The sequence below is a fragment of the Microbacterium lacus genome (assembly GCF_039531105.1).
GTDB classification, from domain to species: Bacteria; Actinomycetota; Actinomycetes; order Actinomycetales; family Microbacteriaceae; genus Microbacterium; species Microbacterium lacus.
This window is the reverse complement of sequence record NZ_BAAAPK010000002.1, coordinates 114,666-164,446: the sequence shown is the minus strand read 5'-3', so window position 1 is coordinate 164,446 and position 49,781 is coordinate 114,666. Positions and strand designations below refer to the sequence as shown.

The following is a 49,781-nucleotide window of genomic DNA, read 5'->3' as shown; positions in this document are numbered from 1 at the left end:
ACCCGTCGCACTTCGTCTGGCAGCAGCTGGACTACGTCGCGTTCGTCCTGGATTTCGCCGAGCACATCTTCCACGTGCACGTGAAGGAGTCGATCACGAACCTCGACGGCCGCAACGGTGTGCTGGGTTCGCACCGGCCATGGGCCGACCCGCGGCGCGGCTGGACCTTCGTCTCGACCGGTCACGGCGCGGTGCGCTGGGAGCCGCTCTTCCGCGCGCTCAACGCGATCGGCTACGACGGGCCGACGTCGGTCGAGTGGGAGGACGCCGGGATGGACCGCCTGATCGGCGCGCCCGAGGCCCTCGCGTTCGTCCGCAAGCTCGCCGAGATCACGCCGCCTGCCGCCGCGTTCGACGCCGCGTTCTCCACGAAGTGACCCCGTGACGGGAGAGATCGCAATCGGGATCCTCGGCGCCGCCGGCATCTCCGAGCGCGCGATCGTGGAACCGGCGCGCGAGCTCGACGGCGTCCGCGTCGTGGCGGTCGGCGCGCGCGACCCGCAGCGCGCCCGCGAGGCCGCCGACCTGCTCGGTGTGCCCGAGTCCGGCGACTACGCTGCCGTGCTCGCGAACCCCGACGTCGACCTGGTCTACATCCCGCTCCCGTCGACCGTGCAGGCACAGTGGGCGGTGCGCGCGCTGCAGGCCGGCAAGCACGTGCTGTGCGAGAAGCCGCTTTCGGCCAATGCCACGACCGCGGCGCAGATCGTCGATGCGGCGGATGCCGCCGGCCGGCGTGCCTTCGTGGGATTCCACTACCGCCTGCACGGGTTCAGCCGGCGGCTGCTCGAGGTCCTCCGATCGGGGATGCTGGGCGCGGTACGCAGCGTCGCGTTCGACTTCAGCATCCCCCACTTCGTCGTGCAGCCCGGGAACATCCGCCTCGATGCCGACCTGGGCGGCGGGTCGTTCATGGACGTCGGCTGCTACGCCGTCGACCTGATGCGCGCCGCATGGGGCGAGCCCACGGTGGTCTCGGCCGAGGCGGTGCTGTCGGACGGCGATCCGCGTGTGGACCTGCAGACGGATGCCGTGCTGGAGCTCCCGGGCGGCATCCCGGCCCTGGTCCGCTCGTCGTTCATCGGCGATGACAAGGGCAGCATGTCGCTGCGGGTCGAGGGTTCGGTGGCGACGCTGGTGGCCACGAGCGTGATCGTCCCGCAGTGGGGCGCCGAGCTGCGCGTCACCGCCGGCGACGACGTGCTCGAGTCCGAGAAGGCCGTCGAGGGCGAGAACAGCTATGCCCGGCAGCTCGAGCACGTGGTCGCTGCGTTGCGCTCGGGTGAGGCGAGCGAACTCGATGCTTCGCTCGGCGTCGGCACGATGCGCGTGGTCGACGAGGTCTACCGTGCCGCGGGCCTGCAGCCGCGCTGAGCCCCCGCGCGTCGGCACCGAGTGCACGACCTCGTGCCGAGTGCACGGCCTGTCCGCCTAGCGGACCCGTGTACTCGGCGCGAAGCCGTGCGCTCGGCAGCGAAGAGCGGAGCTCAGCCCTCGCGGTTGTAATACGGCCAGGGGAGGAAGCGGCGCTCGCCGCGGCGATCCGGGCCCGTGAGCGTGACCTCCCCGGTCGCGGCCCACTCGACCCCGCGCGGGAACATGCGGATGAACTCGATCCGACGGAACGTGTCGATGTCGTGCCCGATCGTGATCGTGAACGACCGGCCCGCGCCGTACTCGTTGATCCACGCGATGGGCTGGTCGGTGTTCATGCCGTTGAGCTCCGCGATGCCGCCCTCGGGGATCACGACCGGGTAGTGCGACATCGGCCAGACCGGTGCATTCTGATACGCCTCGATGTCATCGAACGTCGTGAGCAGCACCTGCGCGCCCTCGTAGAGATCGACGCCCGTGAGGATGTCGTCGCCGGTGACCGTCCACGTGGCGTTGATGCCTTCCGTGATCGGATGCCGCGGCTCGGCGGTCGTGAGCAGGGCCTCGCCCCAGGGCCGTGGTCGCAGGCCCGTCTCGTATGCGCTCAGCTTCGCGCCGCGCATGATGTTGTACTCCTCCGGATAGCCCCACCGGTCCTCCTGCGCGGCCGACCCGTGGAACCACACGATGCCCTTGCCGTCGTCGTGGACGAAGCGCAGTATCGCGGCATCCGTCTCGGCGCCGAACCCGACGGCTTCGTCGAAGAAGCCGTCCCTGCCCTCGAAGACGACGATCAGCACGTCGTACTTGTCGATGATCTCCGCGCCGAGCCCGCGGGGGTCCTCCACGACCCGGACCCTGAACCGGCCGGTGTCCTCGAGCAGCGTGGTGATCCACTGGTTGTGCAGTCGGAAACTCCGCTGCGCATTGTCGTGCTCGATCGTCATGTGCCCGGACAGGATCAGGACGTTCAGGATGTCGGTCATCAGGGCTCTCCGATCAGCGCCCGGCGGGCGAGCGCGAGGTGGTCGCGGGTCATCGTCATCGCGTCGTCATCGAGCCACTCGTGGCCGCCCCACTCGCTGCAGAGGGTCCCCGCGAAGTCCGTTTCCCGCAGCAGTGCGCCGAGGTCGCGGATCGGCGCACTCACGCGGCCGTCGGCATCGTCGAGGTCCCAGAACTTGAGGTGGAACGCCCCCACCCAGGGCAGCACGTCGGCGATCGCCGACGCGTCCGAGCGCCCGAAGCGCACGAGGAGGTCCATGTAGAGGGTGTGGACGGATGCCGGCACCCCGCCGGACCGGAGCAGCCCGACGATCGCGCCCACGGTGGCCGGGTCGCGCCACTCGTCGCGCAGCACCCGGATCAGGTCGGCGGGCACGCCGCCGGCCTCGAGCTGCGCGAGGTAGCTCTCGGGAACGGCGGGCATGAGCATGGAGATGTCGACGAGGAGACGCACGTGCGGGTCGTCGAGCCCGACGATCCGCTCGATCGCCTCGCCCGCCTGCGGGGAGCCGGGCGTCTGCGAGCCCTGGACCTCCTCGAACAGCGCGAGGCCGGTCTCGTGCAGGCGGGGCAGGACGCGCTCGATGAGCTCGGGCCCCGCCTGACCGATCGGCAGGCGCAGCCCGCGCGCTCCGAGCTGGTGCGCGATCTCGATCTGCGGCGCGAGGAAGGCGTATCGCTCCTCGACGGTGCGGCGTCGTCCGTCCGGCGTCCAGTCGTCGATACTCGCGCCGAGGATGCTGACGCGCCCGCCGGCGGCGTCCAAGCGCGAGCGCAGGTCGTCGGCGTCGGCCTCGCACCTGCCCGGGAACGAGCGCCACAGCTGCCCCGGCTCCGCCTCGATCTCGCGGGCGACACCCTCCTCCACCAGGCCGACCGCGAGGTCCACGGCGGTCCTGTCGGCGGCGATCATCTCGGGTGTGAGATTGAAGGCGCTCGCGCTCAGCACCCAGCCGGCGGGGAGCTCATCGGACTCCGCGGAAGCGGCATCCGCTCGCCCGACGTGCGCGGCCGGCACGTGCGGCGCATCGAGAGTCAGGTGCGCCGTGGCATGGAAGGGCAGCGTGAGCGGTCCGTCGGGGCCGACCTGCAGGTAGGGGATGCGCAGCGAGAAATCGACGGACACCTCGTGCGGGCCGGGATCGAGGGCGCGCCCCCACTCCAGCGCGACCCGGTCCTGCGGGAACCACCATCCGTCGAGATCCGCGAGCTCGGCCGGTACCATGGCCCGGCCGTCGACCACGACGCGCAGGTCCCCGACGGGGACGCCGTCGACGCTCACCATCGGCCCCACGAGCGAGGCGAGCGGGAGCGAGCGGATCCACGGCAGGCTCACGCGCAGCACCGATCCGGCGGCGCTCGAAGCGAGTGCGTCGTCACGCAACGGCGAAAGCGTCATGGGCACGTCCTCGTGTCGAAGACCGCGTCGAGCGCGGCTTAAGACGAGAACCTACACGCTTTTGTCGGTATTCGTAAGAAGAATCAGGATGCCGGAATCACACGGTCGATGGACGGCTTGCCGTCGGCGAACCACCGCGGGAAGGTCACGTCGAACAGCTGCTCGCGGAGCATCTCGGCACCGCCGCGCAACGGCTCCTTCTCATCGCCGACGGAGCGGACCGTGGAAAGGTCGCGCGTCGCGAGGGGGAGGGAGAGCTCGTAGATTCGCTGCCGGACTTCCGCCAGGAAGATCTCGCCCGCGGACGACACGGCGCCGCCGACGACGATCACGCCGGGATTGAACATGTTGACCAGCCCCGCGATCGACTCCCCGATGAGCCGCGCGGAGCGCTGCACGAGCGAGATCGCGAGGGCATCGCCGTCCATCGCCGCGAGGGCGATCGACTCGGGGGTGACCGCACCGCCCTCTTCGACGTGTCGCGCGAGGTACCCGCCCGCGCCGTCCGCGAGGGCGGCTTCGGCATCGCGGACGAGTGCCCAGCCCCCGGCCTCGGCCTCGAGGCACCCCGTCTTGCCGCAACGGCACTGGGCCTCCGAATCGCGCACCCGCACGTGGCCGATGTCGCCCGCAGCGCCGTTCGCGCCGCGGTGGATGCGTCCATGCGAGAGGAGTCCGGCGCCGATGCCGGTGCCGATCTTGCAGAAGATGAGGTCCACGGCGTCGTCCTGGCGTCGCGCGCGCTCGCTGAGGGCGAGCAGATTCACGTCGTTGTCGACCCACACCGGCGCATCGAAGCGCTGCTCGAAGCGGCGACGGACGTCGAATCCGTTCCAGCCCGGCATGATCGGCGGCGCGACGGGGCGGCCGGAGGCGAAGTCCACGGGTCCTGGCACGCCCACCGCGACCGCCCAGACCTCGACCTCGGGCTGGCGGGCCAGGATCTCGTCGATCATCTCGAGTGCGGTGTCGAGAGTCTCGGCCGGGCCGCGGGAGATGTCCCAGTGCCGGTGGACCTGATCGATGATGTCGCCGTCGAGCGCGGCGATGCCGACGCGGAGGTGCATGGCGCCGAGTGCGCAGATCACGAGGCGACCGCGGTCGGAGCGGAACCGCAGGGTACGCGGGGCGCGGCCACCCGACGAGGGGCCGAACTCGCCGTCCTCGAGGTAGCCCATCTCGATCGCCTGATCGATGCGCTGTGCGACGACGCCCCGTCCGAGGCCGGTGAGTCGACCGATTTCCGGGCGAGTGGTCGCCTCGCCGGTGCGCACGAGGTTCACGATGCGCAACAGGCTCGTCACCTCGTCGGTCTGAGCGCCGAATCGCAGTGTGGAGTCTCTGGCCATGGTTGATTCTCACACAACATAGGCCCGATGTACGCAGTTCCGGCTGCCCCAAATGGGTCAATGAGTCATACTTAGGCCCACACGCGACGAAAGTTCATGTTCGCGGCCGTGAGAACGAGGAGATGGCGGATGGTCTACGGAGTGGGCATCGTGGGTGCCGGCCCGGGAGTGGCGGCGCTGCACCTGCCGACGGCCGCTCGCCTCGGCGAAGAGTTCGCCGTGGTGCACATCTCCGACGGCGGTAGCGGGCGTGCTGCCGCGCTGGCCGCCCGCGTCGGCGCCCGCCACTCGTCGGGTGTCGACGAGCTGCTCGCCGATCCGCGGGTCGACGTCGTCGCGATCTGCTCACCGCCGGAGCAGCACGCCGAGCAGATCCTCGCCGCCGTGCAGGCGGGTGTGCGCGGCATCCTGTGCGAGAAGCCGCTCGCGATGACCACAGCGGACGCGGAGAACGTCATCGACGCGTGCCGCGGGGCGGGTGTCGCCCTCATCGTCGGCACGAACCACCTGTTCGACGATGCGTGGGGACGCACGAAACACCATCTCGTCGCGGTCGGCGGGCCGGTGCAGACCGTATCGGTGTCGATGTCCCTCGCGCCGAACGGCAGATACCACGCCGACGTCACCGACGACCCGCCCGTCCTGGCTCAGCGCGGAGGAGCGCCCGACCTGCAGGACCCGGCCGTCGCGGCGCAGATCGTCCGCCGGCTCATGATCGGCCTCGCGATCCACGACCTGCCGCTCCTGCGCGACCTGGCGCCCGGCTTCCCCGTTGACGGCGAGGTGGTCTACGCTCGCGCGATCGCACCGATCGGCCTGTGCGTCGGCTATCGCTCCGGCGGAGTGCTCGTTCATCTCGCCGCGGTGATGCACCAGGACGGCGCGGACACCCTCTGGCGGCTGGGCATCTCGACATCCGAGGACCGCGTCGAAGTGGACTTCCCCCCGCCGTTCGTGCACGCCGGCAGCGCAGCGGTGCGTGTGCGGGCGGCGAACGGCCGGTGGACGACGTACACCCGCACCGAGCAGGACGGCTATCTCCAGGAGTGGCGGGCGCTCGCCGACCTCCTGGATTCGGGCGAGGCGATCGAGTACGAGGAGATCCTCGACGACGCGCGCTACGCGATCGCGCTGGCGGATGCCGCGGCCGAGCTGGTCCGCGAAGGTGGTGCGCGATGAGCGCGGCGGTGTTCACCCGGGAGCCGGCCTTCCTCGCCGCGGTCGCCGAACTCCCGATCGCCGCCCGAGTGGCGGACGGAGCCCACGACGCGGTCGCCGTCCTCGGCGGCGAACGCGTCGTCGAGCAGGCGCTGCGCGCACAGGATGACGGCGCGGTGGCGCTCGTCGTCTCGGATGCCGTCTCGCTGCGGACCGCCGACTTCGAGGCACTGCACGCGGGGGTGCGGATCCCCCTTGTGATCGCCCGGCGACGGGTGCGCCCGGACGTCGCGAACGGCCTCGGCGCGGCATCCGACGCGGTTCGCGCCGTCGTCGTCGAGGCGTCCGCGACGGCGGCCGAGCGCATCGGGACCACGCGCGACGCCGTCGCCTGGGCCCGGCTGCTCGCGAGGGGAGACCTGCGGTCCGTCGCGGTGGAGGCCACGCCCACGGCTTCGCTCGCGCTGTTCGAACGGGCAACGGTACCGGTGACGGTCCTGGTGTCCGTCGCGCGGACCGGAGCGTCCGTGATCCGGGCCCACACGCTCGGCCATGAGCGCGCCGAGGTCACGATCGACGACGGGGCCCTCGTGCAGCGCGTGGAGCAGACGACCGGCGAGGGAACGACGATCGCGCCGCACCGCTTCGAAACGCTCCACCGCCTCACACTCCGCCGTGCGCTCGCCGCCGCCGCCGACCAGACGCAGCCGACGGATCTCGCCGATGCCCTCCACGACGCCCGGTTCGCCGACGCGCTCGCGGCGGCGGAATCGGCAGAACCGCGGCGCCATAAACGATCCTGATGATCGCGATAGGCGAGAGGGGATTCCCGCATATGCCGATCTCAGACGAAAGTTGTGTGTGGGCGTTCGTGCCCTGATCACCCAGAGAGAGCACAGCCGATGACGTCTTCCGGACCCGCCGCCCCCTACGCCCTCGCCCGCTTCCGCGACGGCGACGACGTGGCACTCGGGGTGGTCGCCGGCGACCGCATCCGCCGGGTGAGCGCGGACGAACTCGGCGCCCCGAACCTGAACGCGTTCCTCGCGGCCGGCTCGTGGGACACGGTCGCCGCGCTCGCCGCGAAGGCGGACGGGTGGACGCCGCTCGCCGATGTCACCCTGACCGCCCCGGTGCAGCCCCGGCAGGTGCTGCAGACCGGCGCGAACTACCGGCAGCACGTGATCGAGCTCGTCGCCGCCGGCCTCACGAACAACACCGACCGCACCCCGGAGGAGGCGCGTGCGTTCGCGGCGACCATGATGGACGACCGCGCCGCGAACGGAGAGCCGTACTTCTTCATCGGGCTGCCGGCCGCCGTCGTCGGTGACGACGTTCCGCTGGAGCTCCCCGCGTACAGCGAGGTGCACGACTGGGAGCTCGAACTCGCCGTCGTGATCGGGCGGGAAGCCTTCCGGGTGTCACGCGAAGAGGCGATGGATCACGTCGCCGGCTACACGATCGTGAACGACATCACGACGCGCGACCTGGTGTTCCGCAAGGACATGAAGGAGATCGGCACCGACTGGTACTCGTCCAAGAACGCGCCGGGGTTCCTTCCCACCGGACCCTTCCTGGTCCCCGCCGCGTTCGTCGATGCCGCGGACGCGCACGTGCTCCTCGAGCTCAACGGGCAGCCCATGCAGGACGCGTCCACGGACGACCTGCTCTTCGACATCCCGGCGCTCATCTCGGGCGCCTCGCAGATCTCGCCCCTCCTGCCGGGCGACCTCCTCCTGACCGGAAGCCCGGCGGGCAACGGCCAGCACTGGAAGCGCTTCCTGCGGGACGGCGACGTCATGACGGGGACGATCGCGAACCTCGGCACGCAGGTCGTCCGCTGCGTGGGGGCGTCATGACCACCCCGTCCGAGAACCCGGTCGATCTCGACCGCCAGGGTCCCGAAGCCGAGATCGCCGCGCGCGCCGAGGCGTTCCGCAACTGGGGCCGGTGGGGCCAAGATGACGTCCTCGGGACGCTGAATCACATCACCCCTGCGCACCGCGTCGCCGCGGCCGCGCTCGTGCGGGAAGGACGCGTCATCTCCCTCGCGCAGTCCTTTGACACGAACGGCCCGCAGAAGGGCTGGCGACGGCGCACGAACCCCGTCCACACCATGACCGACACCGGCACGGACGCCGAGCGCGGCAACCAGGGATTCCCGCACGGCATCGGCGGCGCCGACGATGTGATCTCGATGCCGCTGCAGTGCTCGACGCAGTGGGACGGGCTCGGGCACATCTTCGACCACGGCAACGCCTGGAACGGCCGGCGTGCGGGCGACGTCGTGACGAGCGAGGGAGACCTCGTCACGGGCATCGAGCATGCGGCGTCCGTCATCGTCTCGCGGGGTGTGCTGCTGGATGTCGGCCGACACCTCGCGGGCGGAGAACTCGCGGACGGGTACGCGATCACGGTCGCCGACCTCGAAGCCACCGCTGCCGCCCAGGATGTGACGGTCGGCACGGGAGACATCGTCCTCGTCCGCACGGGTCAGCTCACCCGGGCGCGTCGCGAGGGCTGGGGCGACTATGCCGGAGGGGCGGCGCCCGGGCTCTCGCTCACGACCGCCGGGTGGCTGCACCGCACCGACATCGCGGCGATCGCGACCGACACGTGGGGCTTCGAGGTCCGCCCGAACGAGTTCGACGTGCCCGCCTTCCAGCCTTTGCACCAGGTCGTGATCCCCAACCTGGGTCTCACGATCGGTGAGATGTGGGACCTCGACGAGCTGGGTGCCGCGTGCGCGGCATCCGGACGATACGACTTCCTCCTTTCCGCCGCGCCGCTGCCGATCACCGGCGCGGTCGGATCGCCCCTCAATCCCGTCGCGATCCTCTAGATCCGCACCTTCCCCAGACCAACGGAGGTTCTGACATGACCGCAGTCCACAACGTCGCGATCGCCGGCGCCGGCGTCGCCGGCCTCGCCGCCGCGATCCAGCTCGCCAAGGCGGGCGTCGACGTCGAGGTCTTCGAGAGCCGCGCCGAGCTCACCGCGCTCGGCTCGGGTATCACGCTGCAGGGCAACGCGCTGCGCGTGTTCGACGCACTCGGCGTCTGGGAGGACATGCAGGCCGCGGGCTACCCGTTCGTCGGCCTGAACCTCCGCGCGCCGGGCCCGGACGCGACCGTCGTCGCGCGCATGCCCGACGTGAAATCGGGCGGCCCGGATTACCCCTCCACGATGGGGATGCCGCGCCCCGAACTCGCCCGGATCCTCTTCGCGCACGCCGAGAAGGCGGGTGCACGCGTGCGGTTCGGCGCGAGGGTCACGGGGCTCGAGCAGCGCGAGAACGGTGTCGAGGTCTTCATCGGCGACGAGTCCGCCGGGGTGTTCGACCTGCTGATCGGCGCCGATGGCGTGAACTCCGTGGTGCGTGAGCTCATCGGCATCCAGACCAAGCCGGAGACGAACGGCATGGGGATCTGGCGCACGTTCGTCTCACGCCCCGCCGAGGTGGAGAGCAGTGAGCTGTATTACGGCGGACCCGTCTACATCGCCGGCTACACGCCCACGAGCGAGGACACGATGTACGCGTTCCTCGTCGAGAAGGCGCAGGACCGGGTCGGCCTGACCGACGAGGAGGCCTCCCAGATCATGCTCGAGGAGTCCCGCGCGTACGGCGGACCCTGGAACGCGATCCGCGCCGACCTGGAGAAGGGTGCGCACACGAATTACACGTGGTTCACGAAGCACGTCGTGGACGCTCCCTGGAACCGCGGGGATGTCGTGATCATCGGCGACGCCGCGCACTCCTGCCCTCCCACGATCGCGCAGGGCGCGGCCCAGGGCCTCGAGGATGCGCTCGTGCTCACCGAGCTCCTCATCGCCCGCGATGCGCTGGACCAGCAGCTGTGGGACGACTTCCACGCGCGGCGCTTGCCGCGTGCCACGGCGGTGGTGGAGGCCTCGAGCCAGCTCGCGCAGTGGCAGATCGACGGCGACCGTGACGCGGACGCCGGTGGGCTCATCTTCGGCATCGCGAAGAAGATGGCAGAACCGGCATGACCGATCCACGCCCGGTCGTCACCGACGTCCACGCGCACATCCTGCTGCCGGCACTGCACGCCGAGATCGAGCGGCGTGCGCCGGAGGGCGTGCGCGCGGCCGCCGCACTCGAGCTCGTCCGCAACGGAGCCGAGAGCCTGAAGGTGTCCGGACCCATGGTGGGCTCGCGCATCCCGAAGCTCACCGACGTCTCCGTGCGGCTGGCCGATATGGACGCACAGGGCGTGGACCGCCAGTGGGTCAGCGCGTCGCCGAACCACTTCTACCCGTGGGCCGACGAGGAGCTCGCGGTGTGGGCGGCACAGGAGTCGAACCGCCTGATCGCCGCGCACGTCGCCCTCGCCCCTGAGCGCCTGACGGGTCTCGGGCTCGTCCCGCTGCAGCATCCGGAGCGCATCGTCGAGTGCCTCGACGACGCCGTCATCGGCCAGGGCCTCGCCGGCGTGGAGATATCGTCGTTCGCCGGCGACGTCGAACTCTCCGACTCCCGCCTCGAGCCGTTCTGGGCGCGGGCGGCCGAGCTCGGGGCCGTCGTGTTCCTGCACCCGTTCGGCTGCAGTCTCGACGAGCGCCTGGACCGGTTCTACCTCTCCAACACCGTGGGGCAGCCGGTCGAGAACGCCGTCGCGCTGTCGCACCTCATCTTCGCGGGCGTGCTGGACCGGCATCCCGAGCTGCGTCTGGTGGCCGCCCACGGCGGGGGCTACCTCCCGACCGCGATCGGCCGGTCCGATCGGGCGTGGCACGTGCGTCCGGAGGCGCAGCGCTGCGCGCACGCGCCGTCCACGTACCTGCGCAAGATCTGGTTCGACACGGTCGTGCACGACCCCGCCGCCGTGCGCGCGCTCGTCGAGGTCGCCGGAGCGTCGCAAGTTGTCCTCGGCAGCGACTACCCGTTCGACATGGGGCTCGACGACCCGGTGGGACTCGTCCGCGAGGCGGGGCTGCCGGCCGGCGTGGCCGAGGGCATCCTCGGGGGCAACGCCGACGCCCTCCTGCAGAGCCGGGTGCCGGCATGAGGATCGCACGCTGGCGGCACGACGGCGAGGTCCACGAGGGTGTCGTCGTCGGTGACCGGGTGGTCGCCTTTCCCGGTGCGCTGACCGTCGCGGATGTGCTGGCGGGCGGGCTGGATGCGGCTCTGCAGCTCGCCGAGACACTCGACGCGTCGGGCGGTGCGGCGCTGGCGGACGTGCAGCTGCTCGCGCCGCTGAAGCCCGCGTCGATCCGCGACTTCGTCGCGTTCGAAGAGCACGTCGAGGGCGTGAGCGCGTCGGTCGACGGCAAGAGCGAGGTCGTGCCGGAGTGGTACCAGGCGCCCACCTTCTACTTCACCAACCCGCACACCGTCCTCGGTCCGGGCGAAGCGGTCGCGCCGCCCGTCACCGAGCGACTGGACTTCGAGCTCGAGGTCGCCGCGGTGATCGGCGGGGTGGCCGGGTCGGCGGGTGCGAACCTGACACCGGATGCCGCGGCATCCCACATCTTCGGCTACACGATCATGAACGACTGGTCCGCCCGCGACCTGCAGGCCCGCGAGATGAAGGTGCGCCTCGGTCCCGCGAAGGGCAAGGACTTCGGCACGTCGCTCGGACCGTGGATCGTCACCGCAGACGAATTCGCGCTCGATGCGGAGGGCTTTCTGCCGGTGCGTGCCGAGGTGTACGTCAACGACGAGCTCATCGGCGAGGACCTCGTCTCGAACATGGGCTGGCCGTTCCCGGTGCTCGTCGCCTACGCCTCGCGGAACTCGCGTGTCGTACCGGGCGATGTGCTCGGCTCGGGGACCGTCGGCAACGGCGGATGCCTCGGCGAGCTCTGGGGTCGCGCCGGGAGCCTGACCCCGCCGCCTCTCGCGGAGGGCGACGTCGTCCGCATGGTCGTGGACGGCATCGGCGAACTCCTCGGCCCGGTCGGCGCGGCCGTCGTCGCCCCCCCGCTTCCCGCGGCTCGTCCCCGCTCCCGCGCGCGATACGCGAACGAACAGTAAGGAAAAGACATGACCGAAAGACTCGTCTCCCACCTGCGCTACACCGCGCTCGCGGTGCCCGAGTTCCAGACCGAGCGCGACTTCTTCGTGAACTACTGGGGCCTGACGGAGGTGCACGCCGAGGACGGCCTCGCCTACCTCGCGGCCGAGGGGTCGAGCGAGCCGTTCATCCTCCGGCTGCGTCAGGACGACAAGCGCATCGATCTCGTCGGATTCGCCGTCGCTTCGCGTGCCGATGTGCACGCGCTCGCCGACAAGCTGCGTGCGGAGGGCGTGCAGTTCGTGCACGAGCCGCAGGAGCTCACCGGGTTCAGCGGAGGCTACGGCTTCCGCGTCTTCGACGGCGACGGCCGGGTTCTGGAGTTCTCGACCGGGTACGAGACCCGCGAGGCGCGCAAGATCCGGGAGCGCGAGCCGATCCCCGCGAAGCTGTCGCACGTCGTGTTCAACTCCGCGAACCTCGAGCAGTCCGCGCAGTGGTACATCGACCACCTCGACTTCTCGATCTCGGACTCGCTCACCCGGCCCGACGGGGCGAGCATGATGCACTTCATGCGGTGCAACACCACGCACCACTCCGTCGCGATCGCGATGGGGCCGCACCACTCGCTGCACCACTTGTCGTTCGAGATGCGCGGCATCGAGGAGTGGATGCGCGGAGCCGGCAAGATCCTGCGCTCGGGGGCGCGCATGATCTGGGGTCCCGGCCGTCACAACGCCGGCGACAACACGTTCGCGTACTTCCTGAGCCCCGCCGGCAACACGATCGAGTACACCACCGAGCTGTCCGTGATCGACGAGGAGACGTGGGAGCCGCACCGGCTCAACATCAAGGACGTCTCGAACCAGGACCAGTGGGGGACCGCTCAGGAGATGAGCGAGCTCATCGCCCGCGAGTCCTTCAACGACATCGACAAGGGCCTGTTCGTCGCACCCCCGGTGTGACGAACGCTTCAGGAGGAGAAGGTCATGGCACGCATCCACTTCGCCGCCGACCACGGCGGGTACGAACTCGGCCGCACTCTGCAGGCACGCGCCGAGGCCGCCGGTCACGAGGTCGTCTGGCACGGCGCCGACTCATTCGACCCGGGCGATGACTACCCGCTCTTCGCGATCGCGGTGGGTGCCGCGGTCGTGAAGGACCAGGACGCCGGCGTCGACGCGTTCGGCGTGCTGGTCCTCGACGAGGGCGCGGCCGGAGTGGTCGCCGCGAACAAGGTGAACGGCGCGCGTGCCGTGTCGGCCGCGTCGCCGCGTGCGGCGGCGAACACGCGCGAGGTGGTCGACGCCAACGTGCTCGTGCTCGAGGGCATCGCCTACGAGGAGAACGCCTGGCTCACGATCAGCGCCTTCGTGACGGCATCCCTGCCCCACGACGTCTCGCGCGGCCGTCAGATCCTGCAGATCGAGGAATACGAGAACGCCGGCACGATCGAGGGCTGGGCCGTGCAGCTCGAGCCCGACCAGGTGCCCGTCCGCCGCGAGTAGCTCCCGCCCGCCCGTTCCGCCGAGATGGTGGGTTTCTCGCCGAGGTGGTGGGTTTGCCCGCGAGGTGGTGGGTTTGCCCGCGAGGTGGTGCCCACCATCTCGGTGCAACACCCACCATCTCGGTGCAAAACCCACCATTTCGGCGGAAGAGGGACCATTTCGGGAGGGATCGAGGTTAGGTTGCTTTTCGACATAAGGGTGCTAGAATCGGACATGACGTCGGGGCCTCTTGGGTCCGTTCGGTCCCGTGATGCGGCGGGATCGGCACACACGGTCGCGTCGATGACCCGATCCATCGGGTGACCCGCACATGCCGCTCTCCCCCTGGAGGCTCCGCCTCCTCATCGTCTCCCTGCTGACCGTCTCGTTCCTCGGGGCGCTCGACCACACCGTCGTGTCGACCTCGCTCGCCACGATCACCGGCGACCTCGGCGCTGTCGAGCAGATGAGCTGGGTCATCGTCTCCTACACGCTCGCCAGCACGGTGCTGCTCCCCGTGCTCGGAAAGCTCGCCGACCTGGTCGGCGCCCGCCTGGTCTTCCTCGCGAGCCTCACGCTCTTCCTCGCCGCGTCGCTCTTCTGCGGTCTCGCGCAGGACATCACCCAGCTCGCCCTCGCCCGCGTCGCACAGGGAATCGGTTCGGCGGGCCTTCACCTCATGCCGCAGACGATCGTCGGCGAGGTCACGACTCCGCGCGAGCGCCCCAAGGTCATGTCGTGGATCGGCGTCGCCTTCCCGATCGCGATCCTCGCGGGCCCGCTCGCCGGCGGACTCATCACCGACGCGTGGGGCTGGCGCTGGGTCTTCTGGATCAACATCCCCGTCGGCCTCATCGCCCTCGCCCTGGCCGTCATCGCCGTCCCGCACATCGAGGGCCGCTCCGGCCGACGCTTCGACATCGGCGGGGCCGTCACGCTGGGGATCACGATCACGGCGTTCGTCCTGGCCGCGGGGCTGTTCGCCTCCGAGGGGCCGGCGGCCGGCATCCCGCTCGTGATCGCCGTGGTCGTCGCGGCGGCGGGTCTCGCCGCCTTCATCGCGATCGAGCTGCGCGTCGCCGAGCCGGTCGTGCCGCTGCGCCACTTCGCGAACCGCACCGTCGTGGTGTGCATCGTCCTGTCGACCGTGATCGGCGTGGGCCTGTTCTCGGTCGTCTCGTACGTGCCGACTTACATCCAGATGGCGTACCGCACGTCCGCGACGGTCTCGGGTCTCGTTCCCATCGCGACCGTGTTCGGGATGCTGGTCTCCAGCCTTCTGACCGGCTTTCTCGCGAGCCGCTCGGGTCGCTATCGCGTCTTCCCGGTCATCGGCACCGCACTGGCGGCGGTCGGACTCCTCATCATGGCGCTGCTGCCGGTCGGGATGCCGCTCTGGGTGCCCATGGCGGCGATGGCGCTCGTCGGCATCGGCACCGGCGCGTTCATGAACATCATCGTCGCGGTGGCGCAGAGCGCGGCATCCCGAACCGACACGGGAAGCATCACCGCCACCGTCTCGCTCGTCCGGCAGGTCGGCTCCACCGTGGCGACCGCGATCGTCGGCGGCGTGATCGGCGTGGGCGTCACGATGGGGCTGCCCGCCTCGCTCGATGCAGCGACCCTCACGCCCGCCGTGGTGCACGCGTCGTCCGCCGCCGTGCAGGCGGAAGTCGCGGCGCTGTATTCGGGCGTGATGGCACCCATCTTCCTCGGCCTCGCGGTGACGTACGCCGTCGGCGTCATCGCCGCGCTGCTTCTGCCCCCCGGGCGTCTGTCCGACGAACGCGAGGCCGCCGTCCACCCGTCCACCGAGCCCGCGATCGCCTGATCCGCCGCACCTGAAACCTGCGCTCGCACCCCGCACCTGAACCCCGCACTCGCAGAGGAGATGCCATGTCCCACCCCACCATCGCCATCGTCGGCTCGGGCCCGATCGGCTCCGCCTACGCCCGGCTGCTGCTGGAGGGTCTGCCCGACGCCCGCGTCGTCATGTTCGAGGCGGGTCCGCAGCTGACGGCGATCCCGGGCGAAAGCGTGCGCAACATCGTCGACCCCGACGAGAAGGCCCGTGCCCGCGAGATGTCGCAGGGTCCGCAGGCCGGAGCCTTCCGCGAGACGCTCGGTCTGCCAGCCGGCGCCGTCGTCGAGGGCATGTTCACGGCGCGGCAGGGCACCCACCTCATCGACTTCGGCGGCGAAGGGTCGGGTCATGCGCCCACGTTCCCCGCGGCCGCTGCCGCGACGAACGTCGGCGGGCAGGGCGCGCACTGGACGTGCGCGATCCCGCGGCCGAGCGGCAGCGAGCGCGTCGACTTCATCGACGACGCCGAGTGGAACGATCTGATCGAGGTCGCCGAGGGCCTGCTGCACGCGCAGAGCGCGGCGTTCGCCGACTCGCCGATCGGGGCCGCGATCCGCGATCTGCTGGCCGAGGAGTACGAGGGTGATCTGCCGGAGGGCGTCGAGGTCGGGACTCTCCCGGTGGCCGGTGACCCGCAGCCCGACGGATCGATGCGCTGGACCGGCGCCGACATGGTGCTCGGACCGCTGATCGACCCGTCCTCGCCGCTGTCGGCGCGGTTCGAGCTGCGCGACCTGTCGCTCGTGCGTCGGGTCGAGACGGACCGGTCGCGCGCGACCGGCGTCGTCGTCGAGGACCTCCGCACGCACGAGACCTCCTTCTACGCCGCGGATGCCGTCGTCGTGGCCGCGGACGCCTTCCGCTCTCCGCAGCTGCTCTGGGCATCCGGCATCCGCCCCGCCGCCCTCGGTCGGTACTTGACCGAGCACCACGTCGTGATCACGACCGTCGCGCTCGACGGCGAGCGGATGTCCGAGCGCGTGACCGACGAGCAGCTCGCAGCCGAGCTCGAGCGGCGCTCGTACAACCCGGCCGACCCGGTGGCTGCGGTGAATCGCATCCCGTTCGCCGAGCCGGGGCACCCGTATTCGCTGCAGGTGATGTACGCCGAGACGCCGCCGTTCCAGCTGGATCCCGAGCACCCGGCTGCCGGGAACAAGTGGGGATACGTGAACATGGGGTACGGCGTGCGCAAATTCCCGCGCGCGGAGGACGGCGTGAGCTTCGACGACGACGAGCTGGACTACCGCGGGTTCCCCAACATGACGATCGAGTACGCGCTGACCGAGCGCGAGGAGGCGGAGATCGCCGAGGCGACCGTGCTGCTGCGCAAGGCGGCCGGCGCGCTCGGACCGTTCATCGCCGAGCCGCGGCTGCTGCCGAACGGCTCGAGCCTGCACTACATGGGCACGATGCGCGCGGGCGCGGTGGACGACGGCACATCCGTCGCCGACCCGTACTCGCACGTGTGGGGGTTCGAGAACCTGGTCGTGGGCGGCAACGCGCTCATCCCGACCGCGAACACGATGAACCCGACGCTCATGTCCACCGCGATCGCGGTGCGCGGCGCCCGGGCGTTGGTGTCCGAGCTCGGTGGCTGATCCGCGCTCCCGCCGGGTGGTGGGTTTCCGCCGAGGTGGTGGGTTTCCGCCGAGATGGTCGGTTCTCCGCCGAGAATGTGCCGCCATCTCGTCGGAACGAGCGCCATCTCGTCGGAACGAGCGCCATCTCGTCGGAACGAGCGCCTCTTCGGCGCCACGCCACGACGAGCGCCGGATCGAGGCTCAGCCGCGCGCGATGCGGTCGGACATGTACTTGACGCCGGCGGAGCTCGTGAACCCGCCGTCCACGGGGATCTCCGCTCCGGTCACGTAGGCGGCGGCATCCGACAACAGGAAGACGACGACGCGAGCCACCTCGTCGGCCGCGCCGAGGCGCTCGAGCGGCGTCAAGTCGAGCTGCGCGTCGCGCATCGCCTCGGGCGCGTTCGCGGTCATCGACGTCTCGATGAAGCCCGGGTGGACGATGTTGACGCGGATGCCGCGCCCCCCGTACTCGGTCGCGGCGACGTGCGTGAGCCCCCGCAGCCCCCACTTCGACGAGGTGTAGGCCACCGGGTAGTGCCCCGTCAGCGCCGCCGACGAGCCGATGTTCACGATCGAGGACCCCTCACGCATGAGCGGGGCGAGATGCTGGATGCCGAGCATCGGCCCCGTGAGGTTGACGGCGATGACGCGATCCCAGTCCTCCCGGGCGGTCTGGCCGAGGCGTGTCCGGTGCGTGATCCCGGCGTTGTTCACGAGGCCGCGCAGGATCTCGCCGCTCAAGTCCGCGGCGAGGGCTGCCCAGTCGCGTTCGTCGGCGACGTCGAGCCGCCGGTACTCGATGCCGCCACCGGTCACGGTGGGCGCGGCATCCGCCACGTCGGTCGCGATGACGCGCGCGCCCGCCTCGTGCAGCAGACGGGCGGTCGCAAGCCCTTGCCCACCGGCCGCACCGGTCACGACGATCGTGCGGTCGCGGAGTCCGTCTGCGCCCATCTCGGCTCCTTTGTTCGGACCTGTGTTCGGCTCCGACGCTATCCACCGCATCGGCGCGAGGGGAATCGCCTCCTGCTGATGCGATACATCAGTCCCGTGCGTGCCCGGCGCCTTCTTCTGCCGAGGTGGTGCCTCTTCCGCCGAGATGGTGGCTTGTGCGCCGAGGTGGTGCTTCTTCTGCCGAGATGGTGGCTTGTGCGCCGAGATGATGGCTTCTGCGCCGAAGTGGTGGCTTCTCTGCCGAGGTGGTGCTTCTTCTGCCGAGGTGGTGCCCACCATCTCGGCGGGAAACCCACCATCTCGGCGGGAAACCCACCATCTCGGCGGGGCGGGGCGGGGCGGGGCGGGGCGGGGCGGTGACCAGGGTCAGGCGGAGCCGCTCCAGGGAGCCGGGACGATGACCCACAGCACGGTCGCGGGGCCGCCTTCGACCTGCCACGTGTGCGGCTCCCGGCCCGGGAACGTGAGCGCGTCGCCGGCGTGCACCGTCACCGTGCGGTCGGAGAAGCGCACCGTCAGGGTCCCGGAGACGACGTGCAGCACCTCGACGTCGCAGTTGATCGTGTACAGGTCGCTGCCGCCGTGGGCGTCCGCCGCAAGCTCGGAGCGCAGCAGCTGCACGCGCTGCTCGCTCCGAGGCGACATGAGCCGCTCGTCGGCGGCGAACCCGCCGAGGTTGATCCGGGGCGCCGAATCGTAGGCGACGTGCTGCACTTCGGGTTCCGCGAACAGAGCGCCCATCGGCAGGGAGAGCACCTGGCAGAGCTGCACGAGCGTGGCCACGCTCGGCGAGGTCTCATCGCGCTCCACGCGACTGAGGAATCCCTTGGACAGCCCGGTCGTCTCGGCGACCTGCCCGAGCGACATGCCCTGCGACGTCCTGGCGGCACGCAGCTTGGCGCCGATCGGTCGCGCGTTCTCGTCCGCGGTCGGGTGAATCGCGCGCACCGGGCCTCCTCGACGAAGAGCGGACTCTTGACGCGCCCGGGGTGTGCGCGTATCGTCCCCTCAGATGTTGTCTCCAGAGTATCGAAAGTTGCCAAATATGCAACCCTCGCCGAACGGCACGTCGTCGGAATCGGATGCCGCCCCCCGGGGCCCGGTCGACGCCAGCCTCGTTCCTCGCTTCGCCGGCATCGCGACCTTCGCCCGGCTCCCGCGGCTGGACGAGGTCGACCACGCCGATATCGCCGTGGTCGGCATCCCCTTCGACAGCGGGGTCAGCTACCGGCCCGGCGCGCGCTTCGGTCCCGCGCACGTCCGGGAGGCCTCGCGCCTGCTCCGTCCGTACAACCCCGCGCAGGACGTCTTCCCCTTCGGAGCGCAGCAGGTCGCGGACGCCGGCGACCTCGTGGCGAACCCGTTCGACATCTCGGCCGCCGTCGCCGAGATCGAGACCGGCGCGCGCGAGCTCGGCGCTCGGGCCGACCGGCTCGTCGTGATCGGTGGAGACCACACGGTCGCGCTCCCGCTGCTGCGGGCGATCCACGCGCAGCACGGTCCCGTCGCCGTCCTGCACTTCGATGCGCACCTGGACACGTGGGACACGTATTTCGGGGCTCCCACCACCCACGGCACACCCTTCCGCCGCGCGTCGGAGGAAGGGCTGATCGATCTGACGGCCAGCATGCACGTCGGCATCCGCGGACCCCTGTACGACAAGGGCGACCTCGAGGACGACGCGCGTCTCGGCTTCGCGATCGTCACGAGCGAGTTCGTCGAGGAGAACGGCGTCGCCGCCGCCGTCGACCGCATCCGCGCCCGCGTCGGCACCGCGCCGCTGTACATCTCGATCGACATCGACGTGCTCGATCCCGCCCACGCTCCCGGCACCGGCACCCCTGAGGCCGGCGGACTCACGAGTCGTGAACTGCTCCGGATGCTGCGGGCGCTCACCGATCTGCGCATCGTCGGGGCCGACGTCGTCGAGGTCGCACCGGCGTATGACCACGCGCAGCTCACCGCGGTCGCCGCGAGCCATGTCGTGTACGAACTGCTGAGCGCGATGGCGCCGCGCGGCGCGGAGGAGACGCGATGAGCGCGACCGTCCCGTCCGAGCAGGACGTCCTGGACGCGGCATCCGCGATCGTCGACGCCTTCGCCCGCACCGACACCGACGCCTACTTCGGCGGCTTCGCGCCGGAGGCGACGTTCGTCTTCCACACCGAGTCCGCGCGCTTGAACAGCCGTGCCGAGTACGAGCGGCTCTGGGCGGGCTGGCTCGCCGAGGGGTGGCGGGTCTCATCGTGCCGGTCCACGGACCAGCACGTGCAGTCCTTCCCCGGCGGCGCGGTGTTCACCCACGCCGTGGCCACCTCTGTGGAGACCCCCGACGGCCCCGAGTCGTACCGCGAACGCGAAACCATCGTCTTCACCACCCAGGACGGCGGTCTGGTCGCCGTCCACGAGCACCTGTCGCCGCTGCCCGACGCGGCGTCCCGATAGCACCGACCCCCTGAAGGAGCCCGAAGATGTCGCTCTACACCCGCCTCGAGAACAGACTCGCGGAGCAGTCCGATGATGCCGGAGCCGTGCGCGGCACGTACTCCGGACGACGGATGCTGATGATCTGGCTCGCCGCGAACCTCGTCGTCACCACTCTGCTGACCGGAACGCTCTTCGTTCCGGACGTGCCGTACGGACTCGTGCTGGCGCTCATCGTCGGTGGCACGGTCCTCGGCGCAGCCGTGCTGGTGCTGATCGGCGCGATCGGCACGCGTACGGGCCTGCCGACCATGGCCCTCACCCGGGGCCCGTTCGGCACGCGCGGGAGCCTCCTGCCCGTGGCGGCGAACGTCGTGATCCTCATGGGCTGGAGCTGGGTGCAGGCGATGCTCGCCGGCATCTCGCTGGACTACATCGTCGCGACGCTCACCGGGTTCTCCAGCCCGGTGATCTTCGCGGTGCTGTGTCAGACGATCGTGGTGATCCTCGCGATCTTCGGCCACGCCGGAGTCGCGCGTGTCGAGCCGTGGTTCGCGGCGATCATCCTCGCGATCGCGGCATACGTCTTCTTCGTGGCGTTCACGTCGTTCGGACCCGCCGATTTCGCGGCGATCCCGGCGCCGGCGGAGCCGTTCTACTCGCCGGGCCTCGTCTTCGACGTCGTCCTGGCGACCGCGATCTCATGGACCGTCCTGTCGGCGGACTTCAACCGCTTCGCCCGCGGCACGCGCGCGGGTGCGATCGGATCCGGCGTCGGCTACACCCTGTCCACGGTCATCTCGATGTCGCTGGGTGCGACCGCCATCGGCTATGTGGTCCTGAGCGGCGGCGAACCCGTCGCGTTCGATCCGGTGACGATCATCGAGCCCTTCGGTGCACTGTTCGCCGTCGCGATCTTCCTGTCGGTCATGGCCACGAACACGATGGTCGTCTACGGCATGGTCACGACCGTCGTGAATGCGATCCCGGGGCGCCGGGTGCCGTTCCTTGCGACCGCCCTCATTCTGGGCGTCATCTCGATCATCGGCGCCACCTTCTTCGGACTGCTCGCGCAGTTCACGACGTTCCTGGTGACGATCGGCGCGCTGTTCGCGCCGGTGTTCGCGATCATGATCGTCGACTACTACCTGATCAAGCGCGGGTCGTACACCCAGGACATCCTGCGTGACAGGGGCGGACGCTACTGGTACCGCGGCGGCGTCAACTGGCTTGCGGTCGGCACGTGGCTCGTCGGCGCGGTGCTGGCGTACGTGTGGGCCTACGTCTGGCCGCTGCCGTTCGGTGCGACCCTGCCCTCGTTCGTCGTGACGTTCGTGCTCTACCTGCTCCTCTCGCTTCCGGGTCGCACGACGGGCGGCTTCGCGCCGGCGCAGAGCCTCGCGACGGTTCAGCATGAGCGCTGAGCTGCACGGCGAAGCGCCCCGCCTGCTGCGCGACCTCAGTCACGCCATCGTCGACGGGATGCCGGTGTACCCGGGTGACCCGTCCGTCCACGTCGGCGCGGCACTGACCGTCGGTCATGACGGCGTCGATGTCGCCGAGGTCCGGATGGGCTCGCACACGGGCACCCATCTCGACGCCCCGTCGCACACCATCCCGGGCGGGCGGACGATGGCCGAGATCGCGCTGGCGGAGCTGTACGGCGAGGCGCTCGTCATCCGGGTGGACGGACTCGCGGACGGCGAGACCTACGACTGGGCCCGGCTCGAACGGTCCGGTGCGATCCCCGCGGTCGTGCCGCCCATCGTCGTGATCGACACCGGGTGGGCGCGGTGGTTCGACGACGAGCGCAGGCTCCGTCACCCCGCGCTTGCGGCGTCCGCCGCCCGCGAACTCGTCGCCCGAGGCATGTGCGTGCTCGCCGTCGACACGCTGAGTCCCGACCCGACCGGAGGCGAGGAGTTCCCCGTGCACGAGGAAGTCCTCGGGCGGGACCGGCTCATCGTGGAGAACCTGTGCGGCCTGGAGGGGCTGCCGTCCCGGGTCACGATCGGGTTCTTCCCGCTCAAGCTCGGAGTCGACGGCGCCCCGGTGCGGGCCGTCGCGTTCCTCGCGGACGGCGACACGCTCGTGCGCGGCTGACCGTCGGGTCCTTCGTCGGTCGCCATCTCGCGCGGAGACGCACCATTTCGGCGGCGAAGCCACCATCTCGGCGGGGATACGCTCGGGCACGGAGGAACCAGACCGAGAAGGAGATTGCACCGTGAGCCTCGACGTCGCCGCCCTGCGCGAGGGCTTCCCATCGCTGCGATCGGGCATCGCACACTTCGACGGACCGGGCGGGACGCAGACCCCACGGGTGGTCGGGGAGGCGATCGCCCGCACGCTCACCGGGCCGCTGTCCAATCGCGGCACGTCGGTGGCGAGCGAGCGCAACGCCGACGAGGCCGTCGGCGCGTTCCGAGCGGCGCTCGCCGACCTCGTGGGCGCCGACCCGCGCGGGGTCGTCTACGGTCGCAGCGCCACCCAGCTCACGTACGACCTCTCCCGCGCGCTCGCGAAGACCTGGGCCGAGGGCGACGAAGTGGTCGTCACCGAGCTCGATCACGACGCGAACGTCCGCCCGTGGATCCAGGCGGCCGAAGCCCGCGGGGTCACGGTCCGGTGGCTGCGCCTCGATCCGGCCACGGCCGAACTCGATCTGAGCGACCTCGACGAGGTCGTGAACGAGCGCACGCGGCTGGTCGCCGTGACGGCGGCATCCAATCTCCTCGGCACGATCCCGCCGTTGGCGATCGCGGCCCGCGCACGCGACGTCGGCGCGCTGGTCTACGTCGACGGCGTGCACTATGCGGCGCACGCGTTCGTCGACCTCGCTGCGCTCGGGGCCGACTTCTTCGTCTGCTCGCCGTACAAGTTCTTCGGGCCGCACTGCGCCGCGCTCGCGGCATCGCCCGCCCTTCTGGAGTCGCTGCGCCCCGACAAGCTGCTGCCCTCGACGGATGCCGTGCCCGAGCGCTTCGAGCTGGGCACGCTGCCCTACGAGACGATGGCGGGCGTCACGGCGGCGATCGAGTTCATCGCGGATGCCGCGGCCTCGACGGTCGGCGGCCGACGCGAGCGTTTGAACCGGGCGTTCGCGCTCTTCCACGCCCATGAGACCGTGCTGCGCGAGCGCATCGAGGACGCGCTCGCCGGGTTCGGCGAGCGCGTGACCCTGCACTCCCGGGCGATGAGCCGAACCCCGACGCTGTTCTTCACGTTCGCCGATCGCGATGCGGGCGAGGCCGCCCGATTCCTGGCCGCGCGAGACGTCCTCGCGCCGGCCGGCAGCTTCTACGCCCACGAGCCGTTCCGCGCGCTGGGCGTCCCGGTCGTCGCGGGGATGCGCGTCGGACTCGCGGCCTACAACGACGATCGCGACGTCGACCGGCTGCTGGAGGGGCTCGCGGACTTCGTCTGACAAGGTCGGTTCCCGACGTCGGCCGTCGGTGGCACACTGGGCGCATGGCAGGAGCGAAGACCGTCCCGACCGACGCCAGTGTTCCGGACTTCCTGAATGCGGCGACCCCCGCCCGCCGCGTCCGTGAGGGTCACGACCTCGCCGAGCTCTTCCGGCAGGTCACCGGCGTGGAACCGGTCATGTGGGGACCCTCGATCGTCGGCTTCGGCAGCTCCGATACCGCCGCGGGGGCGAGCTGGCCGAAGGTGGCCTTCTCGCCGCGCAAGGCGCAACTGACGATCTACGGGCTGAAGGACGCGCCCGAAGGCGAGGCGCTGCTGCCCGAGCTCGGCACGTTCACCGAGGGCGCCGGCTGCGTCTACCTCAAGAAGCTCGAAGACGCCGATCCCGACGTCCTCCGTCGGCTGGTCGAGATCGCCTGGGCCCGGGCCTAGCCGCTCAGGCGGACTCGCGCACCACGAGTTCGACCGGCAGCACGATCCGGTCGACGCCGTTCACATCGGGGATGCCGTCGCCCGTGGCGACCGCCAGATCCGGGCGCGCGATCGAGAGGAGCAGTCGCGCCATCGCGCGCCCCTGCCGAACGGTCTGCTGCCGGATCGTTGTGAGCGGCGGCTCCGCCGCGGCGGCAAGCGGAATGTCATCGAAGCCGACGACGGCGACGTCGTCGGGAACGCGGCGGCCGGCCCGGCGGAGGGCGCGCAGGGCTCCGAAGGCCATCAGGTCGGATGCCGCGAACAGGCCGTCGATGTCAGCCGAGCGCTCGAGCAATTGCTCGGTCGCCGATTCTCCTCCGGTCTGTGTGAAGTCGCCGTGCTCGACCAGCGCCGGATCGAACGCGTCGCCGAGCGCCGCGCGGAAGCCGTCGAGGCGGTCGGTCGCCGCCGACATGTCCTCGGGGCCGGCGACGGTCGCGATGCGACGGCAGCCGCGCGCGACCAGGTGCTCGGCTGCCAGACGTGCTCCTCCGACGTTGTCGTTGTCGACGTACGGCACCTCGATGTCGGTCTGCACGGGCCTGCCGCCGATCACGAGGGGGACTCCGGCCGCGGCCATGGCGGCGGGGATCGGGTCGTGGTCGGCGTGCTCCGAGATCAGCAGGACGCCGTCGAGGGGAGCGGTCCGCAGATACCGCTGGATGCGGTCGAGGTCGGGGTAGGACTGCGCCATCAGGAGCGTGGTCTGCAGCCCGGCATCCATGAGCTCCTGACTGACCCCGCGGATGATCGCCGAGAAGAACGGGTCGCCGAAGACCCGCGGGTCCGGTTCGGCGGCGACGAGCGCGATCGTGTCGGTGCGGTGGGTGACCAGGCTCCGGGCGGCGTGGTTCGGGACGTACCCCATCTCGTCGATCGCCTTCTCGACCCGAGCGCGGGTGTCCGGGTCGACGGAGGGGACGCGGTTCACAACTCGTGACACAGTGGCGCGGGAGACGCCCGCGACGGCCGCGACCTGCTCGAGGTTGGGTCGGCCGGTGCCGCGGCCGGCGGGGCGGATGGGCAGGGCCATGCGCACCTTCCCCTCGAGACTGCGACCGTGGACGCAGTGATGCTACTCCGACCGGGGGCGCGGCGCCCGTTCCGCGCCGAGTGCACGGCTCCGCGCCGAGTGCACGGCGTGTGTGCGTTCCTGTCCCGTTCGCTCGGCAAGAGCTCGTGCAATCGGCGACGACGCGGGGCGGGACGGGCAGCTCAGCGCAGGCCCTGGCGCTCCGGCGCGACGTCGATCGACCCGATCGCCGCGAAGCCGCGCGCCATCGCGCGGGCGGGCTCGGTGAACAAGCTCCCCTGTACGCGCAGCGACGTGATTCGCAGCGATTCCTCCCGCGTCAGGTCGAACCAGCCGCACACGATGTCGACCCCGTGGGGTGTGACCCGCCACACCTTGTCGGCATCCTTGACGACGGCATCCGAGGGGGAGAGCGCAACCGACCGGGAGTCGTGTCCGTCGATGATCTCGACGGCGCGCGCGACCAGCTCTGCGGGCCGGCCGAGCTCCGACAACACGGACGACGCGATCCGAGCGCCCTCGACCTCATGCCGGCGCACGAGATCCGGCCGTCCGCCGCCCGGCGCGATCGCCTCCAGGATCAGCGCCTCCGACACCGTGGACCAGCCGGTGTCGTGCAGAAGGATCGCGGGCAGCACGACGTCGGGGTCGGCATCCGGCACGAGGGGGAGGAGGGCGCGCGCGATTCCGTACGCGTACAGCGTGTGGCTGTCGTTGTTGCGGACCGCGAGGTGCGGGGCGGCGAGCCGCCACACGGCGGCATCCGCTTCGCGCAGGGATATCACGCCGGGCACGTCGGATGCCGGCGGGATGTGCGCGCGTATGTCCCGGTTCAGGCGCGTCGACGTCGGCGAGCTCATGCGGGCCACACTCCCAGCCGCAGCGGCCCGCAGGCAAGTACGCTTCCGCTCATCGGAAGTGCGAGCGCTCGCCGAGGAGCGCTCCGAGGCGAGGAGGCCGACATGGCCGGCGGAGTGAGCAGTCCGGGGCAGACGGTGGCGGGCCGGATGCTGTCGATCCTGGCGGTGTTCGAGCAGTCGCTCTCGCCGCGCAGCCTCACCGAGATCAGTCAGGAGACGGGACTCGCGCTCAGCACGACCCACCGCCTGCTCGCCGAGCTCGAGGACTGGGGTGCGCTCCAGCGCGACGACAACGGCCGCTACCAGATCGGCCTGCGCCTGTGGGAGCTCGGCCAGCACGCGGGCCGGCAGGTGCGCGACATCGCCCGTCCGCTCCTGCAGGACCTCTACAGCCTCACGCAGGAGACCGTCCACATCGCCGTCCGCGAGCGCACCGAGGCGCTCTACATCGACCGCGTGTACGGCTCGCGGCGCGTGCCGCAGGCCTCCCGCGTGGGCGGGCGGCTGCCGCTGCACGCCACGGCGGTGGGGAAGGTGCTCCTGGCCCATGAGGAGTCCTGGCTGCGCGAGGCGGTCCTCGCCCAGCCGCTGGAGAGCCGCACCCCGAAGACGCACGTCGATCCCGACGCCCTGCGGATCGAGCTGGACGTCATCCGCGCCCGTGGCTACGCCCTGACCGCCGATGAGGTGCGCCTGGGCTCCGCCTCGATCGCGGTGCCGATCTTCCAGCGCGACGGGGGTATCGGGGCTGCCCTGGGACTCGTGACCGCTGCCGACACCGCGGAGGGGCTGGAGCGGCACCTGCCGGCGATGCGCGGCATCGCGCATCGCATCGAGCGCAGCGTCGGCGGCTTCTCCCTGCGAGCCGTGAGGCCGGAGCCCCGCGGCCCGGAGCACCTCATTTTCACTCAGCGGAAGTCCGCTACCGGCGGCGCGAAGGGCGGAGGTGGAATGTGACCAGCGCACCGAGTGGTGCCCCTGCACCGGCGCAGAACGAAGGAGTCGTCATGGCAGCATCCCGCACCGACCTGCACGAGGCGGCGCCCTCGAGGGCCGCGGATGCCGCTTGCCCTGTCGACCACACGGCCTTCACCGCCGGCGCCGACCACCACGGGTACGAGCCGTTCGACATGACCGACCCCTTCCCCGCCTACGAGCGCCTGCGCCGCGAAGAGCCCGTCATGTACGACGAGCGGGTCGGTCTCTGGGTCGTCACACGCTGGGCCGACGTCCGCGCCGTGTTCGACGACTGGGAGACCTTCTCGAGCGAGAACGCGCAGGCCCCGGTGCGCGAGCGCGGCCCGGAAGCGACGCGGATCATGAAGGAGGGGGGCTTCACGGCGTACTCCGGCCTGTCGGCCCGCATCCCCCCGGACCACACCCGCATCCGCGCGATCGCCCAACGCGCGTTCACGCCGCGGCGGTTCAAGGCGCTTGAGCCGACGATCCGCGAGAACACGCGTGCAGCGCTGCGGCGCATGCTCGCCACCCCCGAGCGGCAGGGCGACTTCCTCCGCGACATCGCCTTCGACATCCCGACGATCACGATCCTCACGCTCCTCGGCGTCGACCCCGCGATGGTGCCCACGTACAAGCGCTGGTCGGACTCGCGGGGCGCGATGACGTGGGGCGACCTCAGCGACGAGCAGCAGATCCCACACGCGCACAACCTCGTCGAGTACTGGCAGGAGTGCCAGCGCCTGGTCGTCGAAGCCCACCAGGAGGGCGGCGACAGCCTGATCGCGGACCTCGTCGAAGCGCAGGGTGCGGGCGCCGAGATCACCGATCATGAGATCGCCTCGCTCTGCTACAGCCTGCTGTTCGCCGGCCACGAGACGACGACGACCCTGATCGCGAACTCGATCCGCGTCCTCCTCGGCCACCGGGCGGCATGGGAGGCGATCGTCGCCGATCCGTCCCGCATCCCGTCGGCGATCGACGAGGTCCTCCGCTACAGCGGCTCGATCGTCGCCTGGCGCCGCAAGGCCCTCCGCGACACCGAGATCGGGGGAGTGTCGATTCCCGAGGGCGCCGGCATCCTGCTCGTGATGGGCTCGGCCAACCGCGACGAGGACGTGTTCGCCCACCCCGACGTGTTCGACATCGACCGCACCGACGCGCGCAACCACATGTCGTTCGGATACGGCATCCACTACTGCCTCGGCAACATGCTCGCCAAGCTCCAGGACCGCATCGTCCTCGAAGAGACGGCCGCCGCCGTGCCGAGCCTGCGCCTGACCGGCGCCCCGATCGCATTCGGCGAGAACCTCTCCTTCCGCGTCCCCACGTCCGTCCCCGTCACCTGGGAGGCCTGACATGTCAGAGCGCCTGTTCACCCGCTTCTTCGACGAGACCGGCCCCGCACCGATCGAGCTCCTCGGCGGCAAGTGCGCCTCGCTCGTCGCCCTCACGACGGCCGGGATGCCGGTCCCTCCCGGCTTCGCGATCACCACGGACGCGTACACGGCCTTCATCGAGAGCTCCGGCATCGCCGACGACATCCACGCCCTGCTCGCCACGATCGACCCCGACGACGTCGAGAGCATCGACCGGGTCTCCGCGCAGATCCGCGACGAGATCCTCAAGCGCCCGGTGCCGCCGGAGATCCACGACGAGTTCTCCGAGGCGTACGCCGCGCTGCAGTCGCGCTTCGCCGAGGAGACCCCGGTCGCCGTCCGCTCCTCCGCCACGGCTGAGGACCTGCCCGATGCGAGCTTCGCCGGCCAGCAGGACACCTACCTCTGGCTCATCGGTCGCGACGAGGTCGCCGAGCACGTGCGGCGCTGCTGGGCGTCGCTGTACACGTCCCGCGCGATCGTCTACCGCCTGCGCGCCGGGATCCCGAACGAAGGCCTGTCGATGGCGGTCGCGGTGCAGAAGATGGTCGACGCGAAGGCCGCCGGCGTCGCGATGACCGTCGACCCGTCCAACGGTGACCGGTCCACGATCGTGATCGACGCCGCGTGGGGGCTCGGCGAGCTCGTCGTCTCGGGCCTGGTCACCCCCGACAATCTGCACGTCGACAAGGTCATGCTCACGATCTCGGCGGAACACCTGGGCGACAAGCACATCGAGCTGGTTCCGGATGCCGACGCCCGCGGCATCCGCGAGCACGAGGTCGAGCCCGAGCGGCGCAGCGTCCGGTGCCTGACCGACGCGGAGGTGACGGCGGTCGCCGCGATGGCCAAACGCGCCGAGAAGCACTTCGGCTCACCGCAGGACATCGAGTGGGCGATCGACCGGGGGCTCCCGGACGGCGAGAACCTGCTGCTTCTGCAGTCGCGCCCCGAGACAGTCTGGGCTTCCAAGGCGAGCGAGAAGGCCCCGTCGACCTCCGGCTTCGGCATCGCGAGCATAACCCAGTCGCTCATGGCCCAGATCGGCCGCTGAGCAGACCCCGCACGATAACCCGCATCACCCGAACAACCCGAACCGCAACCCGAAAGGCCCGACATGTCACAGGCGACCGCTGTCCTCTCACCCGCGAAGAACGCCTTCCCGAGCCCCTACGAGCAGCCGGCTCCCGCCGGCGCCGAGGGCTGGAAGGACCTCTACGCCTACAACCTGGTCTTCCAGGACAACCGTCGCGAGACCGAGGAGGCGAAGTTCTGGTTCTGCGACAGCCAGCACTGGCCCACCGTCACGAAGCCGTTCGAGACGATCGGGTTCGAGTTCGCCGTCGGGTGTCTCGGCCAGTACAACTCCCGGCAGCTGCTGATCCCGACGGCGAACGGCATCGAGTACCGCATCCACAACGGGTACGTCTTCATGTCGCCCGTCGCCGTCGACCCGCAGCACATCGAGGCGCGCGTCCCGCAGTTCATGCAGCGCGCCGGCCATTACTTCCAGAACTGGGAGAGCCTGCTGGCCAACTGGCACACGAAGCTCAAGGCCACGATCGACGAGCTCGAGTCCATCGAGTTCGCCGCCCTTCCGGATGCGATCGCGATCGACGACGTGCTCAGCGGCAAGGGCACCGGCCCCTCCACCGAGCTCCTTGCCGACTACGACCGCCTCATCGCGCTGGCCTACCGCGCGTGGCAGTACCACTTCGAGTTCCTGAACCTCGGCTACGTCGCGTACCTCGACCTCTTCATGTTCTGCAAGGAGGTCTTCCCCCGCATCCCCGACCAGGCGATCGCGACGATGGTGCAGGGCGTCGACATGGAGCTGTTCCGTCCCGACGACGAGCTGAAGAACCTCGCGAAGATCGCGGTACGCGACGGACTCGTTGCTCATTTCGCCGACACGTCGGATGCCGCCGCCCTGCTCGCGGCGATCGCTGCCGACCCCGCAGGCGCGGCATGGACGCAGGCGTGGCAGGGCGCCCAGGACCCGTGGTTCAACTTCACGACCGGAAACGGCTTCTACGCGCACGACGAGTACTGGCGCGACGTGCCCGAGACTCCGCTCGCGTTCGTCAAGGGCTACATCGAGCGGCTGCAGAACGGCGCCGACATCGACCGGCACGTCGATGAGCTCGTCGCCGAGCGCGACCGCATCACCGGGGAGTACGCCGAACTGCTGGACGGCGAGGCTCTGGAGACCTTCCACGGCAAGCTGGGCCTCGCGCGCACGGTGTACCCGTACGTGGAGAACCACAACTTCCACATCGAGCACTGGACGATGGGCGTCTTCTGGCGCAAGGCCCGCCAGCTCTCGGCCGTGCTGCACGCGCAGGGCTTCTGGCCGCAGGCGAACGACATGTTCTACCTCCGCCGCGACGAGGTGCGCGAAGCGCTCTTCGACTACGTGAACGCGTGGATGGTCGGCGCGCCCGCGATCGGACCCGACTACTGGCCCGTCGAGATCGAGCGTCGCCGCGGGATCATCGAGGCGCTCTCCACCGCCCGCCCGCAGCCGGCGCTGAACACGCCCCCCGCGGTGATCACCGAACCCTTCACGCTCATGCTGTGGGGCATCACCGACGACCAGATCCAGAACTGGCTCGGCAAGGGCGACGTCCCCGAAGGCACCCTCAAGGGGATGGCCGCCTCACCGGGCATCGCCGAGGGGCCCGCCCGCGTGATCTCCAGCGCCGACCAGCTCGCCGACGTGCAGGAGGGCGAGATCCTCGTGGCTCCCGTCACCGCGCCCAGCTGGGGACCGATCTTCGGGAAGATCCGCGCGACCGTCACCGACATCGGCGGAATGATGAGCCACGCCGCGATCGTCTGCCGCGAATACGGCATGCCCGCCGTCACCGGCACCGGCACCGCGTCCTCCGAAATCCGCACCGGTCAGATGCTGCGCGTGGATGGCAACTCCGGCACCGTGACGGTCCTCGACTGAGGCGCGACCGTGACCGACACCACGACATCGTCCTCCCCGGCTCCGCCGCGCACCGTGATCGTCACGGGCGCCGCGGGAGGGCTCGGGCGCGCGTTCGCCGAGGCGTTCGCCCGCCGGGGCGATGTCGTGGTGATCGCCGACATCGATCGGACCGGTGCCGAGCGAGCGGCGTCCGAGCTCGCCGCCGAGGGTCTCGACGTCGTCGGCACCGGCGTCGACGTGACGGATGCCGCCTCTTCGGCCTCCCTCGCGGCTCTGGCCGCGGCATCCGGTCCCGGCGGGATCGACGTCGTCGTGAACAACGCGGCGATCTATGCGACCCTCACGCGGTCGCCCTTCGAGGAGATCGACGAAGCGGAGTGGGATCGTGTGATGGCCGTGAACCTCAAGGGTCCGTGGCAGATCGCCCGGGCGTGCTCGCCGCACCTGAACGACGACGGCCGCATCGTGAACGTGTCCTCCGCGACCGTGCTGAGCGGGTCCGCCCACTGGGCGCACTACGTCGCGTCGAAAGCCGGCGTGATCGGCCTCACGCGCGTGCTCGCGAAAGAGCTCGGAGCCCGCGGGATCACGGTGAACGCCGTCGCGCCCGGATTCACGCTCACCGAGGCGAGCCACGGGCTGATCGAGGATGCCGCGTCGTACGGCATCGAGCGGGGATCCATCAAGCGTCCCATCCAGCCCGACGACATCGTCGGCGCCGTCCTCTTCCTCGCCGGTCCGGACGCCGCCTTCATCACCGGTCAGACCCTCGTCGTCGACGGCGGCCGGCAGTTCATCTAGACATTCCAAGGAGCAGCAATGAGCAGAGTCGTCTATACCGCCGATGACGGCAGCGTCACGACGATCGACGGACGACCCGGCGACTCGGTCATGGAGACCGCCGTCCGCAACGGCGTCCCCGGCATCGTCGGCGAATGCGGCGGCAGCCTGTCCTGTGCGACGTGCCACGTTTTCGTCGCTCCGGACACGCTCGAGCTGGTGGGCGGTCCGGGCGATCTCGAGGACGAGATGCTCGACGGCACCGCCGTGGACCGCCGGGAGAGCTCACGGCTGTCGTGCCAGATCAAGCTCGTCGACGGGTGCGAGTACCACGTCACGACGCCGAGCGAGCAGCTCTGATGCAGACCACGCTCATCGTCGGCACGTGCCAGGCGGGCGTGCAGCTCGCCGCGACGCTGCGCGACCTCGGCGACGCCGATCCGATCGTCATGATCGGCGAGGAGGGGCACCGCCCGTACCAGCGGCCGCCGTTGTCGAAGGGGTGGCTCAAGGGCGAGCTCGAGCCCGACGACGTGATCCTGCGCACCCGCCAGTGGTACGAGGATCGCGACATCCAGCTCATCGCGGGCGATCGCGTCGTCACGATCCACCGCGAGCCCGGCGGCTCCGGCGTCGCCCACACGCTCGGCGGGCGGCAGATCCCGTTCACGCGGCTGGCGCTCACCACGGGAGCGTCCGCGCGGCGACTCGCTCTGCCCGGCACCGACTACCGCGGCGTGCACTACCTGCGCGATGCGGACGACGCGATCTCGCTCGGCCCGGCGCTCGCCGAGCCCGGTGCCGAGCGCGTCGTCGTGATCGGCGGCGGCTTCATCGGCCTGGAGGCGGCGGCGGTCGCCCGGCAGCTCGGCAAGAAGGTGACGCTCGTCGAAGGGACCGGGCGCCTCATCGGCCGCGTGGTCGCCGAGCCGACGAGCGACTTCTACCTCGCGGCCCACCGCCGGCGCGGCACGGAGGTGATCCTCGGCGCGCGGCTCGCGCGGATCCTCGGAGAGGATGCTTCCGCCGCGGGGCGGCGCGGTTCGGTCACCGGCGTCGAGCTCGAGGACGGTCGTGTGCTCCCGGCGGACCTCGTCGTGGTCGGCATCGGCGTGATCCCGCGGGTCGAGCTCGCCGTGCAGCTCGGCCTCGACGTCGCCGGCGGCATCGTCGTCGACTCCGCGTGCCGCGCGTCGGACGGACGCACCGTCGCCGCCGGCGACTGCGCGATCATGCCGAACCCGTACCCCGCAGGTCTCGGCGGCATGATCCGCATCGAGAGCGTCAACAACGCCCTCGAGCAGGCGAAGATCGCCGCAGCGACGCTGCTCGGTCAGGACGCGTCGTACTCGACGGTGCCGTGGTTCTGGTCGGACCAGGCGGACCTCAAGCTGCAGATCGCCGGGCTCTCGGCCGGCTACGACTCCGTGGTCGTGCGGGGCGAACCGGATGCCGAGAGGTTCGCCGTCCTGTACTACCGCGACGGGCGGCTCATCGCCGCCGACTGCGTCAACCAGCCCGCCGAGTTCCTCGCGATCAAGCAGGTGCTCGCCAAGGGCAGGACCATCCCCCCGCTCGCCGCCGCCGACACCGGCGTGCCGCTGAAGCAATCCGTCGTCGACGCCCCCGTGGCGCTCGCATCCTGAGGTGAGGCCATGACCGTCCAGACCACGAACCCCGTCGACATCTCCCCGATCCACGCCGACGACCGGGATCGCGACCTCGACCCGATCTGGCGGGCGATCGTCGCCGAATCGCGCACGCGTGCGAACGACATCCACCTGCCGATCTCGTTCGCGTTCGCCGAGCGACTGTGCGACGCCTACCCGGATGCGGACGCCCTCGTCGTCCGCGTCGCGATCCTCCTGCACGACACCGGCTGGGCCCGCGTGGACGAGACCCGCATCCTGAGCGAGGGGTTCACCGGCGACTGGCGCAAGGCCGACGTGCGCTACGAGCACGAGCGGCACGGCTGCGACATCGCGCGTGAGGTGCTGCCCCCGCTCGGCTACGACGACGAGTTCGTGGCGCGCGTGACCGACATCATCGACGGGCACGACACCCGCCCCGAGTCCCACTCGCTCGAAGACAGCCTCGTCCGCGACGCCGACCGGCTCTGGCGCTTCACGCCGGCGGGCATCGCGCTCGCGTCGGGGTGGTTCGGCCTGACACCGGCGGAATACTGCCGGCGTCTGCGGTCCGAGATCGTGCCCGAGCTGCTCACCGAGGCCGCGGTGCAGATGGCGGAGGCCGAGCTCGCGCGCTCCGAGGTGCTGCTCAAGACGGAGCAGCTGTCGTGAGCACGCTGGCCGACCTGCCGACGGATGTTCCGGGACTCGTCGAGCGGATGCGGGAGCGCCACCGCGCAGCCATCGCCGACGTGCCTTACGCCGAAGTGGCGACCCTGCGGATCGGCGGAGACGAGGTCGCGTCGTCGGGGTCCGTGTCGCCGGTGATCGATCCGGCGACGGGGGAGCGGTGGGGCTCGGTTCCCGAGGCTTCGGCATCCGAGGTGGATGCCGCCGTGCGTGCGGCGCGCGCGGCGTTCCCCGCGTGGGCGGCGCTCGCACCGAGCGCCCGCGCCGACGCCCTTCGGCGCATGGCGGCGGCGATCGAGCGTCGGGCCGAACCTCTCGCGCTCACGAACACGCTTGAGAACGGGTCGCCGATCGCCGAGACGTCCGGTGCTGCAGGGAATGCGGCAGCCATTCTGCGGGTCTTCGCCGATCTGGCGGGCTTCCTCGAGAATCCGGACATCCGTCCGTTCCCCGGCGGCGTCAACGAGACGCTCGTCGCGCGGGATCCGGTGGGGGTGTGCGCGCTCATCGCGCCGTGGAACTTCCCGATCAACCTCGTCGTGATCAAGCTCGCCCCGGCGCTGCTGGCCGGGTGCACCGTCGTGATCAAGCCCGCCTCACCCACTCCGCTCTCGGTGCGCTTCCTCCTCGACGCGGCGGATGAGGCCGGCATCCCGCCCGGCGTGATCAACCTCGTGACCGGAAGCGGGGCGACGGGAGATGCGCTCGTGCGGCATCCGGACGTCGACAAAGTGGCGTTCACCGGGTCGACCCCCGTCGGCCGGCGGATCGCCGCGGCGTGCGGCGAGCTCCTGCGGCCGGTGACGCTCGAGCTGGGCGGCAAGTCCGCGGCGATCGTGCTGCCGGATGCCGACCTCGACGCGATGGCGGGAGTGCTGCTGCGCAGCTGCATCCGCAACACCGGGCAGACCTGCTACATCTCGACCCGCCTGATCGCGACGCCGGAGCGGTACGACGAGCTCGTCGAGATGGTGACCTCGGTGATCGGCGCGGCGTCGGTCGGCGATCCGCTGGATCCGACCACGGTGTTCGGCCCGGTCGCGACCGCCGCGCAGCAGGCTTCGGTGCGCGGCTTGATCCGGGCGGGGGTGGAGGAAGGCGCGCGCGTGACGCTCGGCGGCGATGTTCCCGCGCCGGTGGCCGGTGGGGCGTTCGTCGCGCCGACGGTCTTCGCGGATGTACGCGCGGACATGCGCATCGCGCAGGAGGAGATCTTCGGGCCGGTCGTCACGATCCTGCCCGCGCGCGATGTCGACGACGCGGTGGCGATCGCGAACTCGACGCGGTTCGGCCTGGGCGGCATCGTGTTCGGTGCAGACGAGGATGCCGCGCTGCGCGTCGCGCGCCGCGTGGACACCGGCTCGATCGGTCTCAACTTCTTCGCGTCGAACCACTTCGCGCCGTTCGGTGGGCGCCATGATTCCGGGCTCGGCCTCGAGTACGGCGTCGAGGGTCTGTCCGCGTACCTGACACCGCAGTCCGTGCACCGTCGCGCCCGCTGAGCCCGCGTCTCCGGGCTGCCGCGCCTCGCCGCCTCCCGCCGAGATGGTCCCTTTCCCGCCGAGATGGTCCCTTTCCCGCCGAGGTGGTGCCCACCGTGTCGTAACGAAACCCACCATTTCGGCGGAGAACCAACCGTCTCGGGAGGAAATCCGCCATCTCGGCGGGGCGCGCTCACTGAGGCAGGGACGGATGCCGCTCCCCGGCGGCCCGCGTCGGGATGAACAGCCCGACCACGAGCGCGAGCCCCGCGGCGGCCAGCCCCAGGACGAGCGACAGGGTGAAGCCCGCGCTCGACGGCACCGCGACGCCGCCGACATCGACCGCGGACGCGGCCAGGACCGCGCCCACCACGGCCGCGGCCGTCGAGGTGCCGAGCGAGCGGAACAGGGCATTGAGTCCGTTCGACGCGCCCGTCTCGCTCTGCGGCACCGAGCGCATGATGAGCATCGGCATCGACGCGTAGCCGAACCCGATTCCCGCCCCGATCAGGATGTTCGCCACGAGGATGTGCCACACCTCGGACGAGAACAGCAGCGTGAATCCGTATGCCGCGATGAGCGAGACCGCGCCGAGGAGGAGCAGGAGCTTCGGTCCGGTGCGCGTCGCGATCCGCCCGGCGACCGGGGACAGCACCATCATCACGAGCCCCGACGGCATGACGATCAGGCTCGCCACCAGAAGCGACAGCCCGAACCCGACGCCGGTCGCTGCCGGCAGCTCGAGCAGCTGCGGGTAGACCACGTTCGACGCGAACAGCGAGAACCCCATCGCGACCGAGGCGATGTTGGTCAGCAGCACCGCGGGCCGGGCCGCCACTCGAAGGTCCAACAGCGGCGCGTCGATGCGCAGCTCGTACCAGCCCCACACCAGCAGCACGGCGAGTCCGCCGAGCCCGCACGCGAGCACGGCGGGCGAGCCCCAGCCCCAGTCGCCGCCGCGCGAGATCGCGAGCAGGATCCCGATCAACCCCAGCGCCAGGCCCACCGCACCCACGTAGTCGAACCGGCCGGCGGTGCGCAGCACGCTCACCGGGACGATCCAGAGCACGAGCGCGAAGACGACCACCCCGAGTGCCGCGGCCATCCAGAACAGCACGTGCCAGTCGCTGCGCTCGGTCACCAGGGCACTGATCGGGAGGCCCAGCGCACCGCCCACCCCGAGCGTCGCGCTCATGAAGGCGATCGCCGAGTCCACCCGGTCCTCGTGCAGCACGTCGCGCATGATCGAGATCCCGAGCGGGACGACGCCGACGATCGCGCCCTGCAGGGTCCGGCCGACGATGATGCCGATGATCCCCGGAGACAGCGCGGCGATCACCGAGCCGACCACCATCACCGCCGTCAGCACCAGCACGATGCGCCGCTTGCCGTACATGTCGCCCAGGCGCCCCGAGATCGGCGTGATCACCGCGGCGGCCAACAGGGTCGAGGTGACCACCCACGCGGTGTCCTCGCGACTCGCGTCCAGCAGCTCGGGCAGCTTCGACTGGATCGGCACCATCAGCGTGAACATGAACGACGAGCACAGCCCCGCCGCGGCGAGCACCGCGATGATGGCGCCCTGACTCGGCATCCGGGAGAGACGTCTTCGTGCGTCCTCGTCCCGTGATCCCATCATTCGAGGCTATCGCCCGCTCACCTGTCCACGGCTGCGGCGGCCGACCACCGCGCGCGACACCCGCGAGTACCGTGGAGCGCATGGCCGATTCCGCCGCCGACCGTGGCATCAGCATCCGCCCGCTCGACACGGTCGAGGAGGTGTTCCGCGCCTCGGCCGTGCTCGCCGAGGTGTGGGGAGGCGACCGCTCCGGCATGCCGCCGAACCTGCTGCGCGCGCTCGCGCACTCCGGCAACTACGCCGTCGGGCTGTACGACGGCGAGGCGATGATCGGCGCGTCCGTCGCGTTCTTCGCCGCCCCCGCGGAGCGCTCGATGCACTCGCACATCACCGGCGTCCTGCCGGGCCTGCAGAGCCGGGGTCTCGGCCGCCTGCTCAAGCAGCATCAGCGCGAGTGGGCTTTCGCCCGCGACGTCGGCCACATCACGTGGACCTTCGACCCGCTCGTGGCCCGCAACGCGCACTTCAACCTGCGCGTGCTCGGCGCCCGCGTCACCGAATACCTCGTGAACCAGTACGGCCCCATGGACGACGGAGTCAACCGCGGCGACGAGTCCGACCGGATCATGGTGTCGTGGGCCCTCGCCGCCCCGCCCGTGCCGACGCCGCCCGCCGACCGGGTGGTCGCCGCCGTCGCCGTGCCCGAGGACATCGCCGCGCTGCGCGACGAGGCGCCGGCGGATGCCGCAGCCTGGCGCGTCCGCGTGCGCGAGGAGTTCCTCGCCCGGCTGTCCGAGGGCCTTGTCGTCGGCGGGTTCGACGACGACCGCGGGTACGTGTTCGTGCGCCCCTGAACCCCCGTGTATCAGGGGGGCGCTTCGATGCTCCTGATTCACGACGCGCGCCTGCGCGCAGAATCGGGGGGATGCCGTGCACACGCTCATCGATCGTCTGGTGGCGGTCTTCACACGCCCGCAGCGGCGCGGGGTGCGACTCGTCCGTCGCGCCGGCCGGCCCCGCCGGGCCCGCACGACCTTCATCGCTCCCGACGCGCACCTCGTCGTATCCTGACCGCGCACCCGCCGCTCGAGATCGGACCCGCCATGCTCCGCCGCACCCTCGCACTCTCCGCCGCCACCGTCCTCCTCGGCCTGGGACTCACCGCCTGTACGAACCCCATCGACCAGCTCGTGCAGGGCGGGGTCGAGCAGGGCGTCGAGGAGGCGATCGAGCAGGCGACCGGCGGCAACGTCGACATCGATACCGGAAGCGGCGCCTCACTTCCCTCGGACTTCCCGGCCGACGTGCCGGTGCCGCCCGGCACGATCACGTCTTCGCTCACGACCGACGGCATCTTCCAGATCATGACGACGCTCGACGACGTCGCGCAGGGCGCCACGTTCGCGGAGGAGGTCGAGGCCGCCGGCTACACCCTGACGACCTCGCAGGACCTCGGTGAGATGAAGGTCTGGATCCTCGAGAACGGCACCTGGACCCTCAGCGTCACCACGATCGACGGCGAGAGCCCCTACCTGTCGTACACGGTCGGCCCGGTCGGCTGAACCGTCCCGGGCGTAGCCTGGGCGCATGCCGATCGCCCGCCCCGCCCCGGCCGTGACGCTCGACGGGTTCGAGCTGCGCGTGCTGCAGATCCCGCTCGTCGCGCCGTTCACCACGAGCTTCGGCACCGAGGCGGTGCGCGAAGTGATCATCGCGCGTGCCCTCACCGCCGACGGTGACGGCTGGGGCGAGGTGGTCACGAGCGCCGCACCGCTGTACTCCAGCGAATACACGCAGGGGGCGTGGGATGCCGCGCTCCGCTTCCTGATCCCCGCCCTGCTCGCGGAGCGCACGCTCGCCCCCGAACAGGTCGCGGGCGCGCTGCATCCGTTCGTGGGACACCGCATGGCCAAGGCGGGGCTGGAGCTCGCCGTGCTCGACGCGGCGCTGCGCGCCGCCGGCCGACCGCTGGGGGAGTACCTGGGCGCGGTGCGCGACCGCGTGCCGAGCGGCGTGAGCGTCGGCATCCAGCGGGATCCGGCCGCTCTCGTCGAGGTCGTCCGGGGGTACCTCGACGAGGGATACGTGCGCATCAAGATCAAGATCAAACCCGGCCGCGACGTCGCGGACACCGCGGCCGTGCGGGACGCGTTCGGCGGCATCCCGCTGCAGGTGGACGCGAACTCCGCCTACACGCTCGCCGACGCGGACACGCTGGCGGAGCTGGACCGCTTCGACCTCCTGCTGATCGAGCAGCCGCTGCAGGAGGACGACATCGTCGACCACGCGACCCTCGCGCGGCGGTTGCGCACCCCGGTGTGCCTGGACGAGTCGATCGTCTCGCGCAAGGCCGCGGTCGACGCGCTCGCGCTGGGGTCGGCATCCGTCGTCAACATCAAGGCCGGCCGCGTCGGCGGCTACCTCGAGGCCGTCGCGATCCAAGACCTGTGCCAGGCGGCCGGCATCCCGGTGTGGTGCGGCGGGATGCTCGAGACGGGGATCGGCCGGGCCGCGAACGCCGCGCTCGCCGCTCTGCCGGGCTTCTCGCTGCCGGGCGACGTGTCGGCCTCGAGCCGGTTCTACGCGCGCGACATCGTGACCGAGCCCGCCGTGCTCGAGGACGGGCACGTGCGCGTGCCCACCGGCGCGGGCCTGGGCGTCGAGATCGACCCGGTCGCGCTCGAAGACTTCACGGTCGCGCGCGAAATCGTGCGGCGGTAGGCGGTTCAGGCATGGGTCGCGGCGGCTCGGCGTTCACAACTCCCGCATTCCGCGCGCCTGCGATGCCGGGTGCGGCGTCTTTCCGCGACCGGCTCGGAGGCCGGGGACGGAAACGTAGGAGTTATGCACAGCTGCTCGCGGTGACCGCCGTCCTCGCGCTTGCGGCGTGCGCCCCGCAACCCGCCGAAACCGGGGGAACACCGGCCGCGCTGCCCGCGGGAGTCCAGGTCGAGCTGTTCCAGCTGCGCTCGGACGTCGCCGAGCGCGGCGCGCAGGTGCGCGTGATCAACGACTCCGACGAAGACCTCACGATCACCCGCCTGACCTTCGCGGACGACTGGTTCGACGGCGAGGCCGTCCGCGACCGCACGAGCACGATCGCCGCCGGCCGCACGGTCGACCTTCGCTTCGGCCTGCCGCCGTCGGCGTGCGACCGTGAGCCGGATGCCGCCTCCCGCACGAGCCGCGTGACCCTCGAGCTCGCGGACGGCAGCACCGCCACGGTCGAGGTCGACGACCCGCTCGGATTCACGACCCTGATCCACGAGAAGGAATGCCTCCGCGCCGACCTCGCGAAGGCTGTCGCCCTGGAGTGGACGGAGTTCACCCCGAGCGCCGCGCCCGCTCCCGCCGCATTGACCCTCGGGATCGCGCCGGTCGGCGGCGCGGCTGCGGCGGAGCTCCTCGACGTCCAGACCACGAACCTCCTGAAGTTCGGCGATCAGCCGACGCCCTTCCCGCTCGGCCTCACCGTCGCCGGTACGGATGTCGCCACCGACGTGACCGTGCCGATCGTGCCGTTGCGCTGCGACCCGCACGCGGTCATGGAGGACAAGCGCGGCACGGTGTTCAATGTGCAGGTGCGGGTCGACGGCACCGAAGGTGCGGTCGAGGTCGCCGCTCCCGAGGCGATGCGCGGCGAGATCCTGCGCTGGGTCGCGGACTGGTGCGGGTTCGGGCCGGGCTGATCAGTCCACCGGGTCCCGCGGGTTCTTCCGCGCGACGATGAGCGGATCGATCGGCGTGAACGGGAACCTCGGCAGAGCGCGCTCGGGTACCCCGAACGACGCGGCGAGCACTTCGCGCGAGAACGCCGACGCGGTCGCCCGATACCCGATGTCGCCGGGGGTGGGCTGGTCGAAGAAGATCAGGAAGTGGATGCCGTCATCCTCGAGCGCCTCGATGTGATGCGGGTACGCGCGGGGGATGAAGTACGCCTGGCCGGGCCGCAGCTCGTATTCGTCCAGCGTCCCGTCCGGTGACAGCACGCGCATGCGCCCGTGTCCGCGGTGGACGTACCCGAGCTCCGCGGTGACCGGGTGCCAGTGCGGCTCGCGCATCCCGGCCCCGCCGATCGTCAGCGAGTACATCGAGATGTCCTCCAGCGCCGCCCAGAACTGCTTCCGCGCGAGCTTCGCACTGCCGTACGGGTACGCGAGCGGCGCGATCTGCCCGCCGAGGTCGAACAGCCGGGCGTTGGGCAGGCCCGCGGTGTCGGGAATGCGCGCGGCGCCTTCGCGGCGCACGAGCTGGGAGGCGTCGCCGCGGGGGAACGCCTGGAATGCGGATGCCGGAAGGTCGTACGTGTTGCCGAGCACGGCATCCGTCATCGCGTTCATGCTCGACTGCAGCGAGAAGTGCTTCGGGCGCGAGCTGCGCAGCGCCGCGATGATCTCGGCGGTCTCGTCGCCGATGTTCTCGAGGTGATAGACCGCCCCGGATTCGACGTGGTACATCTGCCCCGGGCCGACGACGAACGACGAGAACGCATCGGCGTTGCCGAGCATCGAGACGAGAACGGTGCCCGAGACGACGTACGCGAGCTGATTGGCGTTGACATTCCACTGCGGTTCGCGGACGGCGCCGGGCTCGAGCACGATGCGCTTGATCGACAGGCGCTTCAGGATCGGGAACCGCTCGCGGGTGAGCTCGTCGATCCGGCCGAGATCGCTCTCGAAGGCCGGCGCCGCGCCGGCGAGGTCGCGGACGTGGACGGACTGCTCGGGCATGAGGCCTCCTCGGACGAGTAGGAAGGTGCTGGGCACCACGCTAGCTAGACTTGACGGATGCCGCGCGCGGCTCTCTGCGCGCATCGCGCCTCCCTCACCCGACCATTGGAGCCACCGTGGCCGAGCAGTCCCGCCTCGACAAAGTCATCGCCCTCGCCCGCCACCGCGGGTTCGTGTTCCAGGCCGGTGAGATCTACGGCGGCTCGCGCTCCGCGTGGGACTACGGCCCGCTCGGCACGGAGCTGAAGGAGAACATCCGCCGGCAGTGGTGGCAGACCTTCGTCCGCGGCCGCGGCGACATGGTGGGCCTGGACTCCTCGGTGATCCTTCCCAAGCGCGTGTGGGAGGCCTCCGGTCACGTCGCGACGTTCACCGACCCGCTCGTGGAGTGTCTGCACTGCCACAAGCGCTTCCGCGCCGACAACCTGATCGAGGACTTCGAGGCGCGCAAGGGTCGCCCGGCCGAGAACGGTCTCGCCGACATCCCGTGCCCGAACTGCGGCACGAAGGGTCAGTACACCGAGCCGAAGGCGTTCTCCGGCCTCGTGAAGACCTACCTGGGCGTCGTGGACGACGAGTCGGGCCTGCACTACCTCCGCCCCGAGACCGCGCAGGGCATCTTCGTGAACTTCTCGAACGTGCTCACCGCGTCGCGCAAGAAGCCGCCGTTCGGCATCGGCCAGGTCGGCAAGGCGTTCCGCAACGAGATCACCCCCGGCAACTTCATCTTCCGCACGCGCGAGTTCGAGCAGATGGAGATCGAGTTCTTCGTGCCGCCGGCCGAGGCGCAGGAGTGGTTCGATCACTGGGTCGAGGCGTGCTGGAACTGGTTCGTCGACCTGGGCATCGATCCCGCGCACATGCGCCGATACGACGTGCCCGAGGAGGATCGCGCGCACTACTCGGATGGCACGATCGACGTCGAGTACGAGTTCGGCTTCCCCGGCAAGCAGTGGGGCGAGCTCATGGGCATCGCCAACCGCACGGACTACGACCTCTCCAGCCACACCGAGGCGTCCGGCCAGAGCCTGTCGTACTTCGATCAGGCCAGCGGCGAGCGCTACACGCCGTTCGTGATCGAGCCGTCGTTCGGTCTCACCCGCGCGATGATGGCGTTCCTCGTGGACGCGTACCGCGAGGAGGAAGTGCCGAACGCGAAGGGCGGCACCGACTCGCGGACGGTGCTCAAGCTCGACCCGCGTCTGGCCCCGGTGAAGGTCGCGGTGCTTCCGCTCTCGCGCAACGAGCAGCTCTCGCCGATCGCGCGCGAGGTCGCGGCGGACCTGCGCGGCGAGTGGAACGTCGACTTCGACGACGCAGGCGCGATCGGTCGCCGCTATCGCCGGCAGGACGAGATCGGCACGCCGTTCTGCGTCACGATCGATTTCGACTCGCTCGAGGACCGCGCCGTGACCGTGCGCGATCGCGACACGATGGCCCAGGAGCGCGTGCCGCTCGAGACCCTGCACGCCTACCTCGCCGAGCGCCTGCGCGGCGCCTGAGCTCGCGGGCGCACCATCCCTTCGGTGGGCGCTTTCTGTCGCCTCCGGCCCATGAGGCGGCGGATGTCGCCCACTCAAGGCGCGCGTCGCCCTTTCGGTGGACGCCATCTGTCGCTTCGCCGCGGATGGGGCGACGGATGCTGCCCACTGAAGCGAACGGGTCAGGCGGCGAGCCCGCTCCAGACGAACGAGATCGTCGCGGCGGCGGCATCCTGCCACGGCACCCCGTTCAGGAGGTCGTCCGTCGCGAGCGTCGCGACCCCGTGCACCGCGGCGAACGCGACGAGCGCCTGTTGCGCAGGGTCGCCCGCGCGGAGGTCGCCCGAGGCCTGACCCGCGACGAAGAGCTCGACGAGTCCGTGCATGCCGACGTGGCTGGCCGCGACGAGTTCGGCGCTCGCGTCCGGGTGGTGCTTCGCCGCGTACATGACTCCCAGCACCGCCGGGTGCGCGACCGCGAACGCGACGTACGCGTCGCCCACGGCGCGGAAGCGCTCGGCGAAGGCGGATGCCGAGGTGGCGGCATCCGTCAATGCCCTGTTGAGCCGCTCGAAGCCCTGGAGGGCGACCGCGTCCAGCAGCGCCTGCTTGTCGCGGAAGTGGCGTGCCGAAGCGCCGTGACTCACGCCGGCATCGCGGGCGAGCTGACGCAGGGACAGGGCCTCGGCGCCCTCGGTATCCACCACGCTCCACGCGCGCTCGAGGAGATCGGCGCGCAGATTGCCGTGGTGGTAGGTCATGCCCTCACGCTATCTCAGTGTTGGCATTGACAACAATGCTGTCACTGTCTACATTGACATCATGACCAGAAACCACCGCGGCACGACCGCCCTCATCACCGGCGCGAGCGCCGGCCTCGGATCCGAGTTCGCGCGCCAGTTCGCCGCCCGCGGAGCGGACGTCGTGCTCGTCGCCCGCCGCGAGGAGCGCCTGCGCGACCTCGCCGCCTCGCTGGAGTCCGGCTACAACGTGACCGCGACCGTGATCGGGCTCGATCTCGCCCGGCCGGATGCCGCGGCCGAACTGCGGCGAGAACTGCAGGCGCGCGGCCTGTCGGTCGACACCCTCGTGAACAACGCCGGCTTCGGAATGAAGGGCGACTTCGTCGAGGCGGATCCCGCGCGGATCGCCGAGATGGTGCAGCTGAACGTCTCCTCGCTCGTGGCGATCACGCGGGAGTTCCTCCCCGACCTGGTCCGTGCGGGACGCGGCGCCCTCGTGAACATCGCGAGCACGGCGGCGTACCAGCCGTGCCCGAGCATGGCGGTGTACGGGGCGACGAAGGCGTTCGTGCTGAGCTTCACGGAGGCGCTCGCGTATGAGACGCGGGAGTCGGGGCTCGGCGTCCTCGCCGTGAGCCCGGGCGCGACGCGCACCGAGTTCTTCGACGTGGTGGGCGGCGAGGACGCATCGGTCGGGCGGTTCCAGACCCCCGAGCAGGTCGTCTCGCTCGCTCTGCGCGAGCTGGACCGGCGCAGCACGCCGCCGAGCGTGGTGTCCGGCCGGATGAACGCGATCACCGCCAAGCTCGTGGGCTTCATGCCCCGCCGCACCGCCCTCGCCGTGAGCGGTCGCGTCCTGGGCTGACGTCGACTCCGAGGTCATCGATTCCTGGGGCATGATGCCGCGCCGCTAACGTGGTCCCAGGGGGATGGATGGGTGACGGAACGATCGTGCGCGCCGATGCGGGGCCGGTCACAGCGGCGGTTCTGGAGGGGCGGACTGCACTCCTGCTGTTTCGCATCGGCGGTACGCGCGCGATTCCACTGAGCCGACTCACCCCCGAGGCTCGTCTGGCGTATCGCGAACACTCGCGTGAGACGACCGTGCGGACAGCCGCGGGGAGCAGCCGAGCGGCCGTCATCGCGGTCAGCCCCCTCCTCGTCCTGGCGATCAGCACCGCGCTCGGCGTGCCCGGTGTCGGCCCAGGGTGGATCACGTGGCTGTGGTGCTCCGCGCTGTGCGCGATCAACGCGCTGTTCTTGATCGGTGGGCCGGTGCTGTGGAACGCCCTGCTCACCGCCGCTGTCGCCATCGACCGCCTCGGGCTGTCGTCCTCGGATGCAGATGCGATTGCCGACTGGATCCGAGCGCACTACGTACGCATGTCGCTCCAGATCGCCGGCGTCGTCGCGGGTGCGGGAACCGGAATGGCCCTCCTCTTGTGGGTGAATGATGCCTCCCGGGGCCAGTTCAGCCTCGGTCCCGGCGAGTTCCTGACGATGGCACTGACGGCGGCGCTGGCAGCCAACGGGCTGTGGATCCTCTGGTGGATAGCCGCACTCGTCCCCGTGCTCGGAAGCAGGCCCAGCCTGCGACTGGACTGGCACAACCCGGCTCGCACACCCGCCATCGTCTTCCTGAATCGGGCATTGTGGAAAGTGGGCGGCGCGATCTCGCTCGGAATGGTCCTGTTGGCCATCGCGGTGCAGGGTCAGCCATCGCCCTTCATGTCCTGGGTCAGCACGCCGCAATCCTGGATCGCCGCGGTGATCGTCGAATTCGTCGCCTTTCTCATCGTCGGAGCGGTCTTCGTCCGTGACGCCATCTGGGCCCAGTGGCACGTGCTGCGTCTGGTGCGCAGGCAGATCGACAGGTGGCGGGCTCCCGTAGACAGCAGGCTTCGTCGCCTGGCCGCCACCTACCCGGATCCGGGCCTGCGCGGAGGCAAGGTCCTTTACTACGCCGAGTTGGATCGCCACTTCGACTCGTTGCGCTCCGTCGATCTGAATCTCGGGTGGGCGCTCGCGTGGGCGACCAGCATCTTCGGTGCGGCAGCGAGCGTCCTCGCGACCGCCATCTCGATCACACCAGGCTGACTGCGCCTCCGCGAGAGGGCACATCTGTAGGGCGACACGCCGCTCGGGAGGTGCGTTCGTGCCCTCTCGCGGGTGCAGGTGGGTCAGGACCGGCGGAGGTCCTGGGCGAGCATCACGATGATCCCGCTCGGACCGCGCACATACGTGAGCTTGTAGACGTCCCCGTACCTCGCCACTCCGCGCAGCGGCTCGCAGCCGTGCCGGGCGGCGATCGCGAGCGCCTCGTCGAGGTCATCGACCGAGAACGCCACCCGGTGCATGCCGATCTCGTTCGGCCGGGTGGGCTCGGTCTCGATCGCGTCCGGGTGGATGTATTCGAAGAGTTCCAGCCGACCGTCGCCGCCGGGTGTCTGCAGCATGGCGATCTTCGCGTGATTGCCGTCCAGGCCCACCGCGGTGTCCGTCCATTCGCCGCTCACGGTGTCGCGGCCGATCTCCTCCAGCCCGAGATCGGTGAAGAACGCGATCGTCGCCTCCAGATCGCGCACGGCGATCGCGACGTTCTCGAACCGGATGGGCATGCGGTGCACACTACTCGTGGCCCGGCGTAGCGTGAAGGCATGGCTGCCCTCCCCGCCGAAGGCTGGCGAGCGATCGTCGCCGCCCTGGCGAACGACACCGCCCGGGCGGTCTACGCCGAGTTCGTGACGGCAGGAGCGAGTCCGACGCTCGACGCACTGTCGCCGTCGCGCGCACGGCACGTCCGCGAGGCGCTGACGCGCTCCGGCCTGCTGTCCGTGGACGGCGCCGATCTTCGTGTGGTCCCGGATGTCTTCGCCCGTGCCCTGGTCGCGAGTCCGGTGCGGCCCCGGCCGCAGGGCGTCGAGCGTTTCCTCGGGCCGGACGGCCGCATCACCGCGTACCCAGCGGATCGCTCGGTCCGGGCCGAACTCCTGGCGCACGTGGCCGCCCGTGCCTTCCCCGACGATCGCGTTCTCAGCGAGCGCGAGGTCAACGAGCAGCTCGCGGCGTTCACCGACGACGTGGCGGTGCTGCGCCGCCACCTCGTCGACCACGGCGAGCTCGCCAGGACCCGGTCCGGCTCGGAGTACGCGCGCCCCTGACCGCGCGAAGGCCCCGTTCGGAGGGGATCGAGGTTCCGGAGGGGCCGTGCGCGGCATCCGTCCTCAGAATCCTCGATCTCCGCGGCACGCCTGACCGCCGAGAGGTATCACGCGCGCCGCCCCTACCTCCTCATCGGTATCACCAGCCGATGATCGGAGCCGTTCCCATGCCTGCGAACCCCGCCCTCCAGCCCCTCGCCCTCTTCACCCGCGGACTCGAGGAGGCCCGCACGCTGTCCCTCGCGAACGGCTGGGTCACCCCGATGCCGCCCGTGGTGCTCACCGGCACCGAGGTCACCCTCGCGGCGGATCAATCGCCGTTCCAGAACCAGCAGGACCGCGGCACGTGCTGGGCGTTCGCCGGGATCGCGGCGCTCGAAGCCGCCTACCGGCGCCTGAAGGGGCTCCAGGTGGGCCTGTCCGAGCAGTATCTGTTCCATATCTGCAAGGCCCACGAGAGCGACTTCGGCAACCACTCGCTCATGGGATTCCAGGGCTCCAGCGACATCGTCAAACACCTCGAACGGATGCGGGTCCCGGAGCGCGCGGACGCTCCCTACCGCACCCAGGCGGACATGATCGCGAACATCCCCGCGGCCGCGACGCTGAACGGGGCGGCGAGCCCGACACAGGAGCAGCGCGACGACTTCGAGTTCGCACCCGCGCACATCCCGTTCGCGGCGCGCGGACGGGCTCGCTACGGCGTGAGAACCTCGGGGGTGCTCACGGACTTCTCCGTCACCGACCTCGAGAACGTGCTCCGCGCGCGACACGAGGTCGTCGTCAACGTGACGGTCGGCGGCGGCGGACATGTGCTCCTGCTCGTGGGGTTCAACGCGGAGCGGCGCTACTTCATCGCCAAGAACTCGTGGGGCGAGGGCGACTTCATCCGCATCCGGTACGAGAACGACCCCACCTTCATGATCAACACCGGGATCGCCCACTACATCATCGATGTCATCGATCCGGCGGCGGACCTCCGGGCGGCCTTCGTCGGCCAGTGGGACATGGACCACGACGGCTGGCGCGGGCGGATGACGCTCCGCCGCTTCACGGACCTGCGCGCGGCATCCGACTCCTTCTCGGCCGTGTCCGCGACCAAGCTCGGCAGCTACTACCTCAACGGCGCGAAGCACGACGTCACGGGGTGGTTCTCGGATGCCGGTCAGACCGTGAACCTGCGCATCGCCGACATCGGCGACGGTGGCCAGGACTTCGCCGTCAGCGTCTATTCGAGCGATGTCGGGCTGGCCGCCGGCGACACGTCATGGGCGGGGATCCCGTTCGGTGCGCAGCTCCGGCGCGGGGGTGTGCCGGCGGCGCCTGCCGACCCGTTCGACCGGGTCGACTGGCTCGGCGAGTGGGAGATGAACCACGACGGATGGCGCGGCGTCCTGACCGTGGACGGTGTCGCGCCCGACGGCGCCGCGGCGTTGGCGTACCGTCGCTCGACGGGCGAGGTGCGACCCGTGCGTGGAGCGGCGCGGGCCGACCGACTGCACGTGCTGGACTTCACGATCGACTTCGGACCCGACAACACCGCACAGCCGTTCACCCTGCACCACCACACGCGCGAGAAGGGCATGGCCTCCGGGTTCACCACGTGGGCCGGCCGCCGCTTCGGTGCAGTGGCGAACAAGGTCTCCGACAAGGCCGCATGGCGAGGATTCGAGCTCGCGCCCGCCGGCAGCGCCGCCGCGGTTCCCCACATCGCCGCGGTGTCGCGGATCCCGAATTCGATGGAGCTGTGGTGGATCGGTCCCGCCGGCTCCGTCGAGGGGGCCTTCTGGTACGACGGCGGGCAGTGGGGGCGATACCAGCTCGCGCCGGCGGGATCCGCCGCTCCGGCATCCGGCATCG

Annotated in this window: 49 protein-coding genes (1 of these 49 only partly in view); 38 read left to right on the top strand and 11 right to left on the bottom strand. The window is 70.6% G+C overall.

Going from position 1 to position 49,781, the window contains the following annotated elements; genetic code table 11:
- Window positions 1–377: sugar phosphate isomerase/epimerase family protein (locus tag ABD197_RS16265; RefSeq protein ID WP_344056029.1), on the top strand; the 377-nt coding region annotated here is incomplete at its 5' end.
- A 4-nt stretch (window positions 378–381) separates the two neighbouring features.
- A complete protein-coding gene (locus ABD197_RS16260; RefSeq protein WP_344056028.1) occupies window positions 382–1,374 on the top strand; it encodes a Gfo/Idh/MocA family protein in 993 nt (330 codons plus the stop codon).
- Window positions 1,375–1,487: 113 nt separating this feature from the next.
- Here ABD197_RS16260 and ABD197_RS16255 read toward each other — a convergent pair whose 3' ends face one another.
- From ABD197_RS16255 to ABD197_RS16245, 3 genes are all read right to left on the bottom strand, one after another.
- Window positions 1,488–2,360 carry a ThuA domain-containing protein gene (locus tag ABD197_RS16255; RefSeq protein ID WP_344056027.1) on the bottom strand — a complete coding sequence of 291 codons (873 nt, stop codon included), beginning with the start codon at window positions 2,358–2,360 and terminating at the stop codon, window positions 1,488–1,490.
- Window positions 2,360–3,778: a hypothetical protein gene (locus tag ABD197_RS16250; RefSeq protein WP_344056026.1), complete on the bottom strand. Its 1,419-nt coding sequence runs from the start codon at window positions 3,776–3,778 to the stop codon at window positions 2,360–2,362. Before ABD197_RS16250 ends, ABD197_RS16255 begins: the two co-directional genes overlap by 1 nt.
- Window positions 3,779–3,861: 83 nt before the next feature.
- Window positions 3,862–5,127, bottom strand: coding sequence for an ROK family protein (locus ABD197_RS16245; RefSeq protein ID WP_344056025.1), 1,266 nt, complete (start codon window positions 5,125–5,127; stop codon window positions 3,862–3,864).
- Between the two features lie 129 nt (window positions 5,128–5,256).
- On the opposite strand from ABD197_RS16245, the gene ABD197_RS16240 reads away from it, so the two are divergent.
- From ABD197_RS16240 to ABD197_RS16190, 11 genes are all read left to right on the top strand, one after another.
- Window positions 5,257–6,306 carry a Gfo/Idh/MocA family protein gene (locus ABD197_RS16240; protein ID WP_344056024.1) on the top strand — a complete coding sequence of 350 codons (1,050 nt, stop codon included), beginning with the start codon at window positions 5,257–5,259 and terminating at the stop codon, window positions 6,304–6,306.
- Window positions 6,303–7,088 (top strand): hypothetical protein, encoded by a 786-nt coding sequence (locus ABD197_RS16235; RefSeq protein ID WP_344056023.1) that lies wholly within the window; start codon window positions 6,303–6,305, stop codon window positions 7,086–7,088. The genes ABD197_RS16240 and ABD197_RS16235 overlap by 4 nt, the downstream gene beginning before the upstream one ends.
- Before the next feature lie 99 nt (window positions 7,089–7,187).
- Window positions 7,188–8,144, top strand: coding sequence for a fumarylacetoacetate hydrolase family protein (locus tag ABD197_RS16230; protein ID WP_344056022.1), 957 nt, complete (start codon window positions 7,188–7,190; stop codon window positions 8,142–8,144).
- Window positions 8,141–9,127: a cyclase family protein gene (locus ABD197_RS16225; RefSeq protein ID WP_344056021.1), complete on the top strand. Its 987-nt coding sequence runs from the start codon at window positions 8,141–8,143 to the stop codon at window positions 9,125–9,127. Before ABD197_RS16230 ends, ABD197_RS16225 begins: the two co-directional genes overlap by 4 nt.
- Window positions 9,128–9,162: 35 nt before the next feature.
- Window positions 9,163–10,296, top strand: a complete 1,134-nt coding sequence (locus tag ABD197_RS16220) for an FAD-dependent monooxygenase (protein WP_344056020.1) — start codon at window positions 9,163–9,165, stop codon at window positions 10,294–10,296.
- Entirely contained in the window at window positions 10,293–11,315 is a 1,023-nt protein-coding gene (locus ABD197_RS16215) for an amidohydrolase family protein (protein WP_344056019.1), read from the top strand. Before ABD197_RS16220 ends, ABD197_RS16215 begins: the two co-directional genes overlap by 4 nt.
- Window positions 11,312–12,286: a fumarylacetoacetate hydrolase family protein gene (locus tag ABD197_RS16210; protein WP_344056018.1), complete on the top strand. Its 975-nt coding sequence runs from the start codon at window positions 11,312–11,314 to the stop codon at window positions 12,284–12,286. The genes ABD197_RS16215 and ABD197_RS16210 overlap by 4 nt, the downstream gene beginning before the upstream one ends.
- A gap of 9 nt (window positions 12,287–12,295) precedes the next feature.
- Entirely contained in the window at window positions 12,296–13,231 is a 936-nt protein-coding gene (locus ABD197_RS16205) for a VOC family protein (RefSeq protein WP_344056017.1), read from the top strand.
- A gap of 24 nt (window positions 13,232–13,255) precedes the next feature.
- Complete coding sequence (locus ABD197_RS16200; RefSeq protein ID WP_344056016.1) at window positions 13,256–13,774, top strand: RpiB/LacA/LacB family sugar-phosphate isomerase; 519 nt, start codon at window positions 13,256–13,258, stop codon at window positions 13,772–13,774.
- A gap of 310 nt (window positions 13,775–14,084) precedes the next feature.
- Window positions 14,085–15,584, top strand: coding sequence for an MFS transporter (locus ABD197_RS16195; protein WP_344056015.1), 1,500 nt, complete (start codon window positions 14,085–14,087; stop codon window positions 15,582–15,584).
- Window positions 15,585–15,649: 65 nt separating this feature from the next.
- Window positions 15,650–17,218 (top strand): GMC oxidoreductase, encoded by a 1,569-nt coding sequence (locus ABD197_RS16190; protein ID WP_344056014.1) that lies wholly within the window; start codon window positions 15,650–15,652, stop codon window positions 17,216–17,218.
- 183 nt (window positions 17,219–17,401) lie between these two features.
- On the opposite strand, the gene ABD197_RS16185 is transcribed toward ABD197_RS16190, so the two are convergent.
- On the bottom strand, window positions 17,402–18,157 hold the full coding sequence (locus ABD197_RS16185) for an SDR family NAD(P)-dependent oxidoreductase (RefSeq protein ID WP_344056013.1): 756 nt from the start codon (window positions 18,155–18,157) through the stop codon (window positions 17,402–17,404).
- Between the two features lie 366 nt (window positions 18,158–18,523).
- Window positions 18,524–19,105, bottom strand: a complete 582-nt coding sequence (locus ABD197_RS16180; RefSeq protein WP_344056012.1) for a helix-turn-helix domain-containing protein — start codon at window positions 19,103–19,105, stop codon at window positions 18,524–18,526.
- Between the two features lie 97 nt (window positions 19,106–19,202).
- On the opposite strand from ABD197_RS16180, the gene speB reads away from it, so the two are divergent.
- The 6 genes from speB to ABD197_RS16150 all read left to right on the top strand — a co-directional run bounded on the left by speB (window position 19,203) and on the right by ABD197_RS16150 (window position 24,439).
- Window positions 19,203–20,195, top strand: a complete 993-nt coding sequence (gene speB / locus ABD197_RS16175; protein ID WP_344056011.1) for an agmatinase — start codon at window positions 19,203–19,205, stop codon at window positions 20,193–20,195.
- Complete coding sequence (locus ABD197_RS16170; RefSeq protein ID WP_344056010.1) at window positions 20,192–20,602, top strand: YybH family protein; 411 nt, start codon at window positions 20,192–20,194, stop codon at window positions 20,600–20,602. Before speB ends, ABD197_RS16170 begins: the two co-directional genes overlap by 4 nt.
- A gap of 26 nt (window positions 20,603–20,628) precedes the next feature.
- Window positions 20,629–22,005, top strand: coding sequence for a purine-cytosine permease family protein (locus ABD197_RS16165; RefSeq protein WP_344056009.1), 1,377 nt, complete (start codon window positions 20,629–20,631; stop codon window positions 22,003–22,005).
- Window positions 21,995–22,684: a cyclase family protein gene (locus ABD197_RS16160; protein ID WP_344056008.1), complete on the top strand. Its 690-nt coding sequence runs from the start codon at window positions 21,995–21,997 to the stop codon at window positions 22,682–22,684. Before ABD197_RS16165 ends, ABD197_RS16160 begins: the two co-directional genes overlap by 11 nt.
- 121 nt (window positions 22,685–22,805) lie before the next feature.
- Window positions 22,806–24,005, top strand: a complete 1,200-nt coding sequence (locus ABD197_RS16155) for a cysteine desulfurase-like protein (protein ID WP_344056007.1) — start codon at window positions 22,806–22,808, stop codon at window positions 24,003–24,005.
- Between the two features lie 44 nt (window positions 24,006–24,049).
- Entirely contained in the window at window positions 24,050–24,439 is a 390-nt protein-coding gene (locus tag ABD197_RS16150) for a DUF1801 domain-containing protein (protein WP_344056006.1), read from the top strand.
- Between the two features lie 4 nt (window positions 24,440–24,443).
- Here ABD197_RS16150 and ABD197_RS16145 read toward each other — a convergent pair whose 3' ends face one another.
- Together ABD197_RS16145 and ABD197_RS16140 are read right to left on the bottom strand one after the other, a co-directional pair.
- Window positions 24,444–25,514 (bottom strand): LacI family DNA-binding transcriptional regulator, encoded by a 1,071-nt coding sequence (locus ABD197_RS16145; RefSeq protein ID WP_344056005.1) that lies wholly within the window; start codon window positions 25,512–25,514, stop codon window positions 24,444–24,446.
- A 182-nt stretch (window positions 25,515–25,696) separates the two neighbouring features.
- Complete coding sequence (locus tag ABD197_RS16140) at window positions 25,697–26,374, bottom strand: HD domain-containing protein (protein WP_344056004.1); 678 nt, start codon at window positions 26,372–26,374, stop codon at window positions 25,697–25,699.
- A 102-nt stretch (window positions 26,375–26,476) separates the two neighbouring features.
- Here ABD197_RS16140 and ABD197_RS16135 point away from each other — a divergent pair, with 102 nt between their 5' ends.
- The 9 genes from ABD197_RS16135 (at window position 26,477) to ABD197_RS16095 (ending at window position 36,248) form a co-directional block, all read left to right on the top strand.
- Window positions 26,477–27,331 (top strand): IclR family transcriptional regulator, encoded by an 855-nt coding sequence (locus ABD197_RS16135; RefSeq protein WP_344056003.1) that lies wholly within the window; start codon window positions 26,477–26,479, stop codon window positions 27,329–27,331.
- A 50-nt stretch (window positions 27,332–27,381) separates the two neighbouring features.
- On the top strand, window positions 27,382–28,689 hold the full coding sequence (locus tag ABD197_RS16130; RefSeq protein ID WP_344056002.1) for a cytochrome P450: 1,308 nt from the start codon (window positions 27,382–27,384) through the stop codon (window positions 28,687–28,689).
- Between the two features lies 1 nt (window position 28,690).
- Window positions 28,691–29,764, top strand: coding sequence for a PEP/pyruvate-binding domain-containing protein (locus tag ABD197_RS16125; RefSeq protein WP_344056001.1), 1,074 nt, complete (start codon window positions 28,691–28,693; stop codon window positions 29,762–29,764).
- Between the two features lie 63 nt (window positions 29,765–29,827).
- A complete protein-coding gene (locus ABD197_RS16120; protein WP_344056000.1) occupies window positions 29,828–31,666 on the top strand; it encodes a PEP-utilizing enzyme in 1,839 nt (612 codons plus the stop codon).
- A gap of 9 nt (window positions 31,667–31,675) precedes the next feature.
- Window positions 31,676–32,449, top strand: a complete 774-nt coding sequence (locus tag ABD197_RS16115) for an SDR family NAD(P)-dependent oxidoreductase (protein WP_344055999.1) — start codon at window positions 31,676–31,678, stop codon at window positions 32,447–32,449.
- Window positions 32,450–32,467: 18 nt separating this feature from the next.
- On the top strand, window positions 32,468–32,788 hold the full coding sequence (locus ABD197_RS16110; RefSeq protein ID WP_344055998.1) for a 2Fe-2S iron-sulfur cluster-binding protein: 321 nt from the start codon (window positions 32,468–32,470) through the stop codon (window positions 32,786–32,788).
- Complete coding sequence (locus tag ABD197_RS16105; RefSeq protein ID WP_344055997.1) at window positions 32,788–34,074, top strand: NAD(P)/FAD-dependent oxidoreductase; 1,287 nt, start codon at window positions 32,788–32,790, stop codon at window positions 34,072–34,074. The genes ABD197_RS16110 and ABD197_RS16105 overlap by 1 nt, the downstream gene beginning before the upstream one ends.
- A gap of 9 nt (window positions 34,075–34,083) precedes the next feature.
- Complete coding sequence (locus tag ABD197_RS16100) at window positions 34,084–34,728, top strand: HD domain-containing protein (RefSeq protein WP_344055996.1); 645 nt, start codon at window positions 34,084–34,086, stop codon at window positions 34,726–34,728.
- Window positions 34,725–36,248 (top strand): aldehyde dehydrogenase family protein, encoded by a 1,524-nt coding sequence (locus ABD197_RS16095; RefSeq protein ID WP_344055995.1) that lies wholly within the window; start codon window positions 34,725–34,727, stop codon window positions 36,246–36,248. The genes ABD197_RS16100 and ABD197_RS16095 overlap by 4 nt, the downstream gene beginning before the upstream one ends.
- Before the next feature lie 172 nt (window positions 36,249–36,420).
- On the opposite strand, the gene ABD197_RS16090 is transcribed toward ABD197_RS16095, so the two are convergent.
- Entirely contained in the window at window positions 36,421–37,821 is a 1,401-nt protein-coding gene (locus tag ABD197_RS16090; RefSeq protein ID WP_344056032.1) for an MFS transporter, read from the bottom strand.
- Between the two features lie 125 nt (window positions 37,822–37,946).
- On the opposite strand from ABD197_RS16090, the gene ABD197_RS16085 reads away from it, so the two are divergent.
- The 5 genes from ABD197_RS16085 (at window position 37,947) to ABD197_RS16065 (ending at window position 41,495) form a co-directional block, all read left to right on the top strand.
- Entirely contained in the window at window positions 37,947–38,660 is a 714-nt protein-coding gene (locus tag ABD197_RS16085) for a GNAT family N-acetyltransferase (RefSeq protein WP_344055994.1), read from the top strand.
- Between the two features lie 76 nt (window positions 38,661–38,736).
- Entirely contained in the window at window positions 38,737–38,877 is a 141-nt protein-coding gene (locus ABD197_RS16080) for a hypothetical protein (RefSeq protein ID WP_344055993.1), read from the top strand.
- 32 nt (window positions 38,878–38,909) lie between these two features.
- Window positions 38,910–39,368, top strand: coding sequence for a hypothetical protein (locus ABD197_RS16075; RefSeq protein ID WP_344055992.1), 459 nt, complete (start codon window positions 38,910–38,912; stop codon window positions 39,366–39,368).
- Window positions 39,369–39,393: 25 nt separating this feature from the next.
- Complete coding sequence (gene menC, locus ABD197_RS16070; protein ID WP_344055991.1) at window positions 39,394–40,527, top strand: o-succinylbenzoate synthase; 1,134 nt, start codon at window positions 39,394–39,396, stop codon at window positions 40,525–40,527.
- A gap of 140 nt (window positions 40,528–40,667) precedes the next feature.
- The gene (locus ABD197_RS16065) at window positions 40,668–41,495 is read left to right on the top strand and encodes a hypothetical protein (protein WP_344055990.1); all 828 of its coding nucleotides are present in this window, start codon (window positions 40,668–40,670) and stop codon (window positions 41,493–41,495) included.
- On the opposite strand, the gene ABD197_RS16060 is transcribed toward ABD197_RS16065, so the two are convergent.
- Window positions 41,496–42,536: a cupin domain-containing protein gene (locus tag ABD197_RS16060; protein ID WP_344055989.1), complete on the bottom strand. Its 1,041-nt coding sequence runs from the start codon at window positions 42,534–42,536 to the stop codon at window positions 41,496–41,498.
- A gap of 116 nt (window positions 42,537–42,652) precedes the next feature.
- Here ABD197_RS16060 and ABD197_RS16055 point away from each other — a divergent pair, with 116 nt between their 5' ends.
- A complete protein-coding gene (locus tag ABD197_RS16055; RefSeq protein ID WP_344055988.1) occupies window positions 42,653–44,038 on the top strand; it encodes a glycine--tRNA ligase in 1,386 nt (461 codons plus the stop codon).
- A 161-nt stretch (window positions 44,039–44,199) separates the two neighbouring features.
- Here the strand turns inward: ABD197_RS16055 and ABD197_RS16050 are convergent, their stop codons facing one another.
- Window positions 44,200–44,778 (bottom strand): TetR/AcrR family transcriptional regulator, encoded by a 579-nt coding sequence (locus tag ABD197_RS16050; RefSeq protein WP_344055987.1) that lies wholly within the window; start codon window positions 44,776–44,778, stop codon window positions 44,200–44,202.
- A gap of 61 nt (window positions 44,779–44,839) precedes the next feature.
- Here ABD197_RS16050 and ABD197_RS16045 point away from each other — a divergent pair, with 61 nt between their 5' ends.
- A complete protein-coding gene (locus tag ABD197_RS16045; protein ID WP_344055986.1) occupies window positions 44,840–45,625 on the top strand; it encodes an SDR family NAD(P)-dependent oxidoreductase in 786 nt (261 codons plus the stop codon).
- Window positions 45,626–45,693: 68 nt separating this feature from the next.
- Window positions 45,694–46,857 (top strand): hypothetical protein, encoded by a 1,164-nt coding sequence (locus ABD197_RS16040; protein ID WP_344055985.1) that lies wholly within the window; start codon window positions 45,694–45,696, stop codon window positions 46,855–46,857.
- A gap of 83 nt (window positions 46,858–46,940) precedes the next feature.
- On the opposite strand, the gene ABD197_RS16035 is transcribed toward ABD197_RS16040, so the two are convergent.
- Window positions 46,941–47,378, bottom strand: a complete 438-nt coding sequence (locus tag ABD197_RS16035) for a VOC family protein (RefSeq protein WP_344055984.1) — start codon at window positions 47,376–47,378, stop codon at window positions 46,941–46,943.
- Window positions 47,379–47,417: 39 nt separating this feature from the next.
- Between ABD197_RS16035 and ABD197_RS16030 the strand changes: the two genes are divergently transcribed.
- On the top strand, window positions 47,418–47,921 hold the full coding sequence (locus ABD197_RS16030; protein ID WP_344055983.1) for a DUF2087 domain-containing protein: 504 nt from the start codon (window positions 47,418–47,420) through the stop codon (window positions 47,919–47,921).
- A 167-nt stretch (window positions 47,922–48,088) separates the two neighbouring features.
- Window positions 48,089–49,781 carry the 5' portion of a C1 family peptidase gene (locus ABD197_RS16025; protein WP_344055982.1) on the top strand. 824 nt of this gene lie beyond the right edge of the window, so 1,693 of the gene's 2,517 nt are visible here — the first part of the coding sequence; the start codon lies at window positions 48,089–48,091; its stop codon lies off the right edge, out of view.

Coding starts and splice junctions, on each gene's coding strand:
- ABD197_RS16245 (WP_344056025.1), bottom strand. CDS start 5,127: ATGGCCAGAGACTCCACACTGCGATTCGGCGCTCAGACCGACGAGGTG.
- ABD197_RS16035 (WP_344055984.1), bottom strand. CDS start 47,378: ATGCCCATCCGGTTCGAGAACGTCGCGATCGCCGTGCGCGATCTGGAG.
- ABD197_RS16075 (WP_344055992.1), top strand. CDS start 38,910: ATGCTCCGCCGCACCCTCGCACTCTCCGCCGCCACCGTCCTCCTCGGC.
- ABD197_RS16105 (WP_344055997.1), top strand. CDS start 32,788: ATGCAGACCACGCTCATCGTCGGCACGTGCCAGGCGGGCGTGCAGCTC.
- ABD197_RS16195 (WP_344056015.1), top strand. CDS start 14,085: ATGCCGCTCTCCCCCTGGAGGCTCCGCCTCCTCATCGTCTCCCTGCTG.
- ABD197_RS16130 (WP_344056002.1), top strand. CDS start 27,382: ATGGCAGCATCCCGCACCGACCTGCACGAGGCGGCGCCCTCGAGGGCC.
- ABD197_RS16240 (WP_344056024.1), top strand. CDS start 5,257: ATGGTCTACGGAGTGGGCATCGTGGGTGCCGGCCCGGGAGTGGCGGCG.
- ABD197_RS16030 (WP_344055983.1), top strand. CDS start 47,418: ATGGCTGCCCTCCCCGCCGAAGGCTGGCGAGCGATCGTCGCCGCCCTG.
- ABD197_RS16250 (WP_344056026.1), bottom strand. CDS start 3,778: ATGACGCTTTCGCCGTTGCGTGACGACGCACTCGCTTCGAGCGCCGCC.
- ABD197_RS16120 (WP_344056000.1), top strand. CDS start 29,828: ATGTCACAGGCGACCGCTGTCCTCTCACCCGCGAAGAACGCCTTCCCG.
- ABD197_RS16090 (WP_344056032.1), bottom strand. CDS start 37,821: ATGCCGAGTCAGGGCGCCATCATCGCGGTGCTCGCCGCGGCGGGGCTG.
- ABD197_RS16165 (WP_344056009.1), top strand. CDS start 20,629: ATGTCGCTCTACACCCGCCTCGAGAACAGACTCGCGGAGCAGTCCGAT.
- ABD197_RS16170 (WP_344056010.1), top strand. CDS start 20,192: ATGAGCGCGACCGTCCCGTCCGAGCAGGACGTCCTGGACGCGGCATCC.
- ABD197_RS16160 (WP_344056008.1), top strand. CDS start 21,995: ATGAGCGCTGAGCTGCACGGCGAAGCGCCCCGCCTGCTGCGCGACCTC.
- ABD197_RS16210 (WP_344056018.1), top strand. CDS start 11,312: ATGAGGATCGCACGCTGGCGGCACGACGGCGAGGTCCACGAGGGTGTC.
- ABD197_RS16230 (WP_344056022.1), top strand. CDS start 7,188: ATGACGTCTTCCGGACCCGCCGCCCCCTACGCCCTCGCCCGCTTCCGC.
- ABD197_RS16100 (WP_344055996.1), top strand. CDS start 34,084: ATGACCGTCCAGACCACGAACCCCGTCGACATCTCCCCGATCCACGCC.
- ABD197_RS16125 (WP_344056001.1), top strand. CDS start 28,691: ATGTCAGAGCGCCTGTTCACCCGCTTCTTCGACGAGACCGGCCCCGCA.
- ABD197_RS16050 (WP_344055987.1), bottom strand. CDS start 44,778: ATGACCTACCACCACGGCAATCTGCGCGCCGATCTCCTCGAGCGCGCG.
- ABD197_RS16255 (WP_344056027.1), bottom strand. CDS start 2,360: ATGACCGACATCCTGAACGTCCTGATCCTGTCCGGGCACATGACGATC.
- ABD197_RS16185 (WP_344056013.1), bottom strand. CDS start 18,157: ATGGGCGCAGACGGACTCCGCGACCGCACGATCGTCGTGACCGGTGCG.
- ABD197_RS16235 (WP_344056023.1), top strand. CDS start 6,303: ATGAGCGCGGCGGTGTTCACCCGGGAGCCGGCCTTCCTCGCCGCGGTC.
- ABD197_RS16045 (WP_344055986.1), top strand. CDS start 44,840: ATGACCAGAAACCACCGCGGCACGACCGCCCTCATCACCGGCGCGAGC.
- ABD197_RS16145 (WP_344056005.1), bottom strand. CDS start 25,514: ATGGCCCTGCCCATCCGCCCCGCCGGCCGCGGCACCGGCCGACCCAAC.
- speB (WP_344056011.1), top strand. CDS start 19,203: ATGCAACCCTCGCCGAACGGCACGTCGTCGGAATCGGATGCCGCCCCC.
- ABD197_RS16220 (WP_344056020.1), top strand. CDS start 9,163: ATGACCGCAGTCCACAACGTCGCGATCGCCGGCGCCGGCGTCGCCGGC.
- ABD197_RS16190 (WP_344056014.1), top strand. CDS start 15,650: ATGTCCCACCCCACCATCGCCATCGTCGGCTCGGGCCCGATCGGCTCC.
- ABD197_RS16040 (WP_344055985.1), top strand. CDS start 45,694: ATGGGTGACGGAACGATCGTGCGCGCCGATGCGGGGCCGGTCACAGCG.
- menC (WP_344055991.1), top strand. CDS start 39,394: ATGCCGATCGCCCGCCCCGCCCCGGCCGTGACGCTCGACGGGTTCGAG.
- ABD197_RS16085 (WP_344055994.1), top strand. CDS start 37,947: ATGGCCGATTCCGCCGCCGACCGTGGCATCAGCATCCGCCCGCTCGAC.
- ABD197_RS16150 (WP_344056006.1), top strand. CDS start 24,050: ATGGCAGGAGCGAAGACCGTCCCGACCGACGCCAGTGTTCCGGACTTC.
- ABD197_RS16200 (WP_344056016.1), top strand. CDS start 13,256: ATGGCACGCATCCACTTCGCCGCCGACCACGGCGGGTACGAACTCGGC.
- ABD197_RS16215 (WP_344056019.1), top strand. CDS start 10,293: ATGACCGATCCACGCCCGGTCGTCACCGACGTCCACGCGCACATCCTG.
- ABD197_RS16060 (WP_344055989.1), bottom strand. CDS start 42,536: ATGCCCGAGCAGTCCGTCCACGTCCGCGACCTCGCCGGCGCGGCGCCG.
- ABD197_RS16135 (WP_344056003.1), top strand. CDS start 26,477: ATGGCCGGCGGAGTGAGCAGTCCGGGGCAGACGGTGGCGGGCCGGATG.
- ABD197_RS16140 (WP_344056004.1), bottom strand. CDS start 26,374: ATGAGCTCGCCGACGTCGACGCGCCTGAACCGGGACATACGCGCGCAC.
- ABD197_RS16110 (WP_344055998.1), top strand. CDS start 32,468: ATGAGCAGAGTCGTCTATACCGCCGATGACGGCAGCGTCACGACGATC.
- ABD197_RS16225 (WP_344056021.1), top strand. CDS start 8,141: ATGACCACCCCGTCCGAGAACCCGGTCGATCTCGACCGCCAGGGTCCC.
- ABD197_RS16205 (WP_344056017.1), top strand. CDS start 12,296: ATGACCGAAAGACTCGTCTCCCACCTGCGCTACACCGCGCTCGCGGTG.